We start from the raw sequence: 57671 nt of genomic DNA on the forward strand, positions 1-57671 counted from the left end.
GGTAAATAGTGGCTGCTGCGGTAGATGGAGTGGCTACAGTACCGGTAATGGTATAGCTGCCCAGAGACGCATAATTGGAATAACCGTCAGAAGCAGGGGTGCCCGCGCCTGTACCGGTTACGCCTATATAATAAGTACCTGCCGTCAGGGTAGCGCTCAGCGTAGCCGGCAAACCGGAAGGGTTGGCAGAGGTTATGGCAGTGCCGCCGCTGTTGTATAAAGTAACGAGTATGTCCAGGTTAGGATGGCGGGTAGGTGTAGCCAGGCTGAGAGACAGGCTGCCACCGCCGGTTGTAAAGCTGAACATATCTACATCGCCTGTACGCTCAATGATACCGCTCCTGTTCACAGCACCGCTGGTGGAAGGGTTGAGAGCAGCTGCAGCAGCTGTTGTGCCGCCAAAGTCATCTGTGCGGTATCCTACACCATTGGCAGTGCTGGAAATTTTAGCGAGATCGTCTTCCTTGTTGTTTGAGTTGGTGTATTCGCCTTTGCTCCACTGTACGATAGATTCATAGTAACCTACTCCCATGATAGGCGCCCAGTTACCATGACCGGCAAAATAACCTTCAGATGGACTGGTGCGGCCATCGTGAGAAAGTCCGAAAGTATGACCCACTTCGTGGGAGCCTGCTTCACCAGCTCCTTTCACACCACCGTTAAATACCCAGCAAGGTGTTTCATTGCCCCAGGTGAAGGAGTTCAGGTAAGCAACGCCACCGGCGCCGGGAGCAGCTGTATTGGTAGGTGTAAATATGCAGCGCATTCTCCTGTTGGCAGGATAGGTGTTGTATACGGTTTCGCTGTTGGTGATATTCAGTCTGAAAGGGCGGAAATCTTCACTGATCATTTCCCATACTTCCAGCTGCTGTGCATCAGTAAGCGTAGATGCGGCAGCGTTAATAGGATTACCGTTGTTCCAGTAGGAGCTTACCACATACTGCCCGTTAAAATCCAGCAGTATGCAGCCATTGGCGCCGGGAAGGCTCTGCAATTCGGCCAGTGCCTGTACGTTTACGTCAGATGCGGCTCTTGCAGGCGAGTCATCTTTCTTTGCCTGGTTGTATTCAATACAGAGAATGGAATCCAGCGGTACTTCCTTTACATAAGCGGTGCCGGTATTGTCTGTATAATATTTATAGCCTCTTTTGCTCTGGCGCAGGATAATGCTACCCTGTACGTTACCGTTCTTCACACTTAAAAAGAAGGAAGAGCCGGGAACATTTTCTATTTCACCTATTACTGTTTCTTCATTTTCTGACGTATGGCGGGCGTTCACCTTTCCTGTAAAAGAAGTGCCTGGCCCTACTTTAAGGTCGGCAGCGCTGACCAGTCTTGCATGCGGCACTTTAGCCTGCGTTTTGAGGTCCTGCATCAGTCCTGCGGGAGTGCCCAGGCGGTAAGGTTGTTTTTGCTGCGCGTAGGTAAATGTGGCCGTCAATAGTAACAGTGACGTTCCTGTAATATATTTTAGCATTGTATTCATCTGATAAACTGTTTAGGATTAGAGTTTGGTGATACGGAACCAGTTCAGGTTCCAGCCGCCTGCCTGGGCATAGATGCCAAAGTTGTAGGTGCCGGCGTTGATAGTAACATTATGCGAGATGGTGGTCCAGTTCTGCCAGCCGCCGGTAGACGGGATATCGAGGTATCCCAGTACATTAGCCCCTGCATTCACATCGAGCGAGAGGCGACCGCCGCCGTTCTGGCTGGCTACCCTGTACTCTATTTTATAGGTGCCTGTAGTTGGAATAGTTACTGAGGGATATGCCATCCAATCACCGGTATCAATATATCCTACGTTCTGTCCGCCGCCGGCGTCTGTAGTACCTTCCAGCTGTACGCCGGAAGCAGAGCTGTAAGATTCACCCTGTATGGTAGTGGTAAATGGCTGGCCACCGCCACCGTTCTGATATACTCTTACATAGTCAACATACATCTTTGCAGGAAGAGCGCCGTTGTTCACTGTAAAGCCCGGCCAGTTACCGCCAATGGCGAAGTTCAGCAGTATAAAAAAGTCTCTCTGGAATTCTTCTGTACTGCCTACGTTGTTGGCAATGTTGATCACATTATACTGCACACCGTCTACAAACCATTTGATAGCAGAAGCATCCCATTCAATGCTGTATACATGGTAGCCAGTTACAGCTACCGGAGTGGTGCTGCCATAGGAAGCGTGGTTGCCGTCGGTACCTGTCCAGTGAACGGTGCCGTGTACTTCGGGGTTGGTATTTATATGCTCCATGATATCTATTTCCCCGCAGGAAGGCCAGCCTACGGTAGAGATGTTGCTGCCCAGCATCCAGAAAGCCGGCCAGGAGCCTGTAAAGGAAGGTATGGCAATACGGGCTTCTATTTTGCCGTATGTCCAGGACTTACGTCCCTGTGTTTTCATCCTGGCGGATGTATAGTTCATACCGCCGAAGCTTTCCTGTTTAGCGGTAATGACCAGCTGGCCGTTCTCTATGGAAGCGTTCTCCTGGCGGTAATACTGCAATTCGTTATTGCCCCAGCCACCGGAACCGGTGCCGGTTTCAAATACCCAATCCGGGCCTATACTGTTTGTAAATTCATCCTGCCAGACAAGCTGCCAGTTCTGTGCCATGGCGGCGCTTCCGGTAAGCGCCATCACAGCTGTTAACAAGAGAGGTAATTTTAAGGATCGCATCATAAAAGGGTTTTGTTTAAATGGTTAAAAAATGGACCTGATTCATATTATGTATAGGAAACACTTCTTTGCCCGCAACAGACGTTACGTGATCATTATTGCTTTATAAATTTCTGTGTGATCTTCTTATCACCTTTGGTATATATAAGGAGATAGGTACCGGTTGGTAACGCATCTGCAGCGATGTTCCTCACACCGCCTTTTGCATTCAGTACCTGTTTTCCGTTCAGGTCGTAAATGCTGATGATGCCTCCCGGCTGGTTGTATTCTCCTTTAATATTCAGGACAGAAGTAACAGGATTAGGATAGATGAGCAGGGAGCCTGTTTCAGGCGCCTTTGTTGCCAGTACTGGTTCTTCCATGGCGGAAGAGGCCAGTGCTGCTGCAGATGTTACTTTGGTGATACGGACCCAGTTGATATTCCATCCGCCGGATTGTGCATAGATGCCCAGTGCATATGTACCGGCAGTTACTGTTACGTTGTGGGAGATGGTTGTCCAGCTTTGCCAGCCACCGGTGACGGGAATATTAGCATTACCCAGTACGATGGAACCGGCATTCAGATCGAGTGAAAGCTGGCCGCCTGTGCTTTGGCTGGCTACCCTGTACTCTACTTTATAAGTGCCGGAGGAGGGGAAGTTGATGTTGGCGTATGCCATCCAGTCGCCTGTCTCAATATAACCTACATTCAGTCCGCCGTCGGTGTCTGTACAGGCTTCTGTCTGTACGCCTGACATGGAGGTATAGTTTTCTGCCTGTATGAGCTGAGAGGACCCTCCACCGCCGCCGTTGCGTTGTATCACAACTTCGTTGATAGCGCTGAGCAGTGAATTGGCGCCGGTTGCGTCCTGTGAAATCTCCCAGATCATAATACCGCCACCGCCGTCATATGCCAGGTTGGTTTTGCTTTTGATAGTAGTGATACCATTGTAGCCTACACCGCTATAGGTGTCTGAATAGGGGTTGGCGCCTCTGGCTACCAGTGCTGCAAAGCTTTCCCATGAGGGACGGCCGTAGAAGGGCACGCCCAGGATGGCTTTGGAAGCGGGCAGTCCCCTGCCCTTCCAGTAGTTCAGGGATTCGGTTGCATAAGCATATGTAGAGTGATCGTAGTTGTTATAATCATAGGCCATCAGATTAAGAAAATCCACTACGCTGAATACGCCAGCGGGGATGCTGGCGCCGCCAGTACCAACGACTGCGGCGGTGAGCAGTTTACCATTGTTATGCATGGCTGTACCCAGCTGCTGCATGAGCAGGAGGAAGTTATTGGAAGATGTTCCCTGGTCAGGATATTCCCAGTCGATATCCACACCGTCCAGTCCGTACTGGTTCACGAAGCTGAGCAGTGCGTTGACGAAGTTGGTGCGGTAAGTGGAATTACCTGCCAGTGTTTCAAAGGCGCTATCGTCGCCATTATTCCAGCCGCCTACGGCTATCAACACCTTTACGCCATTGGCGTGGGCGGTACTTACGAGGCTTTGCAGCTTGGAAGGGTTTTCGATAGATTGTAGTCCGCCGGTGGCAGTAGGTAACGCAAATGCGTAATTGATATGGGTCAGCTTACTGAACTGGATAGCGCTTACGCTACCCTGCCAGGAAGGGAAATACCCTACTGTCTTAAATTGTGCAAATGATTGAAATGAAGCGATAAGACCGGCACAGAAAAGCAGAGCGGCTCTTATCAATTTTATTGTTTTCATGCGTTTGTATTTGAGGGATTCATAAAATACCTGGCAAATCAGGATCCTGAGTACTGCCTGTTACGTTATGGCAAAGAAGTGTTTCCAGGAATGTACTATACAGTGAACGCATTAACGGGAGTGTAGAAATATGGTCATATGGTTTGTTTTAAAGGGTAAATAAATGTTTATTCAGAGGGAAAGAAAGAGTTACGGCTTAATGAATGTTCTGTGTTGTGCTATAAAAAAGGCTCTCAATGACATGGTGGGTTATTTGACAGGTTTCAAAATAATTACGAATTACGGATGACTATTGTCATCCGTAATTCGTAAAGCTTGTTTTACATGGGCTGATTACAGACGAATCACTTTTGCACTGCCTTTACGGCCGTTCTTAATGTTCACTGTTTTCAGGATCCAGGTACCTGCAGGTACGCGGCTTGCGTCCAGTGTTATTTTCTGGCTGCCTTTATATCCTGCTGTGTATTCTCTGCGCAGTAATAAAGTGCTGCCGTCTGCACTCCAGAGTTCAACTGCTACTTTTTCACCTGCAGCTGCGTTGAGGTTTATATTCAGGACAGACCCTGTCAGCGGGTTCGGGAACACTACCAGTTTTTCTGTTCCAACCGGCAGATTTACAACTGCTGTTGTTGTTGTTCTTGCAGCGCTTGCAGAACATGCGCCCAGTGGTTTCCACCACCAGTCTGCAGTGCCTGGAGTTACATTGTACAGGCTGTTTGCCAGGCTTTCATACAGGTTGCCGTTGTATACTACTTTGTCACCTATGTTGTAGATCTTAGGATAAGGCTCATAAGCTGGTACGCCTGCGCAACTACCTGTACCAGGATCTGTGCCAGGATCTGTGCCGGGGTCTGTACCGCCACTGCCATCACAATCGCTTACATAAGCCCAAACCTGGTCTGCACCGCTGTGGGTATCAGGCTGTTCATTCTGTGTCCACCATTTTGCTTTATAGATCTTGTTGTTGTAAACTACCTGCATGCCTTGTGTATATACGTTGGCAGCTACCCAGGCAGCAATACCGTTACAGGTACCGCCGCCTGTGCCATTCACCGTAATGGAAACCGCCGCAGAAGTTGTTACTGCGCCGCCATTATCGGTAGCTACTGCTGTAAGGCTATAGCTGCCGGCTGCTACATTACTCCAGGTATAGGTATAGGGACTTGAGGTAGCTTCACCTAATCTGGTGGTTCCTCTATAGAACTCAACTTTAGATATTGTTCCGTCAGCATCTGAAGCAGAAGCTGTGATGGTTACTGTGGCCGGCGCTGTGAAAGAGGCGTTGGCAGCCGGAGAGGTCAGGCTCACAACAGGCGACTGGTTGCCCGGGGTAACAGTACCGCTGAAGAAAGGATAGTAGTTGGTAGCAAATTCGCCGTTATTCACTTTATCCCAGTTCACGGACCATGTCATGATACCACGCATGTTGGGATAACCAGCTGCTTTGCGGAGGGTGTAGGAACCGCCATAGGACTGTCCTTTCAACAGGTAGTTCAGTGCTTTTTTCACTTCTGCAGGAGCAGTGTAACCGCTACCAGCAGCGCCGGGAGCAGCAGGTAAGCCGAATGCTACCTGATCTTCACGAAGAGCGGGGAAGGTCATACCGGTGCCTGATACTGAGAAGCCCTGTAACAGCATTTCTGTCATTGATACGATAAAATCTGCCGTAGCGGAGCTGTACACTTTATTGTCCAGGCCCATTACAGAACCGGTGTTGTACAGTTGTGGCTGGATCCAGCTCAGTTCATTGCGCAGGCCGTAGATGATAGGCAGGTAAGCGCCTACCAGCGGAGAGTAGGTAGCGCCATAGGCTGTCTGTACATAGTATGTTTCAGGCGCCATTGTGAGCAGGCAGTTTTTGCCCTGTGCTTTACGGTAAGCAATGATCTCTTTTACAGCAGCTATGAGGTTCACTACTTTAGGGGTAGCAGGTGCTGTAAAGTTGTTATCACCGTTGTTCAGCTGTAAGGAAGTACCGCCTTCTATGTCAATGTCAAAGCCATCGAAGTTATAAGAATCCAGTATGCCTTTCATGCTGCTGATGAAAGCCTGTTTGTTGGCTTCGGTGTTCAGCATCAGTGTGCCGGTTTCACCACCTAAGGACAACAGTACTTTACGGCCGGCTGCCTGCAGGGTAGCGATGTCGGATTTAAAATCGGCAACTGTAGTTCCTTCCGGAGTGAAGCTCACGGTAGAATAATCGCTGGAAGTTGTACCGAAAGCTACTTCAATCACGTTATAGCGGGAATCAACATCTTTCAGACGGATATAGGGAGCAGAGGCCAGGTTCCAGTTATGCCAGTAGCCTACTACTACTTTATTTGTGTTACCGCCACCATCGGTAGAGGTTACGTTAACAGCAACAGCTGTGGATGTGGTAGTTGCCCCCAGGTTATCTGTAGCTACGGCGGTGATGCTGTAGCTGCCGGCAGCTACATTGCTCCATGAAATGCTGTAAGGCGCTACGGAGTCAACGCCCAGGCTGGTGGCGCCGCGGAAGAACTCTACTTTTTTAACGGAGCCGTCGCTGTCTGCAGCAGTGGCGCTTACGGTAATGCTGGCAGGAGCGGTGAAGGATGCGCCTGTAGCAGGAGCCGTCAGGCTTACTGTAGGAGCTACGTTGCCGGGAGTGGTACCATCCGCAAATACAGCATTTATCTTGTTTACAAGCGGAGAAGTAGTATTCGGGCAATGGATCAGTTTACCTTTAGGAACGGTGCTGCTGGTCATATTCAGCATATCGCCGAATACCTGCCATATTATTATTCCTGCCAGGGCATTGTCTTTAATATATTTTGCCTTCTCTCCTACAGAGCGTTCGTTGTCGTAGCTGAGGAAGTAATTGCCTTTTGTTTTGTAAGGTACTTTTGCTACGTCATCCCATTGTTCAGTCCATCCGGAAGATGTTTGCTGCAGGATATAGCTGTAGTTTGGAGTACCGTCCCACAGGTCTTTAGCCCAGTTGGTATAGTCAGCGCAGGTCTGGATAGGGCCGTCAGGCTGTACTGTTTCAGCGCGTTTTGTAGTAGCGCCGTTGAGCGCTGCTGTTCCGCTTGTGATCACTCCACGGCCGTAAAAGGGTGCACCGATGTTCACTTTGGACATGTTCACGCCCAGTGCTTTCAATGCTTTTACGGTTGCATCAACAGAAAAGTTGGTATACTCAGCCCCCGGGTAATCGTACAGGGGAGCGTTGTGCCCGGCTTTATTTGACCATCCGCCGTTATAGTCGTAGGTCATCATGTTGTAATAGTTCATGGAATTGTTCAGGCGCGCCCAGTTAAAGCCCTGCAGTTTTGCGGGAGAGGCGGTGAAAGCGGCAGTGATCAGTTTATTGGGGCCGATAGCGGTCCTTACTGCTTCTACCAGTGCTGCGAAGTTGTTGTAATCAGCCGGACCATATTTTTCAATGTTCATACCGGGGCCATCGGGGTATTCCCAGTCAAAGTCGATACCATCAAAACCCATGTTGATCAGGTCAACGCAGTTAGCCACGAACCTGGCGCGTTTTGTGGCATCTGATGCCATTTCAGGATAGTGTTTGCACATGCTCCATCCGCCGATGGATGCCATTACTTTTACGCCTTTGGAGTGTGCCAGGTCCAGCAGGCCCTGTGCGCCTCCCTGTTTGGGAACAGAAAGCGGGAATGCACCGGTTTTGCCGGTGTTGACATTTTTCCAGCCGCTGCCTTCATTACGGTATCCCAGTGTATAGGCGTAGCTGCCGTCTGAGATATAGTAAATGGGAGCTTCCAGCTCACCATAGAGCAGGAACATGTCCCAGCTGCTGTAAATGTCTTCATTTACCAGTGCTGCGGGTTCCTGTACGGCGCCTACCTGGTAAATATTTTTGTTACGGAAATCACCACTGTGTAATGAACCGTCTTTAGCAACACCAAAGAAAGAGAAGTTAAGGATGGTGTACTGGGAATAATCAACGTTCAGCTGATTATATCCTCCTTTTGGAACGATACCTGCCACTTCTTTCCAGGCGTCCCACTGGGTTATATAGCCGATTACCTGCTTTGAATGGTTTTTGGTGGTAGCAGGGACCTGAGGACTCACCTGCGCCATGGACCGGTAGCCCATGATGAGCAGCAGGAACAGGATTGCATGCCTTACATAATAGTATGACAATGCCGTACGAAAGGTAGATTTTACTTTCATTATAACGGTTTTTTTGAGACAGTATGGAACTACACTACCGGATTTTGCACTTATTAATTGCCGGACATGGATCAGGCTATTACATATTCAAATGACTCTCAACTTGGACTCTCAACATAGGTGCTTTTAATATGGCCGGTTTCATAGGTAAATATGGTATTCAGCTATATGGTTAATATCTTAGATGTCGTACCTAACGTGGTATAGTACTATTGTCAAAAATAATTTTTTTTACCAGATGCAGAAAGCCCTCCCGGCATAGTACCGGGAGGGCTTTTATGTTATTTGATCTTTAACTACTATTTGTGTATGATTTTCAGCATTGTACGTCTGCTCTGCATGTATTGAGCTTCCGAACAAGGTACGCCTTTATTGCATGGATCATCAGGATCTTTACCGATGTTCTCGTAGTAAAGCTTGCTTGAGGGTACACCTTTCTTCACCAGGTAGTCAATTACAGCATAGCAGCGTAAAGCGGAGAGGTCTTTATTATAAGCGTCAGAACCGCGGCTGTCAGTGTAGGAGCGAACCATCAGTTTCCAGTCAGGATACTGGTTCAGTACTACGGCTACCCTATCCAGCAGATTTCTTGACTTGGTGGTCAGGATAGCGCTGTTATAGTCATAGTAGAACTGCATTTTTTCCATTTTATCCTGGATGGCCACGTCAATATCAGACATTGCTTCTTCCTGTTTTTCCTGTGCAGATTCTACCGGCGCTGGGGTGGCTACGGGAGGTGCAACAGGGCCACCACGTCTTGGAGTGCTGGCGGGAGGAGGATCATTTTTAGCAACTTCCACTGGTGTTGCGGGTGTTGCGGCTGCTACGACAGGAGGAGCTATAGGTGCGCTTACGGGAACCATCGGAGATACTACCACCGGCTCTTCCGGCTTGGTCTCTACTGGTTTTTCCGGTGCTTTTTCAGGCTCTTTTGCTGCTACTGAAGGAGTTGTTATTGGTGCGCTTACCGGAACCATCGGAGATACTACCACTGGTTCTTCCCGTTTGGTTTCTGCCGGTTTTTCTTCCGGAGCTTTAGCCAGTATTACAGGTTCCGGTTTAGTACCTGGTTCAGGATCTTTATAAGGTTGTATACCTTCGTCGTTGTTGAAACGCTCGCTGAAGTGGGTATCCATGAAGCGGTATACGTCATCGCTACCTCCGCCACCGCTACGGTTGGAAGAGAAGTAGCCTTCATACATATTGGCTTTCATGATGAAGCCCAGGTCGTCCCCACCGGAGTTGAAAGGGAAGCGCAGGTTTTGGAGGCGTTTCCATTCAGTACCTTTACCAGCTACACGGAATATGTCAAACCCGCCCATGCCCGGATGGCCTTTACTGGAGAAGTAAAGCATATCGGTTTCATTATAGGTAGGGAATGCTTCGTCAAATGGTGTATTGATGTAGGGGCCGCAGTTCTTTGGTTTGCCCCATTTACCGTTACGTTGTTTTTCACTGAACCAGATATCCATTTTACCTTGTCCGCCTTTCCTGTTGGAAGCGAAGTACATGATCTGACCGTCGCGGCTCAGCGCCACGTGGCCTGTAGAATAGCCGGTGGAGTTGATCTCTTTCAGTGGTTGCAGGGGGCTCCAGTCGTCTCCTGTTTTCACTGACCAGAACACCATCATTATACGTTCACCGTTTACGGGGCCGCGTTTTTTGCGGTTGGCAATGTCCTGCTGCCATGAGTTAAGTGTTACGTATACGGTGTCTTCCCTGGGATTGAAACATACCGGACCAACATGGTAAGGCACAAGGGCCAGCAGCTGCGGCAATACTTCTTCTACGAAGGTATTGGCTACGCCCTGCGAATATTGTTTGAAGATGTAGGCTTTATAGTAAGGTTGGTTGGTACGTGTGTCAATCGCGGGATTACGTTCCGGCAGTACGTTCATGGTCATTTTACGGTAGCCGTTGGATACCAGCAACAGGCCCTGTCTTGTTACGCCGCTCACGTAATCAGAGCCTGGGGAGCTGAGTTCCTTGATATTTTCCATCGCCATTTCCAGCCTGTCAGACTTCCAGGCTATGGCGCTGTCACAACCGGCCAGCATGCTGTGCATAAGGCGCATACTGTCCGACTTTGAACTTTTGAATTTTGCTAGCTGTACTTTCGCGTCTTCATATTTGCCCGCGCTTTTAAGCACTTCTCCATACTCCAGGAATGTTACTGCAGGGCATTCGGGGCGGCTTTGCATTTTGTCATACCAGAAAGCGGCTTCCTCATAGAGGCCAATTTCCCGGCAACAACGCGCTACCCGCTGCAGTACATCAAGAGGAGTCTTATTACGTTTCTTGTTTATTATCCTATTGTACAAAGCTCCGGCAACAGCATACTCCTGCCTTTCAAAAGCCTCATCAGCCATCGTCCGCACGCTTTTTCGCTCCTGGCTAAACAGCATCACGGGCAACAACAGCGCGGTGCATAATAATATTGCGTAACAACGTAGCATATAACAGTTTGATGATCTTTTAATTAAAAATAGCGGGGATTGGACGTACTAAATAGCTTTGAGTTGAATAATATACCTATTGAAATTTCGTGGCTTCCGCTCTGTATACCGCTCATTTTATTCATCATGTAATCATATGAATAACCGATACGGTATTTAGGTGAAATGTAGTATTGTAAGATGGCGCTCGCTGCATTGGCTTTGTCCAGTGTAACAGTTGTCTCGGCAGTTTTCTTTTTGTTCCATAACTGCATGCTTGTTCTGTAGGAGCCGCCTATCCAGAGTAACTGGTCGATGTGCATCATCAGGGTAGCATCTATTGCTGTGGGACCTGCAAAGTCATCTTTCAGCATGAAGGATGGTTTGATGGAGATCTGATCATTTACAGCGAACATGTAACCGGCGGTCAGGTACAGGTGTTGTTTTCTGCGGATGCTCTCATAGGTATAACCTCTCCATTTATAACCGGTGCTGCTATATTTGGAGAAGAGGTCCAGTACAGATACGCCGATATAAAGGGATGGAGAGTAATAGTAGATGCCTACGCGTGCATCGGGAGCAGTTGCTTTTGCAGAGCCATCGGGGATGATACGGTCTCCGTTGTCCAGGTAGATAAAATCTTTACCATTCAGGCCGTACTGGGTGGCGCCAACGCCGAGACCGAGGCAGAGGCGGCGGGTATCTTCATCGTCTAACCGTATACGGTAGGCATAGGATGCGTAGATGGAGATAGCGCTCTGAGGGCCCAGGTTATCCATCATAGCCTGAATGCCCAGGCCAACGTTTGCATCTTTGTTAGCTCTTCTAAGTGGCCCGTCCAGCGATACGCTACCTGTACGGGGTGCTCCTTCGATACCGGCCCATTGCATACGGTACGATGCGTTCAGGTGCAGCACATCTTTATAACCTGCATAGGCAGGGTTTACACTCAGGCCGTTGAAAATATACTGGCTGAACTGGACGCTTTGCTGTGCCCGTGCGCCAGCTGCCAGGCAAAGTAATAATACTACAGTAAACCAATTTTTTGTTGTGTACATAGTTGCACTTTTATGATCACAGTTCATCATTATCTTATTACCATTACCCAGCCCTTCAATACCTGTATTTCACCTGTTGTCTGCTTTAGTTCCAGGCGGTAGTAGTAGGTTCCTTCACTCAGACCTTCTGCCCTCCAGGTGTTCTGGTAGTCTTTACTAACGTATACGGTACCGCCCCAACGGTTGAAAATGTACACAGCGCTACCAGGGAATTTCTCAATGCCCTGTACAATGAATCTGTCGTTCTTACCATCATTGTTTGGGGTCATCACATTGGATACGAACATCTTGTCAGCTCCCGGAGTGATCTTGATACGTGTTGAAGTTCCTCTCTGGCAGTTAGGATCAGAAGGGTCACAGTTAAATGTAGGTACCTTTGAAGTATCTGCAGTACTTACAGAAGCTGTATTACTTATGTACTGAAGTTCTTCCGGCAGCCTGTCATTTACTTTTACCCTGAAGCGTACTGTAGCTGTAGCACCGGCGGCCAGGTTATTAATATTGAAGTTGAAGGTTGGCTGATCATTAGCACCAGTAGGTTCAAAGTATGCACCACCGTCCATTACTTCTTCATACTCTGTACCATCGGGCTGCGGATCATTCACAGTTACCAGCGGGATGGCAATACTACCTGTATTCTTTACATATATATAATAGGTGAGTATTCCGCCGGGGCTTACAGTAGTCTCACCACTTTCATTCACTACCAGTTTCCAGGCTACAAAGGATGTAGTGGTAGATACGGGTAAGCTTACGGAGGGCCCGCTGTTTGAAATGGTGTTAGGCTTGCTGCTATCGCCTGTCATAGAAGGATAGGTATTGGTAAATCCTTTTCCGTTACCATTATCTACCGTGGCTATGTTATCAATGCTGCTGGCGCCTGTCAGATCTACGGCGACTCTTACACGGAAAGAGCGGACAATGTATCCGCCAACCGGCATGGAAGCGATTGTCCATGACAACCTGTTATCGGTGTCGGGCGTCACTGCCCCGTCTGCATCCACAAAAGTGGTGTAGGTAGGGATGATGTCGTTGATAACAACATTTGTGAGTGGCAGTGAGCCGTTATTGCGAACGTGTATGGTATAAGTGATAACGTCTCCTGAGGTAACGGTGCCATTCGGACCGGTAGCCGCGTAGGAGGCGCTTTTCCAGTGCAGGGTGTTCATACCATTATCTACCGGTATCCTGATAGATGGCCAGGCGGTGTTTGTACCGGGGCCGCTGGTGATCAGGTTGGCGGTGGCTGGTGCAGCGGTGCGTTTCTTGCCGCTACCGTCGCCGATATCTACATAACCTGCATTATTTATATAACTAACTCCTGTCAGTGTGCTGTTTACGGTAACGATCAACTGTACATATACATCAGAACCGCCAACGGGTATAGTTGGGATGGTCCATACCAGGTCTTCGGCTGAGCCTTTGATGGGCCCGGTACCGCCGGAGTTACCTACGCTGGCTGTTTGCAGGGTGGTATTGGCAGGGATGGTGTCTGTAACAGTTACGTTGGTAAGTGGTTGATCGCCGGTGTTACGTATATAGATACGGTAGGTGATCACGTCACCTGCAGCCAGCTGGCCGTTGCTACCGCTACCTGAGTAGGTAGCTGTCTTCCATTGAATGGAGGTCATGGCTGTGGGCGCTTTCACTTCTCTAACTGCACCAGCCTTATTATATGCTGTTCCCTCTGCTGAAGTAATAGCCTTTGCCGGCAACCAGGTCATACCTAACATGAAAAGTATCATGAGCAGGCAGTGATCAGATATTCTTTTAGTACCGGTAAGGGCCAGGCCAACTCGCCGCTGCATACTATCTAGCAGGTTTAAACGAGTGGAATCGTATTTTTTGCGCATAGGCTTAGGATTACTGAACAAGTGGTAAGATTTGAATGCTATTGTACCAATTCGTTGCTCTCATCAGAAATGCCGTCCCTGAGTTATTGTTCTTTTATTATATACATAACTCATGACAGGCCGGGGATACATCCCGGGTGTGCGGAATACCGCTACCAGCGCGGTCCACATTTCGTATAAGGCAGTTTTATTCATTGGTCAGAGATTTTGATTTATAAATATCCGGTATTCAAGGATATAGTAAATTCGAATATAAAAATATCTATATTTATTGATAAAACAATATTTTTTCAAAAATTAATGAATAACCTCGGTCCCTACTTCCTTATTATAAATCAGATCATTACAGATTCATCTACTCAACATACTATTCCAGATCGTGCATAAATGAAGGTTAATTAACGCATTTTTCACATAAAAAATTACATATATATAACGAATAGATTGCCATGCTGCCGGAGGTTTACAAAGGATGCTTTATATACTTTAACGCATATACTTTTTTGAGCAGTTAAGAGATTACTCGGTCATTTATATGGCGGGATAAATCACAGGTTTTCCACACACATTAACAATATATCCACAGTAAAATGTTAACAACTTTCTACGATATGGGATACTTCAACGGGTAATACCGGCGTTGCCTGTAATATTATTTTAACAGTTTCAGCCACTTATGTATAAAAAACTGAATATGTCTATCTGACCCGGGAAATGAGGGGATAACTTATATAAGGAGGGAGTGTTTACGGGAGAAAAATGAAAGTATCATTAAATTAGTATATTTACTAATATTTTGTATTCCGGGGTAGCCAGCCGCAGATCCACGGGAAATTGACCTATAGAACGGAACTGAGAATTGTACTGAGTATCAACACACCCATTTTTGAGTACTAGCGCTTATTTTATATATGTCAAATAGTATAAGTTGAATACACACCCGTTATTTCATACATATTTACGCCGCTGAGAGACCATTGCCCATATCTTTTCTCTGAAGAACCGCGTTTTTATCAGCTATGGAAGACAGATACAGGACTCAACAAAGTATGCGGATTCCTGTGCTGCATCTACTGCTAAGTATCTTATATTATAACCAAATTAAAATGCACACGACCATCCTATTTTGTTACAACAACAAGTACTCCGGCAAACTGGAGCCTATTCCAATAGCCCCCTGGCCAAAGTATCTGCATCTGATCCGGGTATCATACTGTTAACGCTTTATACCTGTATATCAACGTGCAAATACTTTTCTGATGAACACTGCAGTCTATAAAATCTTGCTTGTAGATGAAGATCAGGTTTTTGTAAGACAAACCAGGCAGTTACTGATTACACAATCATACGATATTCTTACAGCTGCCTCTGAGGAAGAAGCAATCATCATCTGCCAGCAACATCAACCCGACCTTATCATTTGTGGAGCGCACCTGCGGGGAACAGGCGGGCACCACTTTATTATGGCATTACGTAATGAACCTGTATTTGATCACGTTCCCCTGATCTTTATCAGCACAAGAGAAAACAAGCAGGAAATGCGCATGGCTATGAACCTGGGCGCAGATGATTACCTGGCAAGACCTTTCCGGAAAAGAGACCTGCTGCTAAGCATTCGCTCACGCCTGGGCCGTTTCGCCAAGTTCAATCATGTACATACTGCTGAAGAAACCAGTGCTGTGTCATTATCCAATGCTTCCACTGCCGAACAGGCGCTGTATCACAGGCTTGGCAAGGCAGAAAACAGGATCATTAAAATGATCGCTGAAGGGAAAAGCACCAAGCAAATGGCAGAAGAATTAAATGTCAGTATACGCACTATAGAAAACCATCGCTACAGAATAGCCGGAAAGCTTGGCGTAGCGGGACGTAATGCGCTGACAGAATTTGTGATCAGAAATATCATTCAGCAACAAAAACCATAAGTGAGACACTATAAGCGGACCAGTCATCTCTTATAGTGAGGGAATTGCTCAAAAAATTGCTTTTGCCCTCCGGCAAAAGCAATTTTTTAATAATGGAGTTAACCAGTCTTTGGCCGGTTAAGGGTTAGCTATTTTACTTATCTTACACTACCACCGCTCAACCCGTTTACAGGAACCAAATCAATGGACTATGCTCAGACACATTTCCCTGCTGGCAATAGCAATGCTATTTATTTCATCTGACACTATTGCACAGCAATTCACTATGGAAGCCCTTACTTCAGCTCCTTTCCCGTCAGAACTCACCGCTGCTGCTTCCGGCCAGCGCATAGCCTGGGCTTTCAATGAACAGGGCATCAGGAACGTATATGTGGCAGAAGGCCCTGCCTTCACTCCACGTAAACTAAGCGCCTATACGCAGGATGACGGGCAGGAGATAAGCAGCCTGTCTATCTCAGCAGATGGCAGGTGGGTGATCTATGCCAGAGGTGGCGATCATGGTGGCCGCGACGGTAGTAATCCCATTAATCCTGCCAATGCCCCCATTCCTCCCAAAACAGAGGTATGGGCTATTCCATTTGATGGCGGTACTGCCAAGGTATTGTCTGAAGGCGACTATCCGGCTGTTTCTCCCCGTAGCGACAGTGTTGTATTTATCAAAAACGGACAGGTATGGATAGCAGCAGTGAATGGTGCAGCACCTGCCCGTAACATTATCACTACCAAAGGAAGCAATAGCAACCTGGTATGGGCGCCTGACGGCAGCAGGCTGGCATTCGTAAATAACCGTAATGATCATGCCTATATAGGCATTTACACCAACGTCAGCACTCCGCTGCTGTGGGTAGCGCCGTCTTTTTCGAAAGATGCGTCTCCCCGCTGGAGCCCTGATGGTAAGCAGATAGCTTTTATCCGGACTCCCGGTACGGGCGGAGCGCCGGATTCCATCCTGCCGCGAAAGCACCAGCCATGGGCTATCTGGACGGCAGATCTGGCCACTAACAAGGCCACTCCCATATGGAAAGCTCCCACTACACTGCGCGGCTCTATTCCTACTACTGATGGCGCCACTAATCTATACTGGCCACAGCCTGGTAACATTACCTTCCTCTCCTATCACGATGGCTGGCCACACCTTTACTCTATCCATCCTTCCGGCGGCACACCGCTTCTGCTTACACCCGGCAACTATATGGCTGAACATATCAAACTCAGTCCGGACCGGCAATGGCTTATCTTCAGCGCCAACAATGGCAGCACACCTGAAGATATTGACCGCAGGCATATCATGCGTGTACCGGTTGATAAGGCCGTTCCGGAAATACTTACTACAGGTACAGGTATAGAAGTTACCCCGGTAGTAACAGGCGACAATAAAACGCTGGCCACTCTCAATTCTACTGCACAGCAACCACTGATGCCGGGAGTGATGTCCTTCAGTAAAGGCACGCCCCGTATTATAGGAAAGGAACTTATACCGGCCTCCTATCCGGCGGATAAGCTTGCCACACCACGCATGATAGTATACACCGCTCCTGATGGTATGCAGATACATGCACAATACTATGAACCGGCAGACGGGAAAAAGAAACACCCGGCTATACTGTTCATACATGGAGGCCCACAACGGCAGATGCTGCTGGGATGGCATTATATGGATTATTACGCCAATGCCTATGCGATAAACCAGTACCTGGTGAGCCGGGGGTTTGCAGTACTGTCTGTCAACTACAGGCTGGGTATAGGTTACGGCTATGAATTACATAAACCTGCCAGCGCCGGCATAAACGGCGCTTCTGAATACCAGGACATCAAAGCGGCAGGTAACTGGCTGGCAGCACAACCGGACATAGATGCAAAGAAAATAGGTGTATATGGCGGCTCTTATGGTGGATACCTGACCGCACATGCTTTGGGACGGGATTCAAAACTATTTGCTGCAGGTGTAGATATACACGGGGTACATGACCGAACACAGTTCCCGCCTCCGCAAAACAGTACTCCTGCTCCTGATGCTGACACTGCTGAAAAAGTGGCATGGTTGTCTTCTCCGGTGGCGTATGTGGATACATGGACATCGCCGGTACTTATCATCCATGCAGATGATGACAGGAATGTTTTATTCAGCCAGAGTGTAGGACTGGTACGCAGGCTGGAGAGCAAAGGCGTTCCCTTTGAATATATTGCTGTTCCTGACGATACTCATCACTGGATGAAGTACAGCAATGCCCTTATCATGGAAAAAGCCACCGCAGAATTTTTAATAAGGAAGCTGAAAGAATGACCGGCGGCTAAATTTTCTTAGCCCTGATCTTACTGAGAAATTCGGGCGTGAAGCCCAGGTAGGAAGCGAGCATGTATTGGGGTACACGTTGCATAAACTCAGGGAAGGACCTGCTGAAATGAAGATATCTTTCCTCTCCTGAATAGTCAAAAATATAACGGATACGTTGCTGGGCTGCAGTATACGCTCTCTGTAATACCAGCCTGAAATACCGCTCCAGGGCAGGTATACGGGCAAACAGCTCATCCTGTACCTGCCTGTCAAGAACGGCTATTTCTGCATGTTCTACAGCCTGTATAAAATACTGGGAAGGTATCCTTTTATCAAGGCTGTCATAATCGGTGATCCACCAGTTATCAATACCAAAATGTACGATCTGTTCTATGCCGTTGTCATTGATATAATACATACGTAAGCAGCCTTTCAGCACAAAATAGTTGGCGCTGCATATCTGTCCCTGCCGCAGCAGGTGTTCTTTTCTTTTTACATCCTGGTAACGGAGGTATGAAAACAACACCTGCTGCTCTTCTTCGGTCAGGGGTATGAATTTCTTTATATGTTCTGCCAGTCGCTGCATCGTTAATATTTAGCAGGAGCACCTTTTGCCGGGATGGCGCCCAGTATGAACTTACGCAGGTTATCATTGGCGGCAGCCAGATCATCCTTACGCAGGTACATCATATGCCCGCTCCTGTAACCTTCCCATTTAAGCCGGTCTTTGAGACGTCCGCCGGGGTCCAGCTGCCACATGCTGTACCTGGCATTGAAGTAATCGCATGCGCCGTCATAATATCCTGACTGCACCAGCAGATGCAGGAAAGGGTTCTGGGCAATGGCCTGACGCAGGTTCTCTCCTGTTTTGTTGTCTTTCTGGTCCCAGGGCCATACGTTACCGAACATGTTATACTTAATATCGGTCTTATAGTTCAGCTCATCTCTCAGGTAGATCTGTATAGCCGGTGTAAATGCCTGCAGCCAGGCAGTGAGCTCGGGATTATAATCCGGTTCTATACCGCCGGTTTTACGATCGATGCCACGGTAGCGGGAGTCGAGCCGGCCTACAGTGAAGCCTTCATCACGTAATAGCTCTTTCCAGAAAAGGTTCGTTGATACGTCCAGGTTATTTTCCTGTACCACGCTTTCTTTTATGCCGCTGTAACGGGCTATACGTGCACCTATGCTTTTACGCTGCGCGGCATCCAACGCTCCTCCCCTGGCCAGCGCCGGGATCAGTTCATTCAACGTGAAGTTCTCTACTTCGGGTAATACATCATTCAGATCTTTTCCCTGCAGGTCTGCCGGCAGTTTTTTATGATACCATGCAGTTGCAGCATAATAAGGAAGTCTCAGTGCTGCATCCAGCGGGCCATTCCTTTCAATACCGAGCTCTGTAGGCGATACCAGTATCACGCCGTTCAGGTACATCCATTGCTGGTCCTGCAGCTCCAGCGCCAGACCTGATACGCGGGTGGTACCATAACTTTCTCCTATCAGGAACTTGGGTGAAGCCCAGCGGCCTTTGCGGGTAACGAAGGTGTTGATCCATTCTGCCAGGTATTTGATATCGGCGTTCACGCCAAAGAATTTTGATCCTGGAATATCTTTGCTTACCGGGCGGGAATAACCTGTGCTTACAGGATCTACATATACGATGTCTGCCACGTCCAGGATAGAATGCGGGTTATCTCTCATTCCAAAAGGCTGTACAGGATATCCTTCATCATCGATGTTGAGGATGCGCGGGCCCGTATAGCCGATCTCCATCCATACGGAGGGTGTTCCCGGGCCACCATTGAAAGAGATGACCAGCGGGCGGCCTGATTTATCTTTTACATCCTCGCGTTCATAATAGGTATAGAAAACACCTGCCAGCGGCTTTCCTTCATCATCCCATACGGGAATGCTTCCTGCTGTAGCCAGGTAAGGGATGCGCTGTCCCTTAATGGTCACTTCATGCCGGGTAGTGACAGCAGAGTCTACAGCCAGTATACGGCTGGGAGAAGGCTTTCCTTCGTATTTAGCTGGCGCTTCCTTTGTTTGTGCAGATAGCTGAGAGGCTACCAGGCAGGAGAATGCCAGGGGAAACAAAATGTTGCGGATCATGAGTTGTTGGTAAAATGGTTAGGTCTAAAGATAGTTAAAAGGGAGAATGTTTGTTTTTTGTTGCGAAGGGAATTGTTCAAAACATTGCTTTTGCCTTCGGCAAAAGCAATGTTTTTGAGGGGTATATTACGCTGCGCGCAGCCGCAGATAAAACCAGCGGGAAAGTTATCAAGTCAGGGTTTTATGATCACGTCCTGGCGGCGGGATGCAGGTGTTACCTGCAGCGTCTCGATCTTCCCATCTTTCACCACACCTTCTACAAATGTATTATATGGCGCATGTAGTTTAAAGGACACGTTCCAGTTATCCGGCCATGCGGGCAACAGGTAGATCTTCCGTCCATCTACCTGCATCAGCATTTCCTGTAGTCCTATCATGGCAGATCCGCCCCAGTTATGGTCTGGGGTCCAGTCGAACGCTGGTCCCCAGAAAGCAGGGAAGCGGTGTGGACCGTCCTTAAACTTTTCTGCTGTAAGTGCAGCTGCATCTGCTGTTAACCCCAGCCGGGCAGCAAAGATGCTGTATTGTCTCCAGCCCACATGACTACGGTATTTCACCGCATGCGGATCATACTTCCAGGTGTTGAGCGCTGTATCCAGCCCTGGTTTGCCAACACCATAAATACCCCAGGGGAAAACAGGATACAATTGCGGCGTCTCAGTATTCTGTACCCTGGCCCATGTCTCTGCAGGTGCGAGAACAGTATGGCCGTCTATCTGGCGTAAAGGAATGGGAGGTATTTTTTGCTGTATGCCAGCAATGCGCCGGCGCTGTGCGGTATCCAGCGGCAGCTCCAGCATTCTTTCTGTAATCACTTTCAGCGCTGAGATAACAGTAGTGGAATTGTAGGTTACCTTGAATGTTTCTGCAGAAGAAGTAGGATACAGGATATAATGTCCGGCGCTGTCGAGCGTTCTTGCACTCCGCCTGGCGGCAAGCTGCCGGTAATGTTCATCGTAAAAGGTCAGGCAGCTTTCAATAAAGGGCAGGTATTCACTGATGTCTTTTCCACCGTAACGTTCTGTTTCCAACATCATCAGGCAGAATTCAAACACTGTTTCCCACTGGTATTCCAGCCAGGCATTGTATTCTACGCCCGGATCTGTTCCGGCAGGGCGGTCTGGTCCATATTCCATGATATTAGGCAAGCCAAAGTTCTCCAGCTGTTCGGTGAAGCAGGCTCCGTTATGTTTCCAGTATACTTTACTGCGTAATTCAGCATTTTTCCATGCGCGCATGTAGAAATCAAACTGTGACCTCATCATATCTATATCACCACTTTTCAGCATGGGGAAGTATACCAGCCGCTGGTTCTGGGCAGTCATGGTGCCTCCGCCCCATAAACGGAAGTCCGGTGAGTAAGGGGATTTTTCATCAACATAACGGGGATCGAAGGTGAATAGTCCGCCGTTAAATTTAGTAGGCCATTTACCATAAGCGTTACAGCCTAACATGTAACGGAACAATTCATAGTTGCGGGAAATGGCTTTTACTACAGTGTCTTTACTGTTGATCGAAATATAGCTACGTTCAAAGAATTGTTTCCACCATTGTTGCGTTCTCTGCTTATTGCTTGTGAGCTTTGTAAGCGCATTTAACCCGTTTGTCCATTCATTGAGGGAAGCTGTCTGCCCTACATGCAGTGCAATAGTTATATGCTGTGTTTTTACTGCCTTCCTGCTTTGTAATACCCATGCCTGATACTTTGTATCTGCATATATGCCGGAGTCTGTTCCTGCCGGCAGCATACCGGCGCCATACATTGCACCGCCAAAGGTGTTGTTCTTAATGGGATTGTATAACTGTTCTTTTACGGAATCCATTCCTTCCCTGTGTACTGTATAATCGAAAACATCTTCTCCTTTGTTGCGATGCCAGAACAGCACCTGCTCTTCTTTAAAGCTGATACTGTCTTTAAATGTCTTTACATTGAAAGATGGTTGTTTTTTATAGGAATTAGTGCGGAACTCCCGCGCATCTTTCACCAGATGATCTTCATACCTCCAGGATTCGTATGCAGCCTTTATGCTGACAGGTGTAGTGCTTTTTATTTCTACATGTACCAGTGGATTGAATACATCTACCCACAGATTGACCTGCATGCTTTCTGTGCTGATACGTATGCCGCCTTCTTCCAGTCTTAATTCCTGTTTAAAGTGCTTATTGCTGAAGGGGAACTGTAACCTTATTCTTCCCAGTTTGAGCATGGCATTATTTTCATCGAATGTGCCGCTGCGGGAGAGGTAAAAGAGGATATCACCGTTTTCTACCCATGCGTTGAGGCCGATATCTCCGCCGCCACATGGCATGGATTCTCCTGCGTGATGGCTTTGGGTGTTCCAGGTATAAATGTGCTGAGCGGGTAGGTGATATATGGTGATGAGCAGGAAGAACAACAGGAGATAGCAGTGTTTCATATAATGCATGGAATTCTTGGACGGGTATAAGACAAAAATAAGCTGTTAGGCTGACAATTTTTCTCGATATTTCATTTTGGTAGTGTACTCAGTTTGAGTTTTATATCATACTTAATGCGAAGGAACTGACCTTCGGTAAAAGCGATTTTTTGAGGGGCTTTTCTGGCCTGCGGCCGGCTGAGAATTTAAAATGGTGCGCCATATTCATTCCGGCGATACATAAGTTTAATTTTTCTGCTATACAGCAGGTGATGTGAAGGATAACCTCTTCCTGGAGCATGATCAGCCTGATTTCAGCGCTATCAGCACCGGTCCTCTTCCTTTTGAAACATTCATGCTGGTACAGGCTAAGCTGCAGCAGCAGGCTATCGTCCATCAATAGATATCAAAAAGATGCTGTTGTGCAGACCTTTTTGTATTCCTGCCTGGCAGCAAGCTGTTTTCCATCTGTAATATTTTGCTTAACCGGGGGCGGCAGGTAAAGATACCAGTATCCATGCCCTGCCGTACTCCTCTTACAAAACAATAGATCACGCCGCCAAACTGCTTTTCATAGTCGAAAGATGTTAAACGGCTTTCCAGGTATTTTTTTGCTGCCAGGGTGTAGATATAATACTGCAGATGATAGTTGTTTTCGTTCATGCCTGCTGCCAATGCTTCGGCGGTGTAATCTTCCAGTGTATTTCCCAGGTAATTTGATTTCCAGTCGAGGATATAGTACTTCCCTTCATGCTCAAAGAACAGGTCCATTTTCCCGTTCATAATACCTTCCAGTTCCTGTTCATTGAAACGGCGTACAATGATGCTGGCCTGCTCGTCAGATAGTCCGTTCAGTATTTCCGGCAGGAAGGAACGTACAGGGAAATCAAATTCAAATTCAGGGATACGCTTATGCCATGCTACGGCAGATAATTTAAAGGTAGTGCCGGCTATGTGGATATCAGTCTGCAATACGTGGTCCAGCAGTTGCCTGAGTAAGGGTGCGTATACTTCCTGCTGTCCTGGTACATAACGGCGAATAGCTGCTGTAAGCCATTTTTCCCAGCGGCTGTCTTCAGAGAAGTTGATGTTCTCAAAGATATAGTGCAGCAGGTTACCTGTTTTAGCGCCTCTGCGCAGTGTATGGAAGATAAATGTTTCGTAAGGGTCTTCCTGCTGTGGTGCGCGCCCACGGGGGGCATGTTCTGTTTTTGCCGCCAGCATGGTATAGCTCATCCTTCGCCAGTTCTGTTCTCTCAGTACAAACCTGACGGGCTGCTTTTGTATAGTTTTGGCGGGCATACGTATCTGCCAGCCTTCCATATCTTCAGGGGCCTGGGGCAGTTCAGCTTCAAACTCAATGATACCGGGCATAGGCCCTGCTGTTACCAATGTCTGCAGGAAAGTCAATAAGGTGGAAGATTTATGATAGCTATTCCGGTAAATAAAGCATTTGTATATGCCACGGGTAATAGCTACATATAGCAAGCGCCTGTTTTCCTGTTCTGCCTGCCGGATGTAGGAGGTCTTCTGTTCTTCCGTCATCCGTTTCTTCTCCACTCCTACATAATCGCCGGTATCCGGATCGCGGAAGCTGAAGAATTCAATGTATTTATTCTCTGTAAAGTCAAGGAAGGGCGCCATTACTATTTTGTATTCCAGTCCCTTGCTTTTGTGGATGGTCACTATATTCACGGCCTCTTCATCGCTCTCCATGCGTTGTTCATATTCATCTCCTTCTGTAGCCATGCCGTCAATACCTCGCTTCAGCCATGATACGAGTTCCGGCATGGACAGGTTTTTGCGGCTCTGTATCTGGTGTATCAGTTCTATGAGCTGGAAGAGGTTAGACAATATACGTTCTCCGCTTTCAGTATGTGCATGTAGTAGTACATTGCGCACATTGAAATGTGAAACGAAGTCCATCATGGCAGTATAGATACCATCCTGCTGCCAGCGGTCTTTATAGCCGCCAAAGCGGGCAAGGGTAGCTTCGTCGTCCAGCATCAGGATGGCATCCAGTTTCAGGCCTGTGAAAGGGGATAATAATGCCCGGTTGATAGATGAGCGCTCGGGCGACAGCATGGCTTCCATGAGGTACAGCAGGTATCCTGCTTCTTCTGATTGCAGGACTTTGGCATCGTCTACCGTTACGGCCGGAATGCCCAGTCTTGCCAGTTCTGCCTTCACTTCCCTGCCCTGCCGGCCGGTGCGCACCAGTATGCCGATATCCGAAGGTTTTACTGCGCGGTTGTTCTCTCCATCGCCAATAGTATATTCCCCGCTTCTGAGCAGCAATGCTACCTGCGCTGCCACACCTTCGGCTAACTGACCATTGTTGGATGCGTTGAAGATGCTGATGGGCGTATCCTGTGCAGCGCCTTTGTATAAAGACCCTTTGCTATTTTCTTCAGGGCTTTCTACATGGATATAATTGATGGCATTTCCTTCTCCGTTAAAATAGAATGTGTCAAAACCATCTGCCGGCAGGAAGAATTTATTCATTGCTTCTATGAACAAGGCAGATGAGCGGAAGTTTCTGTTCATGCCATAGACATGCTGCACGCTTGCCCTGGCTTTGAAATAGGTGAAGATATCAGCCTTACGCCATGCATAGATACTTTGTTTGGGATCTCCGATATAGAACAGGATGCTGCCGGTACCAAAGGCTTTTTCAAAGATCTCATACTGCAGCCTGTCAGTATCCTGGAACTCGTCTACAAACACGGCTTTGTACTTCTCCTGCATTACGCTGACCAGCCTGGGATTATCTTTTTCCACCAGTGCATTGTGCAGGTTGGTGATCATATCATCGTAGCTCAGCAGGTTGTTGCGTTTCTTGAAGCCCCTCACTCCTGCTGTGATGACTTCTATTGCAAGGCAGTACAGGCGGCTGATAACCTGTTGTACTATCTCTTTCCGCTCTTCGTTGGCAGCTTCTGTTTTAGCTACCAGTTCCAGGACTTCCGGGAATAGTTTAGTAATATAGGCAGCGCTTTTTTTCTCAATTAATGTGCTGATGAATTTTTCCGGTTCATCGATATATGGCAGCAGGTTCTTTTTGGCATGAGTATTCTTCTCACATACAGTTCTTATATCTTCCTTTTTATCTTCTACGTAGGCCAGCAAATCAGCTTCTGTCCTGCCCTTCTTTTCTTCGGCAAGGTCCAGCTGTTGCAGCCATTGCCCCTGCTCTTTGCCTGTGATGGAATAATCGCGCCCGGGTTGGTAAGCATAATAACGTTTACCTCCCATGTGCTCTTCCATTGCCATGGTGATGCTGGTCATCAGGTCAGGCTCCCAGATCTTTTCCAGCAGTTCAGCGTGTAATGTGGTAACATACTTACGCCAGAATTTCTGTACTTCTTCAGATATGAGCGCTTTGGTATCCTGGATCATTTCTGCACCAAACAGTTGATCTGTTTCAAATGCAAATTCATTCAGTGTTTTCTGGCAGAAGCTGTGAATGGTCAACACGGAGGTTTCGTCGAGGAACAGGACAGCGTCTTTTAGTTGCTGTCTTACGGGCTCAATACCGGCTCTATCTACAGCTTCTTCTACAATACGGAAGATGTTCGCATCCCTGATCTCATGCCCTAAGGTTACTTTATATGCTGTGCGGATAAAAAGGCGTACGCGTTCTTCCAGTTCTGCCACTGCCGCTTTGGTGAAAGTCACCATCAGGATCTCTTTCACAGAAAAGCCCTTTTCCAGCACTAACCTTAGTACGAGGATAGCGATGGAATATGTTTTTCCTGTACCGGCGCTGGCCTCAATAAGGTTGCTGTCCTGCAGCGGCACTGTAGCGGCGTCAAACTCCCTGTATGTTATATGTTCATTCATTAATATCAGTTATAATAACCCGGCACCAGTTCTGCCAGCGGCACCAGTAAATGTCCGCAGATCTGCTTATATCTTTCCAGCTGGGATTCTGCTGTAAAGAATCCATTTTCATATTCACGGGAGATATAAGGGTCGGGCACAAAGTCGCTCCTGTTGGAAAATGCCTTTTCTACCTTCTTAGTAAACTTGTCGAAGTCCAGCTCTGCAAGATCGGCAGGTTTAATATCCAGGTCAGGGTAGAAAGGCGAGATGCGTTCAAAGCCTTCGCTGTAGATCTTCACCAATGCAGATAGCCGTTGCCTGGCTTCTTCCTTTGATAATGGGATGGCATGATAGACTTCCCTGCGCAATGTACCGGAAATAAAGCTGAGCCCTGTCAGCAAACCCGCAGCTGTACCAGCCAGGTAACGGATATATGCTTCCATGAGGTATTTATCTTCACGTTTTGACCAGGACACCTGCACCAGCTTGTCATTGAACACGCTTTTGATGGTGCCTTTAAGCATGATACCGTCAAGGTCAAGCATGACCTGCAATACCTCTTCTTCCGCACCTCCGGTACATTCCTGGTAGCGGTCCCTTACAGGTCTTACTTCAGATTCTATTTGCTGCAGGGCAACATATGCCATATTTTTGAGTGGCAGCTTTCCTGTTTTCACCAGCCTTATTTTCATATTGGCGATGGCGTTAGTATCCATCTGCAGTAATTCATTCTTCAGGTTCCACTTCTGCAGGCTGTCCAGATGGAAGATCTCGGTATCGCTCAACAGTACCTGTTCATCGTGATAATAGATGCCCAGTACTTTGTTATAATATTCTTTGAAAGGATTTTTAAAGAAACGTACCAGTTCATCCAGGCTGATCTCATCTTTTACAACGGGCTCCATCACTTTTCCCTGTTTGGTAACGGGTGTTTCTTCTACCGGAGTGTTCAGGTAACTGTACAGCCGTTCATCCCCCATTTCATATTTACGGCTGAAGCCCTGTAATGGCTGTTTTGTTACCAGCTTGCTCCTTACTTCTTCCGGCCATTCTGCACCGGCCTCCACATAGTCCAGCAGTTCATCTACCAGTGCAGAGGGCGGCATGCGGCTGTTGTCTTTTGCGCTTTGGCCTACGTAACTGATGTAGAGGTATTGACGTGCGGAAAGGATGGTTTCCAGGAAGAGGTGCTTATCGTTGTCTTTTACGTTACGGTCGCCCCGCTGGCGGTTCTTTTCCATCAGGTTAAATCCGACGGGATGTTCCCTGCGGGGAAACTTATCATAGTCGAGCCCCAGCATAGCCACAACCTTAAAGGGAATACTACGCATGGGGATGAGAGAGCAGAAGGTAATGCCTCCATTCACAAAAAGCCCGGTGCGGGTAGTACCTGTCAGCGTTTGCAGGAAGTTATGGCTGAATACATCGAAAGCAACGGTATCGCTCATGTATTCATTCAGCAGGTTATAGTCTGTCAGCTGTTCCATGAGGGTATTGTAGTCCTCATCCATTTCTTCTTCCGGCTCGTATACCATGTTGTGCAGGACGTTCTCGATATAGGTCACCCATCCGGTGATGCTTCTGGCTTTCTTCCGTTCTTCCACAACATCCATCAGTACTTCTGCGAAGTGGCAGAAGCGGACCACTTCCAGGCTATCACTTCCTTCCAGCATATCCAGCGGGAAGAAGCTTTCTTCTCCTGTTCCGTATTCGGCACCACCGCTCATGCAGATGCCGTACATGATCCTTTTAATACCGTATTTCCAGCTTACCAGGTGTGTTTCGTCAGTATGCTCACCATAGATGCCGAAGCGGATATTAGCGGCGTCTACCACGCTGCGGATGAGCGGTACGTTGTTGATGTTGAACCGTTTCCTGATATAGCTGGAGTCCAGCAGCTGCAGCACTTCTTCTGCTTTGAAGTTCTCTTCATTCATTTTGAGGATGGCGTGCAGGGCGTTGAAGAGGTTATCGCTGTCGGCATAGCTTTCGTCAGCAATAGTATACCGGAACTGGTAGGGAGCGTTGTTGAATACGGCTTTGATATAAGGCGCGTATGCATCAATATCTCTTACCATTACGACAATATCGCGGGGAGATAATGTTTCTTTTCTTTTGTCAACAAGGTGAACGAGGTAGTTGTACAGTACTTCTACTTCGCGGGCAATGGTGTAGCAGTTGTTAATGGTGATGGAGCCATCCTCCACATCGTCGGGCATGATAAGGTTCCGGTCTTCCGAGGCGTTGGCGAATATGTCCTGCTGTATCTTATGCAGCAGGCTGTCTGCCTCCGGTATTTTGACGTCTATGCTGTCATACGCGTTGACGAAGGCATCGTATTTGAAAAAGAGCCCGAAGGTATCCTGGACTACCCTTCCCCACCCCATGAGCAGGGCATTACCGGCAACATCTGATTCAAGGATGGGCTGGCCTTTCAGTCGCCAGCGGGCCAGTTGCTTTTCGCTTCTGTCATCAAACCAGTAAAGTTCCGGGGAGGGGTTGATGATGTGAAAGTGAATATCTATGAAAGAAGACAGCTCGTGCAGGATCTGTACGTGATATGCTGTGATGATGGACAGGCCGAACAGGTGTACGGTATGCATGCGTTGCACCAGGGTGTCCTGCAGGAGCGGGTCTTTTAATGCTTCGAGGATATGTTGTCCTACTACTGTTTTATCTGGCAGCATGTTGCCGGATACTTTTTTGGCTTTACTCCAGAGGTATTGCTGCCATTCCGGGTCAGACAGCGGATCATCGGCAGCATCATTCCATTCCCTGATCATTTCGGGGCGGTAGATCTGGTACTGGTCGAAAAGGTCGGCCGTTCTTTCTGCCAGCGCCATTCTTTTGAGGTCGCTGTCAGGTTCTGTATGATGATAATAGGATGCTACTGATTCAAAGCGCTGGCGGAACTCTTCTTCTCCCAGCAGTTTAAAGAGCAGCCAGGTGAGGTTCCTGCCGGAGAGCATTTCTGAGTACTGGCCATCCATCAGGAAATAGATCTGGTGGATAAGATCGTTGGGTTTGAGGAAACGGCAATTGGCAGCAATACCGAGATATGCTGCCATCTGCAGTTTCAGCCAGTTGTTCATACCCTCTGTCTGGGTAACGATCAGATGTTGTTCAAACACCCGGCTATGTGATCTTTTAAGTACCTGTGCCAATTCCCGGGATAAGCTTTCCAGTGAGTTGGACACTTTCAGATATAATGCCATAATCTATTGCTCTTCCATAAAGCGGGCGCCGATGCCGGAAGCCCTTTCCACAAAACGTGCGGCCGTCTGCGACAATACATTGGCAGTGGCCTGAACGTATACTTTTTGTTTAGCCCTTGTTACGCCGGTGTACAGCAATTCTCTTGTGAGAATGGGTATATCCGCCGCTGTGGGTAATATGACCAGTACTTCCCTGAACTCGGAGCCCTGGCTTTTATGAATGGTCATGGCGAACACTGTTTCCGCCTCGGTGAGGTAACCGGGTAAAACGGCTTTAAGATCGCCATTGCTGTCTTCAAACCAGGCCATGAGCGTACCATCTTCATCATAGCGGATAATGCCGGTATCGCCGTTAAAAAGCCCATGTTCGTAATAGTTGCGTGTCAGGATGATGGGGCGGTTTTCGTAGAACGTTGCATTCACCCTGATCAGCCTTTTATCATGCAGGATCTTTTCAATATCCCTGTTAATAGCATAGAGGCCTTCGTCGCCATCGCGGATAGCGCAAAGGACCCGCAGATCGTTCATTTTCTGCAGGGCGGTGCGGATATCTTTTTCGACGATGAATGCGCTGTATCCTGTTACAAACTGTTCGAACATATCTTTGGAATATTCCTGGTCTATCATCACCTGTTCATCTGCCCCGGATATCAGAAAGCCCTGGAGCGCTTCCTGGTTATTGGCGATGATGGCCTTACTGAACTTGCCTATGCCTTTGTGGCCGGTAAACCGGTGACTGCGGCGCAGCTCTACCAGGTGCTGGAACAGCGGGTGGCTGGTATCTGTGGTGATCTGCGCAGCGGGAAGCTGCCTGCCGGGAGTGGTGATGAATGAATTGATCAACGCCACTCTTTCTGTGCTGAAGAGGTTCAGTGTGTCCTGTGCCTGGCAGAGATCTCCGAACAGGCTGCCGGCTTCTACAGAGGCAAGCTGGTCTTTGTCGCCCAGCAGGATAATGCGCGTATCGCGCCCTATAGCGTCCAGCAGTTTTGCGAACAGTGCCACGTCTATCATGGAGCATTCGTCTACTATCACAACGTCGTAGTTCAAAGGATTGGCAGCGTCGTGAACAAAGTAGGGGCTGTCTCTCTTTGATTTCAGCAGGCGGTGGATGGTGCTGGGAGAAAGCTCTCTGAACTTCTCTGTGATCTCTTCTGCTACGGGCAGGGTGGCATTCCGCAAGCTTTCTGCCATACGGGCAGCTGCTTTCCCCGTGGGAGCTGCCAACGCAACTTTGAGCTGCGGGTCCAGGAGGTAGAGTATGGCCAGTATCCTGGCTACGGTAGTTGTTTTCCCGGTACCGGGGCCGCCGGTTATGATGGTAAAGTTGTTTAATACGCCTGTGATGGCGGCAGCCAGCTGCCAGTCTGCCGGGTCACTGCTATCTTCTACCACTGCCGTATTAGCTGCGAACAGTCCGGCAATGAATGTGCGGTTTGTTTCCAGTGCAGCCAGTCTCTCTTTCATTGCAGCGTTCTCTGTTGCCAGGAATTGGCGGATACGGTGCAGGAAAGAAGTTTCATAGCGGAAGTAGCGTTGGAGATACAGCCTGTTTCCATAGAGGACAAATGGTTGCTGATCGCTGCCGTCTTTTGCTACCAGTGGAATGCGTTGCAGGGGGCCTGTGCCCGTTGTCATGTTCTCACAGAAAGCGGGCAGGTCTGGCGTCAGGTCTACCGGTTTGTCCAGGTGCAGGCAGATATGCCCTTCACTCAGCTTCCTGGACAAAAGGTAAGCGTATGGTTTCAGCGCAGGTATTTCAAAATACTCCGCAAACTGTTGATGGACGTCGTTTATAGTATGCATACTCGCTTTCACTGGTTCCGCTAAATTCCTACTTTTTTGCCTAAAGGGCGGATAGGAGTTTTCCCCCTTTTGGGGACAACTTATACCATCTCTATACTGGTTTAGTATCAACCCCTTATATATCCCGGAAGCATTTATCTGAGCAATATCAGCTGGTTAAATCCTCAGAATCAGTAGGATACCTGTTTTTCATCACCTTTTCGGTTCCTGGTCTGATCTAGGTTTGTGAGACCAAGAAACCAAATCACATTTATGAAAAAAGTACTATTATTCAATGTTCTATGTTGCCTCAGTTTATCAGTATTTGCCCAGCAGAAAGGGGAATGGCGTGCGCGTTTGAGAGCTACTGCGGTAATTCCTGATGCCAGCGCCACTATCAGCACTATTGGCGGCAGTGCTGATATCTCCAATACTGTTATCCCTGAACTGGATTTCACTTACTTCCTTTTCAACCGGGTATCTGCCAACCTGATACTGGGAACTACCAGGCATAAAGTTACTGCTACAGGTACTGCACTGGGGGATGTAGATCTGGGGAAGGTATGGCTGCTGCCTCCTACCCTCACGTTCCTGTATCATCAGCCTGTGGGTAAGGGTATTTTACCCTATGCAGGTGCAGGTGTGAACTATACTATTTTCTATGGGGTAAAAGAGGGTCCTGCCATTGCTGATATTTCCTATAAGAATCAATTCGGGTTTGCTACCCAGCTGGGGGTTGATATAGATATCAGCAAGAAATGGTTTATCAATATTGATGCGAAGAAGATCTGGCTGAAAACGGAGAATACGGTGACTACAGTGCCGGAAGTGGCTGGAGGGGCTACTGTACATGCGGATACGAAGATCAATCCGTGGTTGCTGAGTGTTGGGGCCGGATTTAAGTTTTAAGGATACATATGAAGCAGGAGAAGTCCTGCTGAACTTCAAATATGGTGATACACAAAACAATGAGCTGCTCTTTCGCGCAGCTCATTGTTTTTGGTTTAAAATTGTTACCTGGCAGGATCCTGCCATGATCAATACAGGAACATCGAATGAACATAGAAGGAACCATGGATATGATGTGGATGTGATGTGGACATGAGGTGGACTTCCGCTATAATCATTGATAACCAATCAATTAAAAACATCATATTCAGCCGGAAAATTGCAATTCAGGCGTCCTACACAGCCAATATCTTATCCGGTGTTATGGGCAGTTCCCTGATCCTTTTACCTGTGGCATGATACACTGCATTGGCCACGGCGGCAGAGAAGCCTATCAATGCTATCTCTCCCATACCTTTTGAGCCCATAGGATTAATAATGGGATCAGGTTTGTCTATGAAGATAGTTTCAATATGCGGTACATCTGCACTTACGGGCACATGATAGTCTGCCAGGTTGTTATTCACGAAACGGCCGTAACGGTGGTCGATAATCGCTTCTTCTGTCAATGCCATACCAATTCCTCCTGTCACACCTCCTATCATCTGGCTGGCTGCTGTTTTGGGGCTGACGATGCGACCTGAATCTGCCACTGTTACTACACGCTTCACACGTACAACGCCTGTTCCGGGATGCACATGTACTTCTGTAAAATGAATGGAGAAGGAGTACATGGAATACTTCTGTTGTTCAGCGCCTCCTTTCGATTCCTTTGTTACTTCCAGGTAAGGCTTTCCGTCTGCAGCCAGTACGTCTTTGATGTTACCTTTGACAGCGCCGTTCTCAAAGGACAGTCCTTTAGCCGCCATCATCTCTTTCAGTGCCGTACATACATCATATACAGCAGAACCAACTGTGGAGACTGTAGCGGAGCCACCCTGGCTACCGGAAGGAGGTAAAGAGGAATCTCCCAGTTCGAAACGGATCTTTTCTATTGGTAAACCAGTCACCTCATGTGCAATCTGCACCATAGCAGTACCGGTACCGGGGCCAATATCGGCAGTAGCACTTTGTAGTACCAGGGAGCCATCGCCATTCAATTGTGCCCTGCAGGTAGAGCCCCCGCGATAGGCGCCAAATACGCCTGTGCTCATGCCATATCCTACGAGCCAATCCCCTTCTTTCATAGAACGGGGCTGGCGATTACGTTTGAACCATCCAATCTTTTCAGCTCCCAGCTGATAAGCTTCTTTCAGGTGATTGCTGGAAAATGGCTTATTTCTCTCAGGGTCTGTTTCTGCAAAGTTGAGGATCCTGAATTCTACCGGGTCCATGTTCACTTTATACGCCATTTCATCTATAGCAGATTCCAAGGCAAAAGCACCGGTAGCTTCTCCGGGGCCACGCATCCAGATAGGTACGCCTCTGTCAAGCGGTACAATGCGGTATTTGGTAGTAACGTTAGGGCAGGCATACATGAACCTTGTCATTCTGACTGTGGCTTCAGTAAAATCTTCATAGCTGGCGGTTTCCCCTATGGCTTCATGATACATGCCTGATAACTTTCCATCTGCAGTAGCGCCCATGCTGATGTGCTGCAATGTGTAAGGGCGATAACCTACCATGGTGAACATCTGCTGCCGGGTCATTACCAGTTTTACAGGACGTTTCAGTTTTTTTGCGGCCGCTATCACCACTATATCCTGTGGCCATGTACGCAATCCCATTCCGAAGCCGCCGCCTACAAATTCGGAGTGCACCTGTACGTTTTTTTCTTCCAGTTTGAAAGCAGCAGTTATGGTTTCCTGCGTATCTTTTACCCCCTGGGTTTTAGTCCATACGGTCACTTTATCTTCTCCATCCCATAGGGCCAGCACTCCATGCAGCTCCATAGGGTTGTGTACTTCTATGGGTATTACATAATCTGCTTTCAGTGTAACCGGAGCAGTGCTGTGTGCGTTTGCATCACCACGGGAGTAGTCGCCCAGGCGGGAAGGCATATGTACTTCAGTCTTATGTTTTGCGAGATCTGTCTTATGCGCTTCTTTTTTGTAGATAGTCTTTACCAATGTAGCGGCGTATTGTGCACGCTCCAGTGTGTCAGCTATTACCAATGCTATAGGCTGACCGTTGAACAGTATTTTGTCGCTGCCCAGGAGACGCAGTTTCTCTCCACCGGAGGAAGGTTTGCTGTTATCGGCAGCCCATCCCGGGATGGCGGGCATGTTGAGATGTGTAAGGACAGCCAGTACGCCGGGAGCTCTTTCTGCCTGTTTTGTATCAATACTGGTAATAGAGCCACGGGTAATGGTGCTGGTGACCATTACGCAGTGTGTCATACCTGGTACTTCAATTTCAGCGAAGTATTTAGCCGCTCCCGTTACTTTGGCCCGACCATCGACACGGTTGATAGGCTTATTCTGGATATCGTTTTTCATGGAGTTAGTTTTTATACCCTGCCGGAAGCTGTTTTCAGTGCTTCCACGATAGTATTGGGAGCGAGGGTGAGTTTGAAATCATTACCGCCGAAAGATCTTGCACCTTTCATTGCTGCTTCAGCGGCTTTACGGAAAGTATCTTCCGTAGCAGGCTGTCCTTTCAGGACTGCTTCTGCCTCCGTAAGCCGCCAGGGTTTATGCGCCACGCCTCCCATTGCCAGCCGGGCTTCGCGGATGTTACCACCGGAGATATCCAGTGCAGCGCCTACTGATACCAGGGCAAAAGCGTAGGATGCACGATCGCGTACTTTCAGGTAATGTGCATGATCTGCCAGTTTATTGAAGGGAATATCCACAGCCATGATCAATTCTCCGCGCTGGAGGGTGTTGTCTTTCTCCGGGGTGGTTCCCGGTAAACGGTGGAATTCGCCAAAGGGAATGGTCCTTTCTCCTTTGGGGCCAGCTATGAGAACGGTGGCATCAAGAGCCGTCAGGGCTACACACATATCGCTGGGGTGTACAGCAATGCACAGTTCACTTGTACCAAAGATGGCATGCATACGGTTGAAGCCTCCCAGGGCGCCACAGCCCCTGCCGGGTTGTCTCTTGTTGCAGGGCAGGGCCAGGTCGTAGAAATAGTGGCAACGGGTGCGTTGCATCATATTACCGCCTACGGTTGCCATATTACGCAGCTGCGGGGAGGCGCCTGCACTCAGCGCCTGTGATAACAGCGGGAAGTGTTTCAATATAAGTTTATCTTCTGCTACCACAGAATTTTTTGCCAGCGCTCCTATGCGGAGGCCTGTTTTGGTTTCTTCTATTGTAGCCAGTGGCAGGGCGTTAATGTCGACCAGTCTTTCAGGACTGGTCACCCCGCTTTTCATCAGGTCTATAAGGTTGGTACCACCGGCCAGGAACATGGCTGTTTTATCTTTCGCCAATGCAGCAATGGCTGTGTCTTTGGTAGAGACCCTTGTGTAAGTGAACTGGTTCATACTTTTTTCCCTCCCTGTTTTACGTCCATAATAGCGTCAACAATGTTGGAATATGCACCACAGCGGCAAATATTACCGCTCATATATTCCCTTATTTCTTCGGGCGAGTCAGCGTGTCCTTCCCGGATGCAGCAAACGGCTGACATGATCTGGCCGGGCGTGCAGTAGCCGCACTGGAAGCCGTCATGGTCAAGGAAGGCCTGCTGCATGGGATGCAGCTCTTCTCCGTGGGCCAGCCCTTCTATAGTGGTCACCTGCTTCCCTTCTGTGGTAACAGCCAGGGTAAGGCAGGAGTTGACACGTTGTCCGTCTATATGTACTGTACAGGCCCCACATTGTCCATGATCACAACCTTTCTTGGTGCCTGTCAGCTGCAGACGTTCCCGCAACAGGTCCAGCAGGGTAACACGGGGCTCTATTTTCAGGTTTTGCTTTACGCCGTTGATGGTTACATTCAGCGGCATTTGCTCGATAGCGGCTGCAATCTTTTCGTCAAGCCCTTCTTCAGCTGCTTTCACCACAGCATTTGGCGCAAGGGCTATTGCAGTGATGAGAGAGGACTGCTTGAGAAAGGACCGGCGTGAAGTGCCGGAGGTATATTCCTCTGCATTTTTAAGTTGGTCGCTCATAAAAACAGGTTATTGAATAGTAAAAAGTACAGTAATTGCCACCAAAATTATACCGGCGGCACAGGAAAAAGTTACTTCTTATTTAGATAGTAATCGCTATATAAAATGATATACAACGAGGCTTTCGGGATAAGGGGGTGTTATCCGATAACACCTAATTTCTTTAACCGCATGGCAATGGCACCGTTTGAGCGGTTAAATACCTTTGCCAGGTAGGGTACTGGTCTTCCTTCATTAAAGAGTTGTTCCAGCCGCCTGTCGTCGGATGGTGTCCAGTTAGTATTGGCATTCTGTTTTTTCTCGCCATCGCCGGCGTAAGCGTAGGTGCTGATCTTTTTCCCTTTGGGTGTTCCTTTCTGTGCTACGGGAGCTGCTTTGACGCCTGTCAGTATCTCTTCGGGGATATACAGGTGTTTGCGGGCTCTTGTAATAGCTACATATAACAGGTTGATCTCTTCATTTAAACGGGCCAGTACTACCGGGTCCCTGCCTTCGGAAAGTTTGAGCACTTTATCACGGCTCATGAAATCGCCGGCCAGTGTTACTTCATCATATTCCATGCCTTTGCAGCGGTGTACGGTAGAAAAGATCATATCAGCTTTTTCTTTGTCGTCATGGTCCAGGTGGCTATCCTTTAGTTTTTTGATATAACCGGGTATTTTCACGCCGTATTTTTTCACTACTTCCACGAGCATGCCCATCTGTGTTTCACCTGCGCTTTTGATATAATCTTCCAGCTCATCCATACTGCTCATACCGGCGATGGTTTTGTCACGGATACGGTCTCTGTCTCCCGTATGCAGGTTGAGGATATCATATATGCTGGCGCCTTCACCGGCGTAGGTATAGCTCTCTATCCTGCCTTCGAAATAAAGGCTCCTGATCTCTTTCTTTTCTATCAGCAGTTCTATCGCTTTTACCAGCAGGCCGGCGTTGGTGCGTGCAACAACCGCCCTGGTTTTTCCTTTGCCTGTTTTGCCGTGACCGGTGATCTTCAGTTCCAGCTGATCACTGTAAAAATTTTTCCAGTTGATGACATATGTGGCAAGATCTGCAATGTCCTGGTCAAACCGGAAACTGTTTGTAAGTGTGAAGAAGGGGAAATTTACTTTTTCGAGTGAGTTGACAGCGTAACGCCAGGCGTAGATCTGCTGATGAGTATCTCCTACCAGTACCTTTGTAGCTGGTTGGGACATGAATACGTCCAGCATAGCGCCGGAGGCGTCCTGTCCTTCGTCAAACAGGATCACGTCGAATGGCAGGATAGGTTTGCTCAGCTGGAATTTCTTCAGGTAAAAATCGTGTGTAATAGGTATTTCCCCTTTATTCATTTTATCGAGGAACAACCTTGTCTGATGCTGGATATCTTTTTTATATTTTGTAGCAAATTCTTTAGCTTCAGTATCTGTTACAGTCTCTTCATAATCGAGGTCCTGTACTTTTGCCGGAGCGCTGTTACAGAAATATGAAAGGTAAGCGTTGATATGATTGGCTAAGATATATTCTGTGTGTTTTCCCCTGAGGCCTCTCAGGTTCAAAATATCTACGATCTCGGGGACTTTATATCCTTCTGACTTCAATGTATATCCTGAACCTCTTACAATGTAAGAGAAAGCAAGTGAGTGGGCTGTTTCAACCCGCACGTGATCCAGGTTCTTTTCTGCAAATTTCTTTTCTGCTTCGAGTTTAACCGTTTTGTTGAAGGCAAGGTATAAAATACGTTGTCCTTTACGGGACTTTGCGTATTCTATTAATGTGGTGGTTTTGCCGGCGCCTGCAACCGCTACGATCTTGATGTTTCCGCTGCTTTTAATAATAGCGGCCTGTTCCTGGGTCAGATTCATGGGGCGAATTTACGGTAAGAAATGATAATCAAATTTCCAACCCATACAATTTGAAAGTTCAGTCATTAACATATTCGTTATCTACCCACTAAATATACCAGATATCTTCCGGGGATAATGCCAGCTGAACTGTTTCTCCTTTTACAAAATGCCCGTTATCTACCTTTACTGTTACTATCTGTTGTGATAATGCCACTTCCAGTTCGTATGTACTTCCCATGAAATGAACAGCTTTTACCGTTCCCTTCAATGCAACTTCTTTTCCTGTTACTATCCGGAAATTTTCGGGGCGTACAAAGGCTCTTTTTCCATTCATCTCTACAAGATTATACTTCCCGAACAATCCTGCTACATATTCATCCACCGGTTGATGGTATATCTTTTCCGGCGGTCCCTGCTGTACTATTCTTCCTTCCTTCATGACGATGATCTCTTCCGCCCAGCCGAGTGTATCCAGGGGATCGTGAGATACGAGCAGACAGGTGATCTTTAGTTTATCACTGATATTGCGGATGATTGTTTTTAAAGTTTCTTTGAGGATAGGGTCGAGGTTAGAAAAGGGCTCGTCGAGGATAAGTAAACGGGGTGCTGTGGTTAACAGTCTTGCCAGTGCTATGCGTTGTTTTTCGCCGCCCGAGAGCTGGTCGTTCTTCCGTTTCATGAGGTGCGATATATGGCATAGCTTGTATAGTTCTTCTGCTTCTTCGTCAGTCAACAGATTTGCATATTCCAGGATCTCTTCCATCCTGTAATGGTTGCGTAGTTCAAAGTGTTGTGAGAGGTAGGCTATGCCGGGTTGACCGGGTAATAGTCTTTCTAATGGTCCTTTTACACGTTCATTTGCAAATAATACTTCGCCGCCATCGGCTTGTGTAAGACCTGCTATGATCTTTAACAGGGTGCTTTTACCGCAACCGGATTCTCCGGCTATTGCTATTTTCTGAAATTCTTTTTGAGTAAAGCTGACGCCTTTCAGTACTTCTTCTTCTCCTTCCCGTTTGCGGGCGTCTGATACATAGATTAAGTTCATATATATTTTGTACAGAAAGACACTGCTAAAGTGACTATCTTCTTCATTTTTGTTTGCGCTAAATTAGTATATCTGGTAGCATCACGCAAGTATAAAAAATGCTTTTGCCTGCAGCAAAAGCATTTTTCCTGAGGGGGAGGGATCTGGCCTCCGGCTGGCTAAAATCCAGCGATTAATTATGAGGAATTGAGATATAGTGGTAAGCTCACTGAAATCCCAAATCAATCCGGTACTAAAAACTGTAATTCCCTTTTTAATACATTTATCATGTAACCTTTTTGCCTGTCTACTTTAATAAGTTCATCATCAATGTGTCCGTGTATATCATCCCATATTACCTTTATCTGCTGTCCTTTTATGACAGGCAGGTCAAAATCCTTCTGTACATCTGACGTTATACAATCTTTGATGTAAGCTGCAAAAGATTTCCGTTTATCCTCCCCTATCATGATCACTTCGAGTTTACCATCTCCCACATCTGCATCTTTATTGATGTTCAGGCCCGGGCCAACGGAGCGGATATTCATAATTTCCAGCAGGATATATTTTCCGGAATAGTCTCTGCCATCTATTTCCAGCTGGCAGGCTGCAACAGGGTAGGTAGTGACAATGTCATACAGCTGTTCCAGGTCTGAGCGCAGTTTTTCTTCCGGGGGAGGCTCTTTCCTGGCTTTCTTTTCCTTCTCCTTCATGCTATCCATCAGCACAGGGAATACGCCGAAGCCAATACCTTCAAGGAAGTATACATGTTCTTTGAAGCCGTTTATCTGGCCTACGTCAAATTTTCTGATACGTTCCTTATGCCAGGAAGCGATGATATGTTCCAGCTGACCGGAAGAGTTGACAGACCTGCTGATATTATTAGCGGTACCCATGGGCAGCAATGCCAGGGGATACTGTTTCTTTCCTGCTTTACCCTGCAGGAAGCGCAGTATCACTTTCCTAACTGTACCATCGCCTCCGGCAATGATCACAAAATCGGATGCAGGGTCCAGATCGTCCCACCAATCTTTTTTTGATGAAGAATATATACAATCTATTCCGTGCGACCTGATCAGGTCTACCAGTTCTGCTTCTGAATGGTCTTTATCACCAGCTTTGGGATTGTGCAACAAATTTGCCTTCATAACGCATATAAGACAAAAAGAATACCACTACCAGTGGCATGAATTTAGCGACCATTCGGGTATGAGAATACTTATCACAAACGACGACGGAATTTATAGTCCGGGGATAGCAGCACTGGCCCGGATAGCGTCCAGCTTCGGAGAAGTAAGGATAGTAGCGCCGGATGTAGAGCAGTCTTCCATGGGTCATGCTGTAACGCATTCAAGGCCTCTTTCCTATAAACCATCTCCCATTAGTTTTGGCGGGATAACAGCATATCGTGTAAATGGCACCCCGGCAGATTGTGTGGCGCTTGGTACACATCTATGGTCAAAGACCGATGTAGTGCTTTCGGGGATTAACCTGGGGCCCAACCTGGGTAACGGCATGTGGCATTCCGGTACATTGGCTGCCGCCAAGCAGGCTGTACTACTGGGAATAAAAGGCATTGCACTTAGCACCCCAGTGGGTAAAACAGAACCTAATTTTGATGTGATTGCGCCTTATGTGTCTCAGGTACTGGAGGAGCTGCTGGAAAAACCGGGGTTAAGCCTTTTTAATGTCAACTTCCCGCAGCATCCTAAAGATATACGGTGGACAAGGCAGTCTGTAAGACTATACGACGGGAAGATAGTGCCGGGCACTGATCCTATGAACAGGAAACATTACTGGTTTACCGTCACTCCGCTGGAACCGGCGGAGGAGGGCACAGACAGATGGGCGGTAGAAAATGATTTTGTATCCATTACTCCGCTGCGGCTTGATCTTACAAATGAGGCAGAGCTGCAGGCTGCATTGAACAGCCATGCAATGTCAAAATAAAGATGTCCGGACAGTGTCCGTATATGGACACTGTTCAGACCATAAGCGGACAAATATGACTACACTTTCCACAACAACAAATTCAGTATCAAACGGTTAAAAAACAGGCATTCCTCTTGAAAAGGCATATGTTTACATAACCCTGTAACTGTATGCTTAGCAATTATTTAAAGTCGGCCGGAAGGATACTATGGCGTAACAAAATGACTACATTCATCAGTCTAGCCGGCCTAACCACGGGTATTGCCTGCTTTCTGTTGCTAGCCACCTATATCCTGAATGAACTCAGATATGACCGTTTTCATGAAAAGGCTGGCAGGATAGTATTCAGTACTTTCCACTACAAATCTGCCAACGATCCTGAGGCGGTCAATGCTTCCGAAACCCCTACGGCCCTTGTGCCTACCTTTAAACGGGAACTGGTAGAAGTGGAAGATGGCGTACGTGTGTATAATTTATCTTACAAGAATGTACTGGTAAAGCATGGGGATAGATCTTTCAATGAGAAAAAGGTACTTCTGGCAGACAGGTCATTCTTCAACATTTTTACGTTCAGATTTCTTTCCGGCAACAGTGCTATTGCGCTGAATGATCCTAATTCCGTTGTCATTACTTCCAGTACAGCTAAAAAATATTTTGGAGAAGAGGCTCCTCTGGGTAAAACACTTACCCTTAACAATAAGGCATGGCAGGTAACGGGAGTGATAGAAGATGTTCCCCCTTATTCACAGTTGAAATTTGACCTGCTGGGTTCTTATTCTTCTCTTGAACGTTCAAAAGAAGAGATATGGCATTCTGCCAACGATCTTTCTTATTTCCTGCTGAAACCCGGTGCAGACCGCAGTATTGTGCAGGATAAGATCAATAGTTATGTTGCAGAGAGATTTAAGGAGGTGATAGGCACCGGTAATAAAGTGTGGTTTGAGCTGGAACCGCTTACAAAGGTACATTTGTATTCTCAGGCAGCATCCGGGGGGAATATAAAATACATCTATATTCTTGGGAGTGTTGCCATTTTATTACTATTGATAGCCTGCATTAATTTTACCAACCTGATGACAGCCAAATCTCTTGAAAGGACGCAGGAAATTGGTGTCAGGAAAGCATTGGGCGCTGTGCGCAGACAATTGTTCTGGCAATTCATGATAGAATCGGCCCTGGTTACTTTTTTGGCTATGATTGCAGGTATATTGCTTTCAGGCGTCTTGCTGCCTTATTTCAATTATTTTACAGGCATGGAACTAAGCCTGCGGTCATGGAACGGCTGGTGGCTTTCAGTTATCCTGGCGGGCCTGTTGCTGGTGATCACTTTTGTAGCAGGTGCATGGCCGGCGGTAGTACTGGCAGCCACCAGGCCTGTAAGCTCTCTGTACAAACGCAGCGGGAATATTACCCTGAGAAAAGTGCTGGTAGTATTTCAGTTTACTGTTTCCATTGCTTTCATCATTGCTACTATCATTGCAAAACGTCAGCTTCATTTCATAAAAACGAAAGATACCGGTTTGCAACGTTCACAACTGATAGTACTGGATAAAGGAGGTATGGAATACGACAGGTTAGCTTACTTAAAAAGCGAACTGCTGCAGCAGCCTGGAGTGACGGGAGTGACGGCCTCGTACGACTCTCCGGTGAATGTACAGGGAGGATATTCCCTGGGGGCTGAAGACAAACCGGCTGATTTCTCGCTCTCTGTCACTGCTATCCCCATAGAAAAGGATTTTGTTTCAGTAATGGGGGTAAATATTGCGGAAGGCGGCAACTTTACTGAAAGCGATGTACAGCAGGTACTTCTGAAAGGAGAAGAACGCCACTATACCTTTATGCTGAATGAAACAGCTGCGAAAGCCATGGGCTGGAACCCTGCGCAGGCTGTAGGCAAACGTGTAAATCTGAATGGCAGAAAGGGGACAATAAAAGCTGTGCTTAAAGATTTCAACTTCGTTTCATTACACCATACTATTGCGCCGATAGTAGTTTTCCCTGAATATGATTATTTAGGCAAGATCTTTATAAAAACATCTGTTGCCGATGCCAGGCCTGCAATAGCAGGTATTGAAAAGAAGTGGAAGGAGGTCTATCCTGATCAGCCTTTTGAATATCATTTCCTTGACCAGGAGTACAATGCCCTGTACAGGTCGGAGCAAAGAACAACAGATGTGCTGAATATATTTTCCATTGTTACCATCGTGGTATCATGCCTGGGGCTGTTTGGTCTGGCGGTATTCATTGCACAGCAACGTACAAAAGAAATAGGTATCAGGAAAATACTGGGGGCATCTGTGGCAGGTATTACCCTGCTGATATCTAAAGATTTTATGAAGCTGGTGGGAATAGCTGTAGTGGTTGCTTCTCCGTTGGCCTGGTATGCTATGCACCGGTGGCTGCAAGATTTTGCCTACCGGACCGCTATCAGCTGGTGGATGTTCCTGGTGGCAGGAGTTATTGCCTTACTGATAGCGTTGGTCTCAGTAAGTTACCAGGCTGTCAAAGCTGCAATGATCAATCCTGTTAAAAGTCTAAGAATGGATTAACTAATTAATAGCCGGCCGTAAACCGGCCGGCTGTTAACAGATCAGGCATCATGTGGCTGTCCGTCCAGCATTACACCGACCCTTAGTGCCTTTAATCCGCTCAATCCCTGCAGATCTTCCAGGAAGAGATATTCCAGGTCGTTGCGGAGGGTGCCTTTTTCCTGCAGATACTGGATAAAGGGCAGATAATCCTCTACATCCCTTTCATCGAAATAGATCAGTACTATTTTGTCCTGCTGGGTAAGTCTTTCTTCAGTACCTCTTATATGCACTTTATCGATCCGTTTTTTGATCATCTGGTAACGGATGTTATATGCGCCTTCCACATCAAATTTTCTTTCATCTGTGCGGAAGCTGACGTCAATAGCATGATTATGTACAAAGATCAGCTGTGTAGTACGCAGTGGTTTGGACATGGATGACAGTAAGGAGTATGTTAGCCGTGCAATGGCTGCCATAGAAGACAGCTGCCATAAACGGAGGTTTTTCAGGTGAAAGTGACTGAAAGGTTTACCGGGTGCTATGGACTGCCCTATGTAAATATCGTACTCCACGCCGTCGGTGCGGAACTTCTCAAAATAGCATGGGTAAAGCTTTTGCAGCTGTTCTTTCTCTGTTTCGAAATAGTTGTTAACAACACCGTTCACCATCTGCATGGAGACTTCCAATTCATACCTGTTACCATGTTCGTTACTGCTGAAATCCCTGAAGGCTGACAGATAGTTAGACACCAGTCCATTACCTGCCTGTTCATTTGCGAGGTGAGTAAGATAAGGGAGAGTCTCTTCCTGGAAGAAAAGCCCTAACCGGCTTTCATCGTTAGCGTTGAGTTGCCCCTGTGCCAGCATTTCCTTCCACTTATCACATTTATAGATCATCTCTTCCAGCAGTGCAGAGTCATGTTCTTTCTGCAGGGCTTGCAGCGTACCTGCCAGTAGGGTCAGGTGGTTGTTAAGATCTTCGGTGATGGCCTTATTTCTTTCAACGGTGGAGTTCCTGATATCTACAGCGCCATAGAGCGGGAATACATCAGAAAACCTGATGGCTTCTGTTTTTGCTTCTAATCCTTTCTTTTTGTTATGCAGATAATTCCAGGCAACTTCGTTGAATTTCCATTGCACGGAAGGCTGGATAGAAGTGAATTTTTCCTTGATGACATTCTCTATCTCCATGTTGAACTCATCAATGTAAATCTGCAGCAGGCGGCCTATAGCAGGCATTGCAGGTTCCAGTACAGACAATGTATATTCATCAAAGGTATCATCGCCCTGTGTATGCATACCCAGTACGCCTACCGGTTTATGGTCGTAGAAAACAGGCAATAAAGCCAGCGACCGGACGCCCAGCTGTTTAAAATGTTCCAGGAAGGCATATTTAGGATCAGTTTCCCGGGATATATCGGGGGAGTAGAAAGCGATAGGTTTTGCGAAATAGCCTTTAGCATATTTACGGAAAAGCTCAGGTGAAAGGCGCGGTTCTCCCCATACCTGGAACAATATACCAGAGCCTCCTTTTGTATAACCGTATACCGGCTCATCATTCACTTTTACAAAAGGGAAGAGATCAAACTCTATCTTATTGCTTCCTACGAGGGATTTGAGGGACTGGATCACATTCAGGTAGCTGGCCTCATCGTTGGAAGCTGTACGTGCCAGGCGGATGTTTTCTATATTTTCGACAGCCTTCTCAGCAGTTATGTCAGATACGGTCAGTATAACGATGCCACGGAACTTAAAGAGTGACAGTGGTAGTATGCCCTCCATTATTTCAGGCCCTACTTCATCTTTTATCTGTCCAAGCAGTTTACGTACATCCAGCTCGGGTAGTTCTCCTTTTGCAGTGACTTCAATAAAATCCGTATTTACATGTACCTTGAAATACTCAAGCAAGCCTGTTTCTGTATTGATACCTGCATAATCCTGTTCTGCCACTGCTGATATACGGAACTTATATAACCTGTTAAGAACGAAGGAATACATAAAGCGCAGGCGTTCATTAAAATAGTCTTCTTCCTTCCGGATATCCGTATAAGCCTCTTTATCTCCTTTCTTATTCCGCAGCATATCATACAGCAATTTTGTACCATACAGTACGGCAGTACGCAGAGGAAAGCCTACTCCCCAGGCCAGCTCTTTTTCAGGCACCAGGGCAGGGCCCAGGCAAACGAAGCACTGTTCCAGCAGTTCATAGTATTCAGGTATTTTGTCAAGCGGAATATCCTGGTCATATACATTATACTTCTCAAACAGCGCTAATGCATTACGATAAATGAAAGCCCTGCTGCTATCTTCCTCTTCCACCCTTTTTCTGAGATGGTCAATGAAGGCCTTGAATGAAATGGCGACATCAATATCAGAGAGAAATGATTTGTCGCCGGGGATGTCCAGAATGCTCTTTTCCATAAAAAGATGTACAATACACAAATATACATCTATTCCACATTCAGACTTTTAACGGGGTCCATCATTCCTGCCCTGATGCTCTGGTAGCCAACTGTCAGCAATGCGATACTTACAGTGACGAGGCCTGCAATGGCAAAGATCCACCACTCTATGGTTATAGCGTAGGCAAAGCCCTGCAACCAACTATTCATGATATACCAGGAAACCGGCATGGCCAGCAGGAAAGCGATCAGCACCAGTTTCAGGAAGCTGGAAGAGAACAGGGCTACTATATTCAGTACAGAGGCTCCCATCACTTTACGTATGCCCATTTCCCTGATGCGTTGTTCAGCAGAGAATGTAGCCAGGCCAAATAGTCCGAGGCAGGAAATAAGTGTAGCGAGGCAGGCAAAATAGCCGGACAAGCGGCTGATTATCTGTTCACTTTTATAGAGTTTTGCGTATTCCTGGTCGGCAAACTGGTAAGAGAAAGGGAAAGCGGGATTTAAAGTTTTGAAGATCTTTTCCATTCCGGCCAGTGTTTCAGCCGTTTTTCCGGCTTTGATGCGTACCAGTATGGTTCCCCATTTGGGGCTGGAATCCATACGAACGATCAGGGGTTCTATGGCCTGATGCATGGAATGGAAATGAAAGTCTTTCAATACGCCGATGATGGAGCCCCTGGCGCTTCCCCACCAGATGGGCTGCCCGATGGGGTCTTTATATCCTATTTTCTTCAGTGCGGTCTCATTTATCAGGTAACCAACAGAGTCTGTACCAAATTCCGGCGTAAAGTCGTGGCCATCGAGGAATTCCAGCTTAAGGGTTTTGGCAAAATCATATCCTACCTTCATATCAGCAAAGGGCACTTCTTCTTCAGGCGCTTTGCCTATCCAGCGTATATCCCCTACGGTATGGTCAAAGTCGGTAGGAGATTGTTTCATCCTTGAAATGGCCATTACTCCCGGTATTGTGGCAGACTGTGCTTTGAAGAGATCATATTGCCTGATCATATCTCCTTCAATAGGTATATAGACCAGGTTTTCCCTGTCATATCCGAGGTTTTTGGATTGTACGTAGTCCATCTGACGGTAGATAACGATCATGCCTACTATCAGTATCACGGAAAGAACAAACTGGAATACTACCAGTCCTTTTCTGAAAAAAGTAGTGCCCCATCCGGATTTCAGGTTGCCTTTCAGTACACTGACAGGGTTGAGGGAAGAAAGGAAGAAGGCCGGATAACTTCCTGCTACCAGGCCTGTTACGATGAGTAAAACGGGCAATGCCATCCAGAAACGGGTTGAACCAATGGAGAGCGATAATTGTTTACCGGTCAGTTCATTGAAAACAGGTAATACTGCCGTTACCAGGAGAATACCGATAATCACAGAGAATAGTGTCAGTATCAGTGCTTCTCCGATAAACTGACCGATGAGTGAGGTACGGTAGGCCCCTACTACTTTCCTGATGCCCACCTCTTTTGCTCTTTTGGTAGAGCGGGCGGTGGCCAGGTTCATAAAATTGATACAGGCTATGAGTAATATGAAAGCAGCTATCAATGTAAAGAGCCGTACGTATTCAATACGGCCGCCATCTATCTGTCCGTTCTTAAATGTTGACTGAAGATAGGTTGTGGTGTATGGCTGTAAGCCTAACTCTATGTAAGAGTTCTTATCTTTTGAAAGATACCTGTAGATAAAATCTTTGATCTTGGCTTCTACCTTTGCAGGATCGGCATCCGGCCGGAGCTGTACATAGCTGGCCGGGCTGGCGCTGTTCCAGTTTGTTACCCAGGGGTTTTCTTTCACATATGCCTGCCAGCTTCTCAGGAAATCCAGTTGTTTTGAAGAATTGGCCGGCATATCTTCAAAAACTGCATTTACTGTCAGGTCTTCACTGTTCTCAAAACGGACAGTCTTACCCATTGCTTTTTCAGGGCTGCCAAACAACAGGGTTGCTACCCGGTGGGAAATAGCGATGTGTTCCGGCGCTGTCAGTGAGGATTTGGACGTGCCTTCTATCAGCGGGTAGCTGAACATGCTGAAAAAATCGGCCGATGCAAAAGAGCCTTCCAGCTTCTGTATCTTCTCTCCTGCCTGTAATGTATAATGGTAGTTCCTTTCCAGTCCTGTGGCATATTGCACTTCCGGGATTGCCTTCTTCAGTTCTTCTGCCAGCAGCCCCTGAGTGATGTAGCTGCCGTCCACCTTACCGTTGTTATAGAGCCGCTCATAGACCTGGTAAAGCTGTTTCCCGTTCTTATGAAAGCTGTCCATATCCCGCTCGTCCTGCACCCATAGTATGATCAGGAGGCTGCATGCTATGCCCAGCGCCATTCCTGCTACATTGATGATAGTAAAGGCTTTGTTACGGATAAGGTTCCTCCACGCGATTCTGAGATAGTTCTTTATCATAGCGGCAATATTTGGATGATACATTTACAGAGAAAATGCCAATTGATAAATTAGTTATTTTCCAGACACTTGTAAAGGAGATTTTTTATAATATGTCCGGTTTTGGTATGCAGATGGGCGGTAATGGTACAAGGAAAGTAGTGCGTTAGTTTGATATTTTATGCGATACCTGGTTGGGGGAATTGCTCAAAAACTGTTTTTTGCCTTCGGCAAAAAACAGTTTTTGAGAGATTTTTTTTGCGCTGCGCCAGGCTAGATTTTTATTCCTGTCTGAACCTGTAGAGGTTGTATCCTGCAAGGCCTGACAGTAATGTGCAGATCACTATCAGCGGTAGCAACAGCGTTACCCAGCGGATGCCTGCAGGCGCTGTAAAATATTCTACCGTGAAGCTGCTCCAGTCAATACTGCTTACCGGCCGTTCTTCAAATATTTCCGGGTAAAAGCGCAATCTCATCTTTTCATGAAAATGCCGGACACTGTCCTGGAAAAGCAGGTGGTCTTTCATTCCGGAACCGGCAAGGTCATTCAGGGACAACTGTGTGTGCAGTACAGGCAAAGCCATCCCTATGCGGGCGCTGATCTCTTCTCTCTTCCTGAGTTTTTCTTCCAGCGCTTTTGAGTACTGCGCGGCATCATCATCTCCTATCTGCTGCATGGCATAGTACCAGAGCCATTTAAACTCTTCTCCTTTTAACTGGTACTTCCTGAACTGAGGATAATGTGCATAAAACTTTTCCATCGTCACTGACTTATCCATATCCCACTTTTCATGGTATCCCTGCCGTTGCTTTATTACTGTCTGCAATGCTTCGGGCACAGGATAAGCATTACTGATATAACTGTTTACAAAGGTAGGCGTCAGTATAGTAAGCAGGATCCAGGCTGCCAGCATGCAAATGGCATTAAAGCCAGAGCTTTTTCTCCAGGATACTATCCAGTAGCTGAGGCTGAACCAGAACAGGAGATACAGGACCAGCAGGCATACAACTGCCAGCAGGGTTATATTAAGCGGCACCTGCAATATTATTATTGCGGAGAGCAACAGTACTACCGCCAAAGAATACACTACTACTGCCCTGTGCAGCAGTTTATGCCATAGCAGTTTTAATGGTGACACAGCCTGTATGCGTATCATGTTCCAGGTACCTCCTTCCGTCTCTTCTGAGAAAATATTGTAGGTAAAAATGATAATGATCAACGGGAAAAGATAGATCATGACAAAGCCAAGATCAAGGTTTCCCAGCAGGAGGTTGGAAGGATTGCTGAGGTCTGTATCATATTGCTGGTTCTCCAGGTTGCGGATATTCACACTGCGCACGGAAGGGTTTACGTCCCGCTGACCTATGGATAAACCGGATAAAGGCCGGGGCGCGTTGACCAGGGAGAACTTCAGGTAATAGAGCAGTAATCCTGTTTCCTTATTGAAGTATTCTACATGCTTGCTGATATGCTGTTGCTGATGCACTGCTGTCTGCGCTATTACTTCCTGTTGTTTTGCCAGGTAGCGCTTACCAATAACAAGGCTGGCAAAACCCGCTGTCAATATAAAGAGCACAGCAATGATAGCTGCGCCTGAGCGGATAAAATTTCTGAACATCTGTGTATACATTACAACGCCCTGAATTTTTTAGTGATAGTAAATAGTAAGATCAAAAGCACGGCAGTCCAGCAAAGCATTGCCGCTATAGAAAGCGCTTCATGCCTGAATATGGCGCCTGTTTTCCTGAACGTATAACGGAAGTCAGGCATCTCTGCCCAGTGTTCATGACTGATATGCTGACTACCGTGTTTATCGTTGCTGATAAGGTCCATCTGCAAGCGGTTCATGCGTTGCGCCAGCTTGTAACGGAAGTCTTCTACCTGGTCCTGGAAATCAGTATAGGAGGCAAAGCCGGTACCTGCCAGTGCCATAGAGAAATTCTTTACGGCAATATAAGGGTCTGCAAATGCAGCGTAGCGGGCGAAGTTGTTCTGGCTTTCGTATGTTCTGATAAGATCGTACTGGTGTTTTTTATAAATATCTGCACTGATCCTCTCTCCTTCCGCCATAATGAAGCCGCCATAGTTGAAGGGTAATTGCTGTACGCTGTCAACCTTATATGTTCTTAGCAGGGAATCTTTAATGGCGGCGTAATGCGGGTCATTGGGATTGTGGCTGTCGCCCGCCTTTACCAGGTCTTCTTCCACAGCTGTTTCGAATGCCAGTCTCGAAGGGGTGGGATACTGATGTGCGCCCAGTGCCTGTACTGCCCTTGGTAACACTATCATCAGTGTGATCCAGATGCCGGTAAGTGCAATGAGCGATGCTTTTGAGGTCCTGCTCAGAGCAGATACCATTACCGCTGCCAGTGCGCAGATCATGAAATACAACAGGTAAGTGATGAGCAGCAGTATTAGCCTGATAGCATCATCTGCAGAGATGTTGAAACCGCTCAGCAGTAACCATAACAGTATAGTGGCCAGTATTACCGGCAGGTACAGCACCAGCGTTACGGCGGTAATGCCTAATGTTTTTCCCATCAGTAATTCAGGCCAGCTGATGCCCTGGCATAGCAGTACTTTCAATGTATTGCCTTCCCTCTCTGCAGATATTGCGTTAAAGCCCAGGAAAAAGATGAGCAATGGCAGCAGCAGCTGTAGGATCATAGCGATATGCAGTTCTCCGAAGCGAAGTATGCCTGTTGAGAAGCCCGCTTCAGAAAAGTTGACGCTGTTCTGCCGGTGAGCTTCCAGGAAAACGGAAGTACCGGTAAAGCTTTCCATTCCAAAATCGAAGAAGCTGAGCGGATGTTTAGAGCGGAATACCAGGTAGCCGTAATGCGCCATACGGTGTGGGTGTTTGTCCGGGTTATTGAGCCATTGTTCTCTTACCTGCTGACTGTATTTTGTGCGGATGGTAGTCTGGTCTTTATATATTTTCCAGCCTGAAAAAGCCGCCATGATCAGCATTAATCCTATTACCAGCGTTAGTACGGGTACTGCTTTATTTCTGAAGGAGATCTTCCATTGCTGGAATGCAATTATTTTAATTATGCGAGGCCTCATTTATACTCTTTTTTAGAACCTGTAAGTGGCGCTGAGCATCATGTTGCGCGGTGCGCCGGGGAAGAGGCGCAGGTAGTTCTGCGCTCCTATCCAGTAGGTTTGGTCAGTAAGGTTGTTAACATTCAGCGCTATCTGTACGCTGCTTTTTGCAGGAGTATAATAAACAGCTGCATCCAGCAGGGCATAAGCAGGTACTTTGAAACTACGTGCCAGCCAGGGTATTTTATCGCCACTGTATTGAACGCCTAATCCCACGCCTATATCTTTCAGCAGGGAGGAACGGGGGAAATTATAACGGCTCCAGATACTACCGCTGTGTATAGGCGTATTCTGTTTCCTGGCGCCGATCAGTGATTTGTTGTTATCGTTCGTAATGCGGGCATCTATGTAGCTGTAGGATGCCGTTATCTGCCAGTTGTCTGTGATAAAACCTGCAATGTCCAGTTCAGCGCCCCGGCTTCTTTCTGCCCCTCTGGCTACGAGGAGGTCAGGATCGTTGGGATCGTTGGCATTCATGAGGATGTTTTCCTGGTTGATCTCGTAAGTGGCAACGCTTACCTGCAGCCTGTCATGCAGCCATTGGGATTTTATGCCCAGTTCTTTCAGATCGCTTTTCAGTGGAGGATAGTTGCTGCCTGCAGGTGCAGGCAGGGGCATGAGCCCGGCGGTATTGGACTGAGGCTGATACCCTTTCAGGTAAGTAGCGTATATGTTAATACGGGAGTCTATTGCATAGACCAATCCCAGGCGGGGTAGTAATTTGGATGAAGAGACCGTTACTGCGCCTGCAGACTTATAGTTGGTGATGTCTTCATACCATTCCTGGCGCAGGCTCATCAACAAGGTGAACTGTTTCCACTTAGCCTGTTCCTGTGCATATACGGCGTGTACCTGGTATAAGCCCGCAGGCAGTGCTGTTTTGGTGAAGGTGTAGTCTTTCAGGTCTTTCAAGGTGTATACCGGGTTGGCAAGATCGAAATGCTCTACATTGGGTTTGGGCATCTGTACTCCGTTCACTGTGATGACCTGGTATGCCTGCTGGTTAGCAGGGTTATAGGAAGAAGCGGTGCCGCCGTTGCTGAGCAGGTATCCGCGGGCGGTGTTTTGTCCGCCACCTTTATATTTATGTGTACTAATATGATCATACCCTATCAGCAGTTTATGTTCTACCGGCCCGGTATGCGCCTGTATATTGAAATAGCTGCTCAGGTTATCTGTACTCCAGAACTGGTCTCTTATTACCACCTGCATGGCTGCCAGGGTGGGAATGGGCTGGTTGTTAATATCTACTGCAAATGCGTTGGTGGTACGGTGTTCCTGCAGGTCTTCCGTCCAGGTTTGCTTCATGTATGCCGTATTGAAGGTAATGTGGGATGATAGCTTATGCGAAAGGTTTCCCATAATAATCATTTCCCTTGATTTGAAGTGATCGTTAGAAGCGCCTATGTTGAAATTGGCGGGCGTGCTGTTCAGGTTTGTCTTTCCTGCCACTGCGCCGAAAATGGCCTGTCCCCTGTCCAGTCTTGTACTGATATTGCTGAAGATCAGTTCTACGTTGATGGTAGTTTTATTATTGGGCACATAGGAAAAAGAGGGAGAGATAAGCAATGCTTTCTGGAACTGCAGGTCCCTGAAGCTCATTGCATCCTGGTATGCGCCGTTGATGCGGTACAATAGTGTCTTGGATGTGTTCAGCGGTCCGGTGAAATCCAGCGCCCCCCTGATAGTGCTGAAGCTGCCGGCCGCTATGCTGATCTCTTTGCGGTCGGTTGCAAGTGGTTTCTTTGTAACAAGATTAATGCTGCCACCGGGATCTACGCTGGAAAAGGTAGCGCTGGCGGGGCCTTTGATCACTTCAACACGTTCTATGTTACTCATGAGCGGTTGTGCAAAGTAGTATTGCCTTGTGCGCATGCCGTTGATGATGGTACCCTCTTCATTCTGACTGATGCCCCGTATGGTGAACTGGTTGTAATAGCTGGCAGGCGTTACGCTACTTACTGTTTTAAGGGCGTCTCCCAGCTGGAATACCTGTCTGTCTGCCATCAGCTCTTTCGTAACTACGGAAATTGCCTGGGGGATATTCCTGTTCAGCTCTGCCGTTTTAGTGGCGGCAAAGGAATAATTGCTTTCGTAGGAGCGGTTGGTGCGTCCCGTTACTTCGATGGATTGCAGCTGTGTTACAGAATCAGTAAGGCTTTTCCTTGCAGTATCCTGTGCATGTATTTTTAGCGAGAAAAAAAGTAAAGTGATATAGATAGTTCGCATGTGATGTTTTATCAGATCGTTTCCAGATAGAGCTGTTGTAATTCGTTGGCGGTAATGTTCCCTGTGCTTACGGTGTGTACCAGCGATCCCTGTTTCATAATGCCTATTACAGCGCCTACTTCCACGGCGTTGAAAATATCGTGCGTAGCCATAAAGATGATCTTTCCTTCTGCCGCCAGTTGTTTACAGATAGCGGTAAATTCTGCGGAAGCGCGGGGGTCCAGTCCGCTGGTAGGCTCGTCCATCAATATCACGCCTGCCTTTTTAGCCAGTGCTATAGCAATGCCTACTTTCTGGCGCATGCCTTTGGAATAGGTGGAGAGTTTTCTTTTGTGCGCTTCTTTTTGAAGCCCTGAAGTGCTGAGAAAATGTTCCAGTTCGGCAGATGAATATTTAAAACCTGCCAGCCGACTGAAGAAGTCGAGATTCTCCAGGCCGTTGAGGTTACCGTATAGCTGTACTACTTCCGGTATGTAGGCGATAAACTCCCGGGTATTGGTGCTGCCGGGTTTTACTTCGATCCCGTTTATCAGGGCTTTGCCTTCTGTTGCGGCGATGAAGCCCAGGAAGAGGTTGATGGTAGTTGTTTTGCCTGCGCCGTTCTGTCCGAGCAGGCAAAAGATATCACCTCCTTTCAGGGACAGGTTGAGATCATTCAGTGCCGTATGACCATTATACCTCTTGGTGAGGTGCACAGCTTCGAGGGTACTGTTCATAGTAGTTGATTTTTATGGGTATGAAATAGCATATGGTTCCGGGTCAGCTGTATGTTGACCTGGAACGGTTATACAATAAAGAGAAGTGATTATGAGATGGAAAATGGCGGCCCTTTATTGGGCAGGTGAGATAAGACAGTCCTGCAGGGCTGTGGTACGGGGAGTTGCAACAGTTGACGGAAAACTAATGTAGCTCCGGCCCCTGCTGCGATATGATGCAGATAGTAAACACTGTAGTGATGGTTGCAGATCTTGCATTTCTCAACAGAGACGGTGCATTGTTTATACTTGTCATTCCCCTGCTGGCTACCGGCATGGTGGTGCCATAACTGAACCGGCGCGGCAATGAATACATACAGCAGGAACAGGCAGAGAGCAGTAAAACGGCGATATTTGACCAGAGCACTCAATCAGCAATAATGCAATTATGTTGCAAATATAATATTCCATTCCGTTGATCAGAAATTAATCTTTAATCTTTTTCTTGCAGCCTAAATAACTTCTTATAATGAAGAATGTAGTGCTTGCAAGTACGTCCACATTGTACGGTGAATCTTACCTGTCTTACCTGTTGCCGGTCATAAAAGAGCTTTTCTCCGGCGTAGATGAAGTGATATTCATTCCGTATGCGCGTCCTGGTGGTATTTCTATGGATGATTATACGGCCAGGGTATCTGAGGCATTTGCAGCTGCCGGTATTAAAGTAAAAGGTCTCCATACATTTGAAGCACCTGTGAAGGCTATCATGGAGGGCAAGGCTTTCTTTACAGGAGGCGGCAATACATTCCTGCTGGTGAAGGAGCTGCATGACCTGCAGCTGATGGATGTTCTGCGTGAAGAAGTAGAAAGAGGTAAACCTTACCTGGGTACCAGCGCCGGGAGTAATATAGGTGGTATAAATATGCAGACCACTAATGATATGCCTATTGTGTATCCATCCAGCTTTAAAACAATGGGACTAGTGCCGTTCAACCTGAATCCTCATTATCTTGATCCTATTCCTGAATTACCTCATATGGGTGAGACGAGAGAAACAAGGATCAGGGAATTTCTTGTACAGCAGGATATCCCGGTAGTAGGCTTACGGGAAGGCAGCTGGATCAGGGTAAAGGGAGATGCTGTTACGCTTGAAGGCAGTGTACCTGCGCGGATATTCCGGAGAGGGAAGGAAGCGTATGAAGTTGCTGCAGGGCAGCCTCTTACTTTTTGAGCCTTCCCATTTGCTTTACTATCCAGGGCAGGGTAAGGCCCTGGCCCAGTAATGTAAATACTACTACTGCAATAGAAATAAATATGATGGTGGTACGTTGAGGGAAAGGAGTACCATCAGTCAGTGTTACAGGCAAACCAATAGCAATGGCGAGGGATACGATACCTCTCATGCCCGACCAGCTGATGATGACGCTGGTCTGGAAATCCAGCAGGGCTTCTCTCGCTACTTTTCTTTTCCTGCTAAGGAAGGCCCGCTGTAAATTGACTCTTTGCAGGAACACCCTTACCATACGCAGGAGCAGGGTAGCAACAGTGATCATTGCAGCATATCCCAAATAAGGAAGTACCTGGGTCTTATCCATATCTCTCAATACAAACGGGAATGCCAGTCCGATAATAATAAAGATCAGTCCATTGAGTAAGAAAATGATGATCTCCCATATAGATCTGTTCTGTATTTTCAGGCCTTCGGGAAAAACCATTTTGCTGAAGCGGGAGATACCTAATCCCAGTGTTACTACAGCAATCACCCCGGAAACATGTAATTCTTCTGCCAGCAGGTAAGTTACGAAGGGCATGATGAGCATAAAGCTGATAGCTACCATTGCATTGCTATGTACCCTTTTCAGTATAAAGGACAGCAGCTTGGCAGCCACTGCTCCCACCAGGAAGCCGCCCAGCATCAAAGCAAGGAATTGCACAGACGCTCTCCACAACACAAAGGAAACACCGGTAACGGCTGCCACGGCGAAACGGTATGCTACGAGGGCGGAGGCGTCGTTCACCAGGCTTTCCCCTTCCAGAATGGTAGTGGTTTTGTGAGATAATCCCAGTCCTTTTGTAATGCCGATAGCAGCTACTGCATCTGTTGCAGAAAGAATAGAGCCCAGCACAAAAGCTAATGGCCAGGTCATGCCCGGGATAAGGTAATGGGCCAGTACAGCAATGGCTATTGTGGTAAGGAATACCAGGCCTATGGCCAAAGTGCCTATGGTCTGGGCATGTGTTTTAAAATCTTTGAAAGAGATATTAAAGGCCGCGTCATATAGTAACGGTGGCAGGAAAATGAGGAAGATCACGTCCGGGTTCAGTTCTACCACGGGCATATGGGGAATAAAGCCAATGGCTATACCTGCTGCAATAAGCAGGATAGGGTATGATAACTTCATCTTGTCTGCCATGGCAGAAAGCCCTATCATGAGGGTCAGAACGAATATAATGATGCTGTAATTCTCCATAAAAGTGCTGTAAGATAGAGATTTTACATCATGTATGATTTATCCTGTTGTTAAAATTACAGTGTACATTATTTCCTTTCGTGTGACAACAGCCAGGCTTTTGCTTCAAGCCCGCCGGCAAAACCGGTAAGATGACCGGAAGAGCTCAGCAAGCGGTGACAAGGCACTATAATAGAGATGGGGTTCCTTCCGTTTGCGGCACCTACTGCACGTACTGCTTTTATATTATCAAGCTGCCGGGCAATATCTGTATAGGTCCTGGTTTGTCCATAAGGTATGCAACGAAGTGCATTCCAGACCTCTTTCTGAAATGCTGTTCCATCCGGAGTTAAAACCAATGAAAAAGTTGTTCGCTTACCTTCGAAATATTCGTTCAGCTGACGTTCTGCCTCCAGTAATATGGAATGTGCATTATCCTCAACATATATCCGCACACGTGTCCGGTTCGGTTTATCATTTTCCCATAGTACAGCTGCAAGTCCGTTGCTACTGGCTACAAGTCTTAATTTGCCTACCGGCGATCTGATATCTTTATAGAAGTATTCCATTCACTACCTTAGATTTCTAAAACATGTTTGTATCTGTCAATCAACGTCAGGTACAGACGACTGTGCTTATCTATAGCAATCTGAAGATTGGTAGTCAATTTTCCTGTTTCTCCCGTATAATCACCAAATTCATCTTTGACCAGG

36 protein-coding genes (2 of these 36 cut by a window edge) are annotated in these 57671 nt (G+C 47.2%); 7 read left to right on the top strand and 29 right to left on the bottom strand.

The features are described 5' to 3' along the window. From GO493_RS16935 to GO493_RS16965, 7 genes are all read right to left on the bottom strand, one after another. On the bottom strand, positions 1–1486 hold the 5' portion of the coding sequence (locus tag GO493_RS16935) for a T9SS type A sorting domain-containing protein (RefSeq protein ID WP_157307406.1). The gene continues 596 nt to the left of window position 1, outside the view; only the first 1486 of its 2082 coding nucleotides appear in the window; it begins with the start codon at positions 1484–1486; the stop codon falls past the left edge of the window. An 18-nt stretch (positions 1487–1504) separates the two neighbouring features. Next, positions 1505–2671 carry a carbohydrate-binding protein gene (locus GO493_RS16940; protein ID WP_157307407.1) on the bottom strand — a complete coding sequence of 389 codons (1167 nt, stop codon included), beginning with the start codon at positions 2669–2671 and terminating at the stop codon, positions 1505–1507. Positions 2672–2763: 92 nt separating this feature from the next. Next, the gene (locus tag GO493_RS16945) at positions 2764–4371 is read right to left on the bottom strand and encodes a glycosyl hydrolase family 18 protein (RefSeq protein WP_157307408.1); all 1608 of its coding nucleotides are present in this window, start codon (positions 4369–4371) and stop codon (positions 2764–2766) included. A 333-nt stretch (positions 4372–4704) separates the two neighbouring features. Further along, positions 4705–8538, bottom strand: a complete 3834-nt coding sequence (locus GO493_RS16950; protein ID WP_157307409.1) for a glycosyl hydrolase family 18 protein — start codon at positions 8536–8538, stop codon at positions 4705–4707. A gap of 299 nt (positions 8539–8837) precedes the next feature. Then, the gene (locus tag GO493_RS16955; protein ID WP_157307410.1) at positions 8838–10994 is read right to left on the bottom strand and encodes an OmpA family protein; all 2157 of its coding nucleotides are present in this window, start codon (positions 10992–10994) and stop codon (positions 8838–8840) included. 23 nt (positions 10995–11017) lie between these two features. Next, entirely contained in the window at positions 11018–12031 is a 1014-nt protein-coding gene (locus tag GO493_RS16960) for a PorP/SprF family type IX secretion system membrane protein (protein WP_157307411.1), read from the bottom strand. 29 nt (positions 12032–12060) lie between these two features. After that, positions 12061–13839 (bottom strand): T9SS type B sorting domain-containing protein, encoded by a 1779-nt coding sequence (locus GO493_RS16965; RefSeq protein ID WP_198315741.1) that lies wholly within the window; start codon positions 13837–13839, stop codon positions 12061–12063. Positions 13840–15143: 1304 nt separating this feature from the next. Between GO493_RS16965 and GO493_RS16970 the strand changes: the two genes are divergently transcribed. After that, complete coding sequence (locus tag GO493_RS16970) at positions 15144–15809, top strand: response regulator transcription factor (protein WP_157307413.1); 666 nt, start codon at positions 15144–15146, stop codon at positions 15807–15809. A gap of 190 nt (positions 15810–15999) precedes the next feature. Next, entirely contained in the window at positions 16000–18093 is a 2094-nt protein-coding gene (locus tag GO493_RS16975; RefSeq protein WP_157307414.1) for a S9 family peptidase, read from the top strand. 7 nt (positions 18094–18100) lie between these two features. Here the strand turns inward: GO493_RS16975 and GO493_RS16980 are convergent, their stop codons facing one another. From GO493_RS16980 to GO493_RS16990, 3 genes are all read right to left on the bottom strand, one after another. Then, positions 18101–18670 (bottom strand): Crp/Fnr family transcriptional regulator, encoded by a 570-nt coding sequence (locus GO493_RS16980; protein WP_157307415.1) that lies wholly within the window; start codon positions 18668–18670, stop codon positions 18101–18103. A 2-nt stretch (positions 18671–18672) separates the two neighbouring features. Further along, the gene (locus GO493_RS16985; protein ID WP_157307416.1) at positions 18673–20196 is read right to left on the bottom strand and encodes a S10 family peptidase; all 1524 of its coding nucleotides are present in this window, start codon (positions 20194–20196) and stop codon (positions 18673–18675) included. 173 nt (positions 20197–20369) lie between these two features. Next, entirely contained in the window at positions 20370–22613 is a 2244-nt protein-coding gene (locus GO493_RS16990) for a DUF5703 domain-containing protein (protein WP_157307417.1), read from the bottom strand. A gap of 253 nt (positions 22614–22866) precedes the next feature. Here GO493_RS16990 and GO493_RS31265 point away from each other — a divergent pair, with 253 nt between their 5' ends. Beyond that, positions 22867–22995, top strand: a complete 129-nt coding sequence (locus GO493_RS31265) for a hypothetical protein (RefSeq protein WP_262885970.1) — start codon at positions 22867–22869, stop codon at positions 22993–22995. Here GO493_RS31265 and recB read toward each other — a convergent pair. From recB to recD, 3 genes are read right to left on the bottom strand one after another with little or no spacing between them, the layout of a single operon-like run. Continuing rightward, positions 22989–26435: an exodeoxyribonuclease V subunit beta gene (gene recB, locus GO493_RS16995; protein ID WP_157307418.1), complete on the bottom strand. Its 3447-nt coding sequence runs from the start codon at positions 26433–26435 to the stop codon at positions 22989–22991. The genes GO493_RS31265 and recB overlap by 7 nt on opposite strands. A gap of 5 nt (positions 26436–26440) precedes the next feature. After that, entirely contained in the window at positions 26441–29632 is a 3192-nt protein-coding gene (gene recC / locus GO493_RS17000) for an exodeoxyribonuclease V subunit gamma (protein WP_157307419.1), read from the bottom strand. Between the two features lie 3 nt (positions 29633–29635). Continuing rightward, positions 29636–31438 carry an exodeoxyribonuclease V subunit alpha gene (gene recD, locus GO493_RS17005; protein ID WP_157307420.1) on the bottom strand — a complete coding sequence of 601 codons (1803 nt, stop codon included), beginning with the start codon at positions 31436–31438 and terminating at the stop codon, positions 29636–29638. Positions 31439–31690: 252 nt separating this feature from the next. Here recD and GO493_RS17010 point away from each other — a divergent pair, with 252 nt between their 5' ends. After that, positions 31691–32326, top strand: a complete 636-nt coding sequence (locus GO493_RS17010; protein ID WP_157307421.1) for an OmpW/AlkL family protein — start codon at positions 31691–31693, stop codon at positions 32324–32326. A gap of 275 nt (positions 32327–32601) precedes the next feature. Here GO493_RS17010 and GO493_RS17015 read toward each other — a convergent pair whose 3' ends face one another. The 6 genes from GO493_RS17015 to GO493_RS17040 form a co-directional block, all read right to left on the bottom strand. Beyond that, a complete protein-coding gene (locus GO493_RS17015) occupies positions 32602–34743 on the bottom strand; it encodes a xanthine dehydrogenase family protein molybdopterin-binding subunit (protein WP_157307422.1) in 2142 nt (713 codons plus the stop codon). 11 nt (positions 34744–34754) lie between these two features. Then, positions 34755–35738 (bottom strand): FAD binding domain-containing protein, encoded by a 984-nt coding sequence (locus GO493_RS17020; protein WP_157307423.1) that lies wholly within the window; start codon positions 35736–35738, stop codon positions 34755–34757. Then, the gene (locus GO493_RS17025) at positions 35735–36367 is read right to left on the bottom strand and encodes a (2Fe-2S)-binding protein (RefSeq protein ID WP_157307424.1); all 633 of its coding nucleotides are present in this window, start codon (positions 36365–36367) and stop codon (positions 35735–35737) included. The genes GO493_RS17020 and GO493_RS17025 overlap by 4 nt, the downstream gene beginning before the upstream one ends. A 140-nt stretch (positions 36368–36507) precedes the next feature. After that, a complete protein-coding gene (locus tag GO493_RS17030; RefSeq protein WP_157307425.1) occupies positions 36508–38211 on the bottom strand; it encodes a 3'-5' exonuclease in 1704 nt (567 codons plus the stop codon). Between the two features lie 88 nt (positions 38212–38299). Next, the gene (locus tag GO493_RS17035; protein WP_157307426.1) at positions 38300–39241 is read right to left on the bottom strand and encodes an ABC transporter ATP-binding protein; all 942 of its coding nucleotides are present in this window, start codon (positions 39239–39241) and stop codon (positions 38300–38302) included. Positions 39242–39462: 221 nt separating this feature from the next. After that, complete coding sequence (locus GO493_RS17040) at positions 39463–40368, bottom strand: diacylglycerol/lipid kinase family protein (RefSeq protein ID WP_157307427.1); 906 nt, start codon at positions 40366–40368, stop codon at positions 39463–39465. Between the two features lie 61 nt (positions 40369–40429). On the opposite strand from GO493_RS17040, the gene surE reads away from it, so the two are divergent. Together surE and GO493_RS17050 are read left to right on the top strand one after the other, a co-directional pair. Further along, positions 40430–41170, top strand: coding sequence for a 5'/3'-nucleotidase SurE (surE, locus tag GO493_RS17045; RefSeq protein ID WP_157307428.1), 741 nt, complete (start codon positions 40430–40432; stop codon positions 41168–41170). Positions 41171–41322: 152 nt separating this feature from the next. Beyond that, entirely contained in the window at positions 41323–43701 is a 2379-nt protein-coding gene (locus GO493_RS17050) for an ABC transporter permease (RefSeq protein WP_157307429.1), read from the top strand. 41 nt (positions 43702–43742) lie between these two features. Here GO493_RS17050 and GO493_RS17055 read toward each other — a convergent pair whose 3' ends face one another. The 7 genes from GO493_RS17055 to GO493_RS17085 all read right to left on the bottom strand — a co-directional run bounded on the left by GO493_RS17055 (position 43743) and on the right by GO493_RS17085 (position 54939). Further along, positions 43743–46103, bottom strand: a complete 2361-nt coding sequence (locus GO493_RS17055) for a GAF domain-containing protein (protein WP_157307430.1) — start codon at positions 46101–46103, stop codon at positions 43743–43745. 29 nt (positions 46104–46132) lie between these two features. Continuing rightward, the gene (locus GO493_RS17060; protein ID WP_157307431.1) at positions 46133–48499 is read right to left on the bottom strand and encodes an ABC transporter permease; all 2367 of its coding nucleotides are present in this window, start codon (positions 48497–48499) and stop codon (positions 46133–46135) included. Positions 48500–48759: 260 nt separating this feature from the next. Next, positions 48760–50097: a DUF3526 domain-containing protein gene (locus GO493_RS17065; RefSeq protein ID WP_198315742.1), complete on the bottom strand. Its 1338-nt coding sequence runs from the start codon at positions 50095–50097 to the stop codon at positions 48760–48762. An 11-nt stretch (positions 50098–50108) separates the two neighbouring features. Next, complete coding sequence (locus GO493_RS17070; RefSeq protein ID WP_157307433.1) at positions 50109–51545, bottom strand: ABC transporter permease; 1437 nt, start codon at positions 51543–51545, stop codon at positions 50109–50111. Between the two features lie 12 nt (positions 51546–51557). Beyond that, positions 51558–53813 carry a TonB-dependent siderophore receptor gene (locus GO493_RS17075; protein ID WP_157307434.1) on the bottom strand — a complete coding sequence of 752 codons (2256 nt, stop codon included), beginning with the start codon at positions 53811–53813 and terminating at the stop codon, positions 51558–51560. 11 nt (positions 53814–53824) lie between these two features. After that, complete coding sequence (locus tag GO493_RS17080) at positions 53825–54529, bottom strand: ABC transporter ATP-binding protein (RefSeq protein WP_157307435.1); 705 nt, start codon at positions 54527–54529, stop codon at positions 53825–53827. A gap of 89 nt (positions 54530–54618) precedes the next feature. Beyond that, positions 54619–54939, bottom strand: a complete 321-nt coding sequence (locus GO493_RS17085) for a hypothetical protein (RefSeq protein WP_157307436.1) — start codon at positions 54937–54939, stop codon at positions 54619–54621. A 98-nt stretch (positions 54940–55037) separates the two neighbouring features. On the opposite strand from GO493_RS17085, the gene pepE reads away from it, so the two are divergent. After that, complete coding sequence (gene pepE, locus GO493_RS17090) at positions 55038–55739, top strand: dipeptidase PepE (RefSeq protein ID WP_157307437.1); 702 nt, start codon at positions 55038–55040, stop codon at positions 55737–55739. On the opposite strand, the gene GO493_RS17095 is transcribed toward pepE, so the two are convergent. The 3 genes from GO493_RS17095 to GO493_RS17105 all read right to left on the bottom strand — a co-directional run. Beyond that, positions 55729–56979 carry a Na+/H+ antiporter gene (locus GO493_RS17095; protein WP_157307438.1) on the bottom strand — a complete coding sequence of 417 codons (1251 nt, stop codon included), beginning with the start codon at positions 56977–56979 and terminating at the stop codon, positions 55729–55731. The genes pepE and GO493_RS17095 overlap by 11 nt on opposite strands. 68 nt (positions 56980–57047) lie before the next feature. Beyond that, positions 57048–57527 (bottom strand): methylated-DNA--[protein]-cysteine S-methyltransferase, encoded by a 480-nt coding sequence (locus GO493_RS17100; RefSeq protein WP_157307439.1) that lies wholly within the window; start codon positions 57525–57527, stop codon positions 57048–57050. A gap of 8 nt (positions 57528–57535) precedes the next feature. Further along, on the bottom strand, positions 57536–57671 hold the 3' end of the coding sequence (locus GO493_RS17105) for a hypothetical protein (RefSeq protein ID WP_157307440.1). Its footprint extends 485 nt past the window's final position; 136 of the gene's 621 nt are visible here — the last part of the coding sequence; its start codon lies off the right edge, out of view; its stop codon occupies positions 57536–57538.

Origin of the sequence: Chitinophaga tropicalis, assembly GCF_009758205.1 — a bacterium.
Lineage (GTDB): Bacteria > Bacteroidota > Bacteroidia > Chitinophagales > Chitinophagaceae > Chitinophaga > Chitinophaga tropicalis.

Coding starts and splice junctions, on each gene's coding strand:
- GO493_RS17025 (WP_157307424.1), bottom strand. CDS start 36,367: ATGAGCGACCAACTTAAAAATGCAGAGGAATATACCTCCGGCACTTCA.
- GO493_RS17020 (WP_157307423.1), bottom strand. CDS start 35,738: ATGAACCAGTTCACTTACACAAGGGTCTCTACCAAAGACACAGCCATT.
- recC (WP_157307419.1), bottom strand. CDS start 29,632: ATGGCATTATATCTGAAAGTGTCCAACTCACTGGAAAGCTTATCCCGG.
- GO493_RS17075 (WP_157307434.1), bottom strand. CDS start 53,813: ATGCGAACTATCTATATCACTTTACTTTTTTTCTCGCTAAAAATACAT.
- GO493_RS17035 (WP_157307426.1), bottom strand. CDS start 39,241: ATGAACTTAATCTATGTATCAGACGCCCGCAAACGGGAAGGAGAAGAA.
- GO493_RS16975 (WP_157307414.1), top strand. CDS start 16,000: ATGCTCAGACACATTTCCCTGCTGGCAATAGCAATGCTATTTATTTCA.
- recD (WP_157307420.1), bottom strand. CDS start 31,438: ATGCATACTATAAACGACGTCCATCAACAGTTTGCGGAGTATTTTGAA.
- GO493_RS17070 (WP_157307433.1), bottom strand. CDS start 51,545: ATGAGGCCTCGCATAATTAAAATAATTGCATTCCAGCAATGGAAGATC.
- pepE (WP_157307437.1), top strand. CDS start 55,038: ATGAAGAATGTAGTGCTTGCAAGTACGTCCACATTGTACGGTGAATCT.
- GO493_RS16990 (WP_157307417.1), bottom strand. CDS start 22,613: ATGAAACACTGCTATCTCCTGTTGTTCTTCCTGCTCATCACCATATAT.
- GO493_RS17040 (WP_157307427.1), bottom strand. CDS start 40,368: ATGAAGGCAAATTTGTTGCACAATCCCAAAGCTGGTGATAAAGACCAT.
- GO493_RS16980 (WP_157307415.1), bottom strand. CDS start 18,670: ATGCAGCGACTGGCAGAACATATAAAGAAATTCATACCCCTGACCGAA.
- GO493_RS17010 (WP_157307421.1), top strand. CDS start 31,691: ATGAAAAAAGTACTATTATTCAATGTTCTATGTTGCCTCAGTTTATCA.
- GO493_RS16955 (WP_157307410.1), bottom strand. CDS start 10,994: ATGCTACGTTGTTACGCAATATTATTATGCACCGCGCTGTTGTTGCCC.
- GO493_RS17060 (WP_157307431.1), bottom strand. CDS start 48,499: ATGATAAAGAACTATCTCAGAATCGCGTGGAGGAACCTTATCCGTAAC.
- GO493_RS16970 (WP_157307413.1), top strand. CDS start 15,144: ATGAACACTGCAGTCTATAAAATCTTGCTTGTAGATGAAGATCAGGTT.
- GO493_RS16950 (WP_157307409.1), bottom strand. CDS start 8,538: ATGAAAGTAAAATCTACCTTTCGTACGGCATTGTCATACTATTATGTA.
- GO493_RS16940 (WP_157307407.1), bottom strand. CDS start 2,671: ATGATGCGATCCTTAAAATTACCTCTCTTGTTAACAGCTGTGATGGCG.
- GO493_RS17015 (WP_157307422.1), bottom strand. CDS start 34,743: ATGAAAAACGATATCCAGAATAAGCCTATCAACCGTGTCGATGGTCGG.
- GO493_RS17080 (WP_157307435.1), bottom strand. CDS start 54,529: ATGAACAGTACCCTCGAAGCTGTGCACCTCACCAAGAGGTATAATGGT.
- GO493_RS16960 (WP_157307411.1), bottom strand. CDS start 12,031: ATGTACACAACAAAAAATTGGTTTACTGTAGTATTATTACTTTGCCTG.
- GO493_RS17100 (WP_157307439.1), bottom strand. CDS start 57,527: ATGGAATACTTCTATAAAGATATCAGATCGCCGGTAGGCAAATTAAGA.
- GO493_RS16985 (WP_157307416.1), bottom strand. CDS start 20,196: ATGATCCGCAACATTTTGTTTCCCCTGGCATTCTCCTGCCTGGTAGCC.
- GO493_RS16965 (WP_198315741.1), bottom strand. CDS start 13,839: ATGCAGCGGCGAGTTGGCCTGGCCCTTACCGGTACTAAAAGAATATCT.
- GO493_RS17055 (WP_157307430.1), bottom strand. CDS start 46,103: ATGGAAAAGAGCATTCTGGACATCCCCGGCGACAAATCATTTCTCTCT.
- recB (WP_157307418.1), bottom strand. CDS start 26,435: ATGAATGAACATATAACATACAGGGAGTTTGACGCCGCTACAGTGCCG.
- GO493_RS17095 (WP_157307438.1), bottom strand. CDS start 56,979: ATGGAGAATTACAGCATCATTATATTCGTTCTGACCCTCATGATAGGG.
- GO493_RS16945 (WP_157307408.1), bottom strand. CDS start 4,371: ATGAAAACAATAAAATTGATAAGAGCCGCTCTGCTTTTCTGTGCCGGT.
- GO493_RS17050 (WP_157307429.1), top strand. CDS start 41,323: ATGCTTAGCAATTATTTAAAGTCGGCCGGAAGGATACTATGGCGTAAC.
- GO493_RS17065 (WP_198315742.1), bottom strand. CDS start 50,097: ATGTTCAGAAATTTTATCCGCTCAGGCGCAGCTATCATTGCTGTGCTC.
- GO493_RS17030 (WP_157307425.1), bottom strand. CDS start 38,211: ATGAATCTGACCCAGGAACAGGCCGCTATTATTAAAAGCAGCGGAAAC.
- surE (WP_157307428.1), top strand. CDS start 40,430: ATGAGAATACTTATCACAAACGACGACGGAATTTATAGTCCGGGGATA.